The following is a 57,671-nucleotide window of genomic DNA, read 5'->3' as shown; positions in this document are numbered from 1 at the left end:
AGGGGATCCTGATTGAAAATGCGCTGCCCATTGACTGGCAATCTGTCGATTACTCTCCCAGCCTGGAAAAAACGGGATCCTGGGAAGAAGTAACGGAAGCCCTTAATGTGCGTCACACGGAAAACGTGTATCGAGATTACACCGTAACACGCGTTGAAAAAGAGAGTGACGTCATCTCTTCGTTTTATCTCAAACCTACAGAGCACCAACAGCTGCACTGTCACAAAGCAGGTCAGTTTTTACCAATTGAAATCCAGCCTCCCGGCCATGAGGCTGCACTTAAAAGAACATACACCATTTCAAATGCGCCGAATAGCCGATACTACCGCCTGTCGATTAAACGGGAATTGGCACCCAGCCCACAATTACCTCCGGGCCTTTCATCCAACTATTTTCACGACCACATTTACCCCGGATCAACAATCCGGGCGCTGTCTCCTCGCGGGCATTTCACTCTGAATGAGTCTAGCATGCGATCAACGGTGCTCTTAAGCTGCGGGGTTGGTATCACGCCGATGATCAGTATGTTGGAACAGTTGGCCACCGATGTCAAAAGCTGTGGGTGCGAACGTAAAGTCTGGTTTATTCATGGCGCTCACAGTGGCAAAGAACATGCCTTTCGCGATCATGTTCGGAATATTACCGCAGGGTGGCAAAACTGTACGACTCATTTCCGCTACAGTACGGCGTCAGCCGATGATCTCCAAGGGCGCGATTACGACAGTGCTGGCCATGTCGACATTCAATTGTTGAAATCACTGTTGCCTTTCGATGACTACGATTTTTATTTCTGTGGCCCCAATTCTTTCATGACATCCATGTATGAGGAGCTAAAAAAATTAAACGTACCAGACGACCGCATTCATTACGAATTTTTCGGCCCGGGAGTGACGCTGTTACGCGAGCACCCCGGTAAGAGCGAAGGTTTAGTTGCAGAGCTTACCTCAGCGGCACCGGTAACTGTGAAGTTTGCTAAATCAAAAATGGAAACTGTTTGGGATCCGACACGTGGCACTTTGCTGGACTTGGCTGAGTCTGAGGGGCTGCAACCAAGTTACAGTTGTCGCTCGGGAATTTGCCAAACCTGTTCATGTCGAGTGTTGTCGGGATCAGTAGATTATGTAGAACCGCCTCTGTCTGAACCCAAAGAGGGTGAAGCGTTGATCTGCAGCTGTTACCCCAGTGCAGAGTCTAAGGAGGTAATTGTTCTGGACCTTTGATGCAGGCTATTACTGGGATAATCTATACATTCCGAGTATACACGGGCTTGTTACAAATAATCAGAGAAGGCAGATATCTCCCGCACAATGGCTTCATGTTCATCATGACGAAGCCAAAAAGGTTGCGTCGCAAAGTTATGTTGAAGTACAAATACATTGATCTTCAGATACAATTAGACTGCTAGCGCGTAAAACTGCTCCCAAACAGATAAGCCTTCAGGGTTGTCGAACTGTCCATTTTTAATCATCGACCACAGCTCCACGCCAGCGAGTGTGGCTTTTGCCCCTTCATTTGATTTCCATCCCAGGCACTGATGCATCTTACCTTTCACTCTGCGGTGGCTTTGCTCTACAATATTGTTCAGATACTTAATTTGACGGACTTCAATAAGGTTAAGTATCTTCCCCATCAACCAGAGAGTGACGTTGATATTGTGCAGTGCTAACGCATTCGCACCACTCTTATCAATCACGACTTTCTCAGGCAAGCCGTTATGGCCTATAGCCTTGTTAGAGAAGGCGCGAACGGCTTTCTCGTTACGGTGGTCACACAGTAAAAAATCAATGACGCAACCGTATTTATCAACGGGCCGGTAGTAATATTTCCACTGGCCTTTGACGTTAACGTATGCCTCGTCCATCCGCCACGAGGAGCCACAGGCTTCTTTCTTCTGCGAGCTCGTTGCTCTAGCAATGGCGCATATTTAAGTACCCGCCGGTTCAAAGTTGAGTGGTCAACAATGATGCCACGCTCTGCCAATATCTCTTCAACTTCACGATAGCTAAGTTCATAAGAAACGTAATAGCGAATAACTTGAAGGATGATGTCGGAAGGAAAGTGGCGACCAGAAAAGTTAATAGTCATAATGCTAAAAGTAATGAGTGCTGACGGAGATCATAACTCAGCACTTTAGATTGCGACACAACCCTATCATCTCTGATAGCAGGGTGAGATCGCGAACATTATATGATCAATTTCATTCTGTTTGAACTGTAGATCGAGTTGTGATCTGATACTCTCTTTTTTAGAGAGTATCACAATGAGCATTGATGCCTTTTCTCTTCATTTTGGCGATCTGAAAGACCCACGTCAGTCAGCAAAAATCAGTTATCCTTTATTTGATGTTTTATTCCTGACTATTTGTGCAACGATAGCCGGTACCGAAGGATGGGAAGACATTGAAGGTTTTGGCGAAATCCACCTTGGCTGGTTCCAAGATAAGGGCTTATTCAAGGATGGTCTACCTGTTCACGATACCATTGCCAGGATCGTCTCGCGCCTTGATCCTAGCGAGTTTCAGCAGTGTTTCATCAGCTGGATGGAAGCAGTATCTGCTCGCTCCGAAGGTGAACGGATCGCTATTGATGGCAAAATCTTGCGTGGCTCCTATGATCGTGAATCTCGGCAATCTACCATTCACATGGTCAGCGCATTCGCCACTACAAATGGTGTTGTTCTCGGTCAGCTAAAACAGATGCCAAGTCGAACGAAATCACGGCTATCCCGGAGCTCATTAAGCTACTGGATATCAAAGGCTGTTTGGTATCTATTGATGCCATCGCATGCCAGAAAGATATTGCTTCAACCATCATCGATAACGGTGGTGATTATCTGCTTGCAGCTAAAGGTAACCAAGAGACACTGGCTAAATCTGTTCAACAAGCACTGTTAAAAAGCGTAAAAACCACGAGCTTACGGAATGATGTCACTATCGAGCAGGGCCATGGACGTGTTGAAGTCTGTGAATATCATGTACTTCCTGCAGGTGAACTTATCCAACAGTTTCCAGACTGGAAAGGCTTAAAAAGTATCGGGGTTGCTATTGGTTATCGCATTGATAAAAAAGGTAAACAATCACTCGATTATCGCTATTATATTTGTTCTGCAGAACTCGGGCTGGAACGTTTCGCAGCTGCTGTTTGTGGTCACTGGGGCATAGAAAACAGTCTACACTGGGTTCTGGATGCATCTATGAATGAAGATGCTTGCCAGATTTACCGTGGCAATGCGGCTGAGATCATGGCATGCATGCGCCATATAGCTATAAACATGTTGCGCGCTGAAACGACCAGAAAAGCCAGCATCCGGCGCAAACAGAAAATTGCAGCAATGAGTAGTAGCTATTTGGATAAGGTGCTGCTGGCAGGTTTTAAAGAGGTGAGCAAAAAGTGAGCATTCATGCTCTCCCCCCGTCTCTGATAGGCCTGTTGATTTTTCATCCGTTTGCCAAAACGGGTGCTAATTGTAATAATGGCTATTTATTCAACACTAAGATGCAACAGAACCAAAGAAAGCGCTTCCATTAGCTTACACAGAATTAATGTTACAAAAATGGAAGAGGCAGGTGTGGTTGCAGTCACTTATATATAAGCAAGCACAGTCGAGCCGTTGGATCAGTCATGCTTACCAAGTTAACATCCAACATTTATAGAAATATCGAGGTTATTAAGGGAAATAATGCGTAAATATCTTCGTTCATTAGGTGTCATTGTAGCTGCACGGATAGTTTTTGTAGTAATAACTCTATCTTTAATACTAGCTTTGTTTGGCTATCTGCAGTTGGGGTTTCTCTCCTTATTACTTTCCTCAGTATTAATTTGGCAAGTACTTGTTGCTATAGATAAAGATATAACCCTGCTGTTTGAAGTATCAGCTTCATATCAGTTGGTCGATAATAATGAATTTAATTCAATGAAAGCAGGCCCGCTTCACCCACTATTTCCTGTAATAGATAATCTGGCCCGACTTCATAGAAGAGAGTTGGTCCGAGAAAGAGCAGTCAATAATGAAATGAGCTACTCAGCACAGGAGCTTGCGAGCAACGCGCGAAAGGTTGCTGCAAATAGCAAGCAACAAGCTGCAGCAACAACTTCGTCTGCATCAGCAGCGACAGAAATTTCTATCAGCATAAGTGAAGTTTCTTCCCGCATTGAGCATTCATTAAAACTGATGAATGATGGTAATCAATTGTGTCAGAAGGTAAAAGGAGAACTAACACATAGTCAAAAACAGGTCGATGGTGTTGATGCGCATGTTCAGCAGTCAGTCATTAATATTAAAGAGCTGGATAAAAAGCTGGAAACGGTGATTTCAATGTCGCACTTTATCAGAGAAATAGCCGAGCAAACTAATTTACTGGCTTTGAATGCAGCAATAGAGGCCGCAAGGGCTGAAGAACAAGGGCGCGGATTTAGTGTGGTTGCAGATGAAGTCAGAATACTTGCACAACGCAGTTACGAGTCAGCTTCATCAATAACAAGTCAAATTTCAGAAATAACACAAAGTATGGGGATTGTGGAGACTCAGGTGAATAATGTCGTTGAGGCAACTCAAGAGTGCAGAAATAGTGTCCATACAGCTTACGGCTCTCTGGAGCAAGTAATGTCTGCAATGGAAGATATTACTAGTCAAATAAGTGGCATTGCTGTAGTTTCAGAGCAGCAAGCAGCAGCTACGCGTGAAATATCTGAAAATATGGAAGAGGTAGCGGTGACCGCAGATAAAAATGCGTACATGGCAAAACAGAATGCAAATGTTTCGAATCACCTTCAAAGCCTAACAGCTCAGGAAGGTAGTGTGTAATGGAATACTTTCAGTTAGCAATATTTGGACTCGCTGTAATAACAGCGCTCAGTTCACTTATGATTGTGTTACATACCCAAAGTTATCGCCGTTATCAAAAACGATTTTCTGAAGGACTAAATCAGATACAGAAGTTCAGTAAACTATTGGCCTTGATTCAGCAGCACCGGGGGCTTACAAACGGATATCTATGTGGTGAAAAAGGGTTGCGAGTTCAAATTGATGTGTTACAAAAGGATATTTCTAAAATGTGTCTGTCCCTTTGGATGGATTCTGAGTGGTATGAGGGGCTATCTGGCTGGCAACCTATAGAAAATGCTTGGAGGTCATTGTCTGTCGATTTCGAAAAACTCGACTCAGGTAATAACCTTCAAATACACAACTCTCTTATTACTCATGTGCTTTATTTAATTGATGATTGTGGTGAGTATTATTCTTTATACGAATTGAAGGATTCACAAAACCGCTCTATTCGCTACTTATGGCAGGAGTTGCTAGTAACTATAGAGTACATTGGTCAGGCAAGAGCAATAGGTACAGGTGTAGCAGCTTCTGGTGAATGTAATAGTGTAGACAGAATTCGGTTGAATTACTTGCAACAAGCTCTCGAATCTATGCGTCAAAAAGACATTAATAATTGTCCTATTTCACGGCTACTCAAAATTATCCAGAATAAGATAGTCGCTGATCAACCAAAGATAAGTGCGACAGATTATTTTAAGGAAGCTACAGCAACTTTGGAAGATACTTTAAAAGTCTTCGATGAAGCCTTGCTTAATGTCGCTAAGAAAAGGGGGGGATATAAATTGTGTTAAATATTTTGGTTCTGTCGAATCTTGGAGTTGGAATGTAGAAACACCTATTCCCGGATACAATTAGGCTGCCAGGGAGTAAAACTGATCCCAAACAGATAAGCCTTCAGAGTGGCTATGTTGACTAAATCATACTGAACTATCTTCTACTATCGCGATCTGATCTGGTACACCTTGTAGTGGACGTAATAATTGAAAAAGAGCAAAGCAACTTACCGAACGCACAACTGAAAAGAATATAACCAAGCACTTATCAACCGAGGTTCACTCACCTTTTGGATCGATGAAGAGGCTATTGAAGCCTGGAACTGTTGAGTTCACCACGGACGTCGAGGCTGAGGTTTCCAGTATTCTGATACGGCAATAACGACCGCGCTTATGGTGAAGAGTATCTTCAGCTTATCGCTTCGTTCTCTGCAAGATTTCATGGACTCGGTTTTTACCTTAATGAGTGTCCCGCTAAGGTGTCCTAATTACAGCAGTATTAGTAAAAGGGCCAAGACTGTCGATATCAGTATCAAAATGCCTGTCAGAGGCGAAATTCGTCACCTAGCCATTGATTCAACGGGCCTCAAAGTATTCGGCGACGGTGAATGGCACATGAAAAAACACGGTAAGGACAAACGACGAGTCTGGAGAAAATTGCATATTGCCGTTGATGCCGATACCCATCAAATTGTCGCGGTCGAATTGTCCCTTTCTAATGTCGCTGATGGTGAAGTACTGCCAGAGTTACTTAAGCAAACTCACCGAAAAATTAAGGCTATATCGGGTGTCGGTGTTATCAAGCAATCATGAGTAAAAAAGCCAAGGCACTGATACCACCGAGAACTGGTGCAGTATATTGGGAAGATGGACACCCAAGAAATTATGCGGTCGCGGACCAACGAATTCATGGCTGTAATCAACATTGGAAATCCACTTCTGGCTATCATTCTCACTCAATATCCGAGACAGGTATGTTTCGTTATAAGAAACTGATAAACCCCTCGATGTCGATGAGAGATTATGATGCACAAGTAGCAGAATCTTACGCAGGTGTTAGAGCCGTAAATAAGCTCACAAGGCTAGGTATGCCTAAACTGAAACACGACAAGCAGATTAACAACTCTTAAAAACGGGAGTCGTTTGTTCAGAATCTGAATTGATCAACAAAGTCCTTCAGAGTTGTCCATTTTTAATCATCGTCCACAGTTCTACATCTGCTAATGTGGCCACCGCGCCTTCGTCATATTACCAGCCTAGTGCCTGGTTCATCTTTCCTTTCACTCTGCGGTGGCTTTGCTCGACAATATTGTTCAGGTATTTTACTTGAAGGACTTCAATGAGGTGAGTATCAGGCCATTCTGCCAAAGCTCTACATTGGTATGATGCAGAGCCAACGCGTTGGAATGGCTTCCATCAATCACCACATTTTCAGGTAGTCCGTGTTGGCCGATGGCCTTGTTGAAAAAGGCTCTCGCTGCCTTTTCATCCCGCGTATCACGCAGTAGAAAATCGATCACATCGCCATATTTATCAACGGCTCGGTAGTAATACCTCCATTGGTCTTTTACGTTGATATACGTTTCGCCCATCCGCTACGAAGAAGCTACTGCGAGCTCGCTGCTCCAGCAACGCCGAACGGCGCATACTTTATCACCCAGCGGTTCAATGTTGAGTGATCAACAATTATGCCACGCTCTGCCAATATCTCTTCAATTTCACGATAGCTCAGTTTATAGGAAAGATAGTAACGAACGGACTGCAGTATGATCTCGGAAGGAAAATGACGGCCTGTGAATTTGATGCTTATGATGCTGGAAGTGATGAATTTTTGTGAAGAGCATAACCTACGACTCCAATTTGCAACAAAGCCTTTAATTTTAAGTTAGGAGAGCTATTCATATTGAGATAAACATCATTTTAACTTGACATAGACAAACTTGTCTACCATACTGATTAATGTATACAGACCGGTCTACATCTAAATGATGTTAGAACTATGAGCCTAGGTAACGTTAGGGAAGCAGCGGTACGCATATCAAGAGCCAAAATGGTGGATGATAAGGCAAACATGAAGTTATTGATTTAATCATTAACGACCTATGTTGTTATTTATCAAACAACGTTGATAAATAAATATACAACTAACTCTATCTAAGGAGATGGTTTAAATTAAGATGTTCATAAATCCTTACTAGCTTTTAATGTTGGTACTAAATTTTAAATAGTAAGTCCATTGAAGACGAATAAAATAGCAGTAATCCTGAAAATGTGTTTGTTATAACAAACTCAAAAAAGACATAGCCATATATTTGTCATTGTTACGCACCTGAGTGTTATTAACAACATACCATATATTTAACATTATAATCTACCTTTCAATCAGTTAAGGCAAGAGAATGAAAACATCTGATCTCTTTATTAAAGCTTTGGAACAGGAAGGTGTAGAATATATTTTTGGCATTCCCGGTGAAGAAAATCTTGATCTATTGGAATCAATTCGAACTTCATCGATCACATTAGTTTTAACCCGTCATGAACAGGCGGCAGGATTTATGGCAGCAACTTATGGTCGACTCACGGGGAAAGTTGGAGTTTGTATGTCCACTCTAGGCCCTGGCGCAACAAATTTAGTAACTGCAGCGGCTTATGCTCAATTGGGTGCCATGCCGATGTTAATGGTTACTGGTCAAAAACCAATAAAAGAAAGCAAACAGGGTCGCTTTCAAGTCTTGAATGTGGTTGATATGTTGCGCCCTCTCATCAAATACACCACACAAATTGTAAGTGGTGAGCGTGTTGCTTCGCAAGTACGGGAGGCGTTCCGCTTAGCCAGCTATGAACGCCCAGGGGCTGTTCATTTAGAACTTCCTGAAGATGTTGCTCGCGAGGAAACCAGCGTAAACTTAATTGAAGAGAGTCATAACCGTCACCCAATGGCAGAATATAAGACCATAGAATGTGCGGTCAATATGATTGAACGAGCCAAATCACCACTACTTTTAATTGGTGCCGCTGCTAATCGTAAACTTACTTATAAAATGTTGCGTAAGTTCGTTTCGGAATTCCAAATTCCTTTTGTAACAACACAAATGGGCAAGGGAGTTGTTGATGAAACCAGCAACTTATTTATAGGTAATACCGCACTTTCCGATGGTGACTTTGTCCATTATGCCATTGCCGCTGCTGATTTAATCATTAATGTTGGCCATGATGTGGTGGAAAAACCACCTTTTGTTATGAAACATAATGGTCAGAAGGTCATTCACATAAATTTCAGTGCTGCCCAAGTCGACCCAGTATATTTTCCTCAAGTAGAAGTAGTGGGTGATATTGCAGGTAGTGTTTCAAATATTATAAAAATTCTACATAAGCAACCCTGGGATTTTAACTATTTTAATAGAATAAAAGCTATTGAAGCGAGGGAAATGCCTAATGGAGCAGAGGACAATCGTTTCCCAATATCCCCACAACGCCTAGTAGCAGATGTGCAAAAAGCTATGCCAGCAAGTGGTATTCTTGCCCTGGATAATGGCTTATATAAAATTTGGTTTGCTCGGAACTACAAAGCTCGCTTACCAAATACTGTATTGCTTGACAATGCATTAGCAACAATGGGCGCCGGCTTACCTTCAGCTATTGCAGCCAAGCTAGTACACCAAACACAACCAGTAATTTCAATCTGCGGTGATGGTGGGTTCATGATGAATAGTCAGGAGCTGGAAACGGCAATGCGGTTAAAATTACACATTATCATATTAATTTTACGTGATAATGCCTATGGCATGATTAAGTGGAAACAGACCAATATGGGGTTACCAAATTTTGGTCTAAATTATGGTGATCCGAATTTTGTTAAATACGCAGAGAGCTACGGTGCCAAGGGATATATAGTAAAGTCAACAGACAAGCTGTTGCCTTTGATTCTATCCTGTATGAAAGATACAACTGTTCATTTGATTGATGTTCCCATTAATTACAGTGAAAGCGACAATTTATTAAATGGAGAACTTAGGCAAATATGTGCAAAAATTTAATGGTCTCTTGTTACAGATAATCTAAGTGAGGCGGATTCAGTCATATACTGGAGTTGAGATTTGTGACACATATTCAGGCTATGTCGCGATGATTATCTTGATTAACATATATATGAAGTTTAAGTGTCGAAATTGAATCATTTAAGTTAATTAACTTTAACTGTATTCATGCTATGAAGGTGGCGATTGCTGCCATTTTTTACTATTTTAAAGGAGTATTATTATGTCTAGACCCCCTTTACCACCATTCACTGAAGAAACTGCTCGCGAAAAAGTTCGCCTCGCCGAAGATGGCTGGAATTCTCGCGATGCCGCTAAAGTTGCGCTTGCATATTCAAAAAATACTAAGTGGCGAAATCGCGCACATTTTGTCACTAACCGCCAAGAAGCAGAGGAGTTTTTAACCAATAAGTGGGTAAAAGAGAATGAATATCGCTTAATTAAGGAACTTTGGGCATTTACCGGCAACCGCATTGCTGTTCGCTATGCCTATGAATGGAAAGATGATAGCGGCAATTGGTTCCGTTCATATGGCAATGAAAACTGGGAATTTGAAGAAGACGGCTTAATGATCAACCGCTTTGCTTGCATCAACGATCTGCCGATCAAAGAGGAAGATCGAAAGTTTCGTTGGCCACTCGGGCGTCGCCCGGATGATCATCCGGGTCTAAGTGATTTAGGTTTGTAATTGAAGCCATAATAAGACGAACCCACTTAAGGATTTTGCCATAAAAAAGAGTGCTGAGTAATGGTTTCCTCGGCGCTCATTACTTTTGTAGTATAACTATCAAATTTCCTGACTGCCACTTTCCTTCGAAATAGATTATTGAGTCGCTAAATTGGAAGGAGGGGAGAACTAAATTTTTGACCTAAGCTGTTTTTTGTGGCACGGTTACATATAAGACCAATAAGCATTTAGCTTTTAATTAGTAAATAAAAACAAATTGGTGAAGTATGAGATTTATATAAGATGAGTAATATTTTTCATATGTCTATTTTTCGAACCGATTTAAGTTTAATTGTTAAAAAATTTGATGGTTAATGTTGTTATGTGTATTTTTTCCTAAAATGTTTTAATTGTATTCGTATTAAAAATAGGAATGATTGATGTTTACGTAGCAACTGTTTATTTGAAATAACATAAGCCTAAATATAATTTACAGCACAGTGAATAAATATTATTAATTGATGGACGTTATTCTCAAAATGTTTATATATAGTGTAAAAAAACAGATAAGGACAAAGTCATATTAATTTTATGCCTATTAAATAACTCGCACCAATATTAATCAGACAAGATTTACAACCCATTCTATAAAAGTCTTGTTCTTTTAAAGGATTGAATAAATGGCATTAAAATACGTAATTTTAACTTTACTGAGTGACCATGACGCTAGTGGCTACGATATTTCAAAGGAGATTTCCAACAATCTTGAATATTTTTGGAACGCCAGCCACCAACAGGTTTATTTCGAGCTAACTAAACTTTATAGTATGAGTTTAGTGACTTTCATAGTTAAACCACACAAACATAAACCGGATCGAAAGGTTTACTCGATTACTAACTTAGGGCGTGATGCTTTATTTGAGTGGTTTCAAGAACCGACATCTCATATGGCTATCCGGGACAAACTATCAGCAAAACTAATGGCATGTAACATACACAGTTCAGAGCCTATGTTGCAAAACATCGAAACTGTACTTAAAGAATCCAATGAACAGTTAAATTATTACCACAGTTTAGAACTGACTCAATTTTCTCATTACAGGAACACCAAACGTCAGTCACGTATTGAGCATTTGGCGCTACGTCGTAATATGTATATATTGCGAGCAACAATTAATTGGGCGAAGGAAGTAGAGGCTGAGCTTAAAGAGCTCGGTAGTTTTAATGTAAGCGAGTATTCCTACCCACCTAGCGATAGAGAGTGCTGAAGGTAAAAGGCAACAGATCACCGACATAACAGCCTTCACCACGTTGAGGTAATTCTGTCAGGACGTGACGCAGATAGGCGTAGGGTTCAACGCCATTTGCCCGGCAACTCAGCATAATACTGAACAGGGTCGCACTGGCATTCGCCCCACTTTGGGTATCCGCGAACAACCAGGCTTTCCGGCCGGTCGCCACCAGACGGATATCTCGCTCGACACGGTTATTGTCTATCGGGTAATCACCATCCTCGACGTACTTTTCAAGGTCGGCCCATTGCTTAAGCGTATAATTGACGCCTTTCCCATCGGGCTTTCAGAAAGCAGTTGTGAAGCGGCTTTTTCAAGCCAGACTTTGAGCGCGTTGAGTATGGGGATGCTTTCTTTTTGACGTACCGTGTACCTTTCTGGCGCAGGCTTGTCTTTCAGCCTTTTTTCGATGGTATAAAGCTTTTGGATATAACTCAGCGCTTGTTTAGGGCGACCCGCTTTCTTGGGACTTAAGTTGAGAGCATCGTTGAACTTACGCCTGGCATGCGCCATGCGGCATAGTCATCGGTCATGCCTCAAGAAATTCTTTGGGGTAAGTATGCGCACGGCACGGTTGATATTAGAACAACACCACCGGTGTTTGACTCTGCTCTGGGCTGGAGTATGCCCACAGGTAGGATTTTGCTTGCGCTTTTCGGTTCGGCTCCTTGAGCACCTGCAATGTTGTTTCATCACCATGAACCACGCGCTCCTTCAGGTGTGTTTTGTGCGTAGCCTGATAAATCGGAGAGAGTAATGCGGCTGTTTTTATCATCCAGTTCGCTAATGTTGTACGTTGGATATCAACACCCACGCGTGCCAGCTCTTTTTCGATGCGGTACAGCGGCAGACCATCGGCATACTTACTGACCGCGACGGTTGCTCATGTTCCCGCTGTGGCAATACTGCCGGGAAGGGAGTGTCGAGGCATGGTCGCGGTGATAATTTTGCTGCCTTCCCCGTGATTTTCACAGCAACGGCACGCATATTTTTTACGTTCGTGGCGCAGGACTTTCACTTGCTTGGGGATGATTTCAAGCTGCTCTGAAGTCTCGACACCGATGTGATGGAGTTCACCCTAGCTGCATGGGCTGATTTTCTCACCCTCAGGCAAATCGTATTCGATAACCTCTCGCGGCAAATCTGGGGTGATGGGCTTGCGACCGCGTTTACGCGTGTAGGTGACGGTTTCCATTTCCGACTCGTCGTCAAGTTGTTCGTTATCTATCAGTGATTCTGCCTCATTGAACAAACAACCTTGAGCGGGGAACTTCTCACTTTGCGGCAAGAACCGCTTGGCTTGAGTCAGCCGAAATTGCTCCCATATCTCAGTAATGCGGGTTTCGTATTCTTGGCTGACATTTTGAACCAAACTATCAATGTAGGCTTGGATTTCTGGGGGTGATGCCCGTGGGCTTTTCAAGTTCCTTTTGCATACAAAAAGTATAGTAAAAACAGCTCCTTTAACCAGTTTCACTGGCTATTTTATGATATTTTCAGACTTGACAATGGTTGGTGCGCTACTGCATTTTGCCAGTTTAAGCCATCAAGCAACCACCGTAGCTGGCAAGCGGTAATTTCCATTGCCAGGGTATCTTGCGGGTGTCTGGGCCAACTGAATTTTCCTTTCTCGAGGCGGCGGTAATGAAGCCAAAACCCGTTGGTATCCCACTGCAAGATTTTGAGTTTGTCACGGCTGCGGTTGCAGAACACAAACCAGTGAGGGCTGACCGGATTAAGCTCCAAGACCTCTTCAAACAACAGACCAAGTGTATTGATGGACTTTCTCATATCGGTCACTCCCGTTGCCAGATAGACATTGCCAGCAGGTGCCGGGATCATGGTAAAGCCTTGATGATGTCTGGCAGCTACCCCATAACTGTAGTGTCATTGACGGAGACCCGGTAACCACTGGGCGTCTCGATGACAACAGCAACAGAAGATGACGACATCGAAATAGGAATGATGACATTATCGGCGTCTTGCAGCGGATTAGTAATTTTCTTCTGCCAGTAATAAAACTGCGATTGAGCAATCTGATTTTCCTTACACCAGGTTGTTACTGTCTGGCCGCTCTCGGTTTGCTGTTGCAAACGTTGGCTCCATAAGTTCCACTTGTCTTCGCGTGTCATGATAAAGCCCCATTTATAAAGGAGCTTTATCAATACCAATCTTTTCTTTTAAAAAGAATGCGGGGCGAAATGGGCGCTTACTTTCAATCACGACTTTTTCAAGCAAGCCGTTATGATCTATAGCCTTGTTAGAGAAGGCGCGAACGGCTTTCTTGTCACGGTGGTCACACAGTAAAAAATCAATGACGCAACCGTATTTATCAACAGCCAGGTAGTAATATTTCCACTGGCCTTTGACGTTAACGTATGTCTCGTCCATCGCCACGAGGAAGCCACAGGCTTCTTTCTTCTGCGAGCTCGTTGCTCTAGTAATGGCGCATATTTAAGTACCCAGCGATTCAAGGTTGAGTGATCAACAGTGATGCCACGCTCTGCCAATATCTCTTCGATTTCACGATAGCTAAGTTTATAAGAAACGTAATAGCGAACAACTTGAAGGATGATGTCGGAAGGAAAGTGGCGACCAGAAAAGTTGATAGTCATAATGCTAAAAGTAATGAGTGCTGACGGAGAACATAACTCAGCACTCCAGTTTACTACACAACCAGACTGAGTTATGGTTGTGTAGTATTCATTGTTTGGGGTTGTTGAAAATAATCAGATGATACCGATCTACTCAGAAATGTATTTGTACTTCAACATAACTTTGCGACGCAACCAGGTCAGATAAAGAAACAAGCCTATCATCTCTGATAGGCCTGTTGAATTGTTATCTGTTCGTCAATTGGGTGATTATTATAATAATGGCTATTTATTGAACACCTAGATGCGACCGAACCAAAATGAGCGTGCAATTTAAAATTTTAAGTTGCACTTGCACGCTTAGGTGCTGTTCGAACGTGTGTAGAATATAGTGTTAAACCAGTAAACAAAAGCCCACCAACTAAATTTCCTAATACGGTCGGAATTTCATTCCAAATTAAATAGTCCATAATTGAAAAATTACCACCCATAATTATACCAAATGGGAATAAGAACATATTTACAACTGAGTGTTCAAAGCCCATAAAGAAAAATAAGAAAATTGGCATCCACATAGCTAGGACTTTTCCACTCACAGAAGTGGAGATCATGGCTCCAACTACACCCATAGAAACCATCCAGTTACAAAGCATGCCGCGAATAAAAATAGTAACCCAACCACTAAAACCATACTGGGCATAACCAAGGGTTCTTGCTTCACCAATTCCAGCTACTTTTGTGGCAATATCCCCAGCATCTGTGTTAAAACCGTAAGTAAAAATGTAAGCCATCATTACAGCAACGGTTAAAGCACCAGTAAGGTTCCCTAAGAAAACCAGTCCCCAATTTCTAAGGACTCCGATAGTTGTTACCCCTGGACGTTTGTCAATTAATGCCAAAGGCGCTAGCACAAAAACACCAGTTAATAAGTCAAAACCCATCAGGTACAACATGCAGAAACCAATAGGAAACAAAATCGCACCGAGTAAAAACACTCCAGTTTTAACAGCAATGGTAATTGCAAATACAGCAGCTAAGGCCAGAATAGCACCCGCCATAAAAGCACGAATCAATGTATCTCTGGTTGACATGAATATTTTTGATTCTCCTGCGTCCACCATCTTAGTAGCAAACACCGAAGGAGCTAAGTATGACATTTAGTAAACCTCTATAATTAGTGACTCATAATTTAGGAATTTAACGCCTTACCAGGATTTATATGGTAAAAACTTACCATTTAATGTAAGAATTACACGATCACCTTGAGGGCTTTCCTCTTTGTCTACCTCCATGGAAAAATCTATTGCACTCATTATTCCATCACCAAATTTCTCCTGAATCACCTCTTTTAGTGTTTCACCGTATACACCAACAACTTCATATAATCGGTAGACTAGTGGGTCAGTAGGTACAGCCTGCTCCCAAATCTTTGTTGGGAAAGACTCTAGGGCATTTCGTACGTCATTATCTAAGCCCAAATACTCTGTTATTGCCTTTGCGTGTTCAGGCAGGGCACTGTTCATACCCATACAAGCAGATGCGAGCCAAACAGGTGACATGTTTAACTCTTTACCCATCTGTTCCCATGTAAGATTTTTGGCTTTCTTAGCTGAAAAAATATTCTCAGTCATAGTTTCTTTGTTCATAGTGTTCACTCCTTGGCAGATATAATTTGTAGTAATTCTAATTCGAATTATTAATTAGAATTTGTTCATAACCTTGGTAGTACAAGAATGGTGCCACTTTGAATGAAATCGGTAATGTATTGATATTCATAGATAAGTTATAAATTCAAAAAAATATCAGGCTACTAGTTTTCGTAATGATACGGCATTTCGAGTTTTTTGTACGGTATTTCGTGTTTTTATGATAGCTTGCTAACTGTATTCAAAGATAAGTGATTTGGTGAAAATTATGCTGTCATTAAAGGAAGTCTCTTTTGAACATGCCCCTTTACCCGCGTTGTTGGTTGACCCAATAACAAATCAAGTAAAGGAGGTGAATGAAATGCTATGTCAGTTGATAAATATGAAGCCAGAATCTATTATTGGCAGCACTGCTCATATGCTATTTAGTGAAACAGTTGCTGAGTTGATTGTTTTCACACAAAGCGTGATGGAAAAACAAGTGAGCTCATGTAATAACTTACTTATACGTATCAGTGGCGTGAAAGATAAATTTATTGCTGTTGAGGCTACTGCAAATATTATAGAAATAGACAATCAATTAATGATTAATTTCTATCTCCAAAGAAGTGATGAGGCCTTCAAAAATAGGGCTAAGTCTGAAACTCAAAAACACTACCAAACTGGATTATTTCACTGGCAACGACTGCAAAATGCTTTCGTTGATTTTGAACGTAAGAATCAATTGCTGTTAAATGCAGTAGGAGATGGTATATATGGTGTTGATTCTAATGGATTGACAACATTTTTCAATCCTGCTGCAGAGAAACTTCTTGGTTGGTCTGCAGAAGAGTTAATTGGCAAAAATATTCACTATATAATTCATGCGCATGATAAGGATGGAGGCCATTTTCATGTAGACGACTGTCCCATATACAAGGCATTTACTATGGGTGTTATAAATTGTGTGGAAGATGATACTTTCTGGAAGAAAAATGGTGAAGCATTATCGGTTAATTATACCAGTACTCCAATTAAAGATGGTGGTCAGGTCGTTGGTGCAGTAGTGGTTTTTAGAGATATAACTGTACAAAAACGTGCTAAAAACGAATTAATAAATGCCCTGCAAGAGGTCAAAGAACTTAAACGCAAGCTAGAATTTGAAAACGCATATTTACAAGATGAAATAAAGTCTGAATTCAATCAACATCAAATGGTTGGTGCAAGCCCTGCAATTAGGGGAGTTATTCAAAAAGTAGAGCTAGTAGCAAAAACAGACGCCACTGTGTTAATTTCAGGTGAATCAGGAACAGGTAAAGAATTAATTGCTAGAGCAATTCATGATATAAGTGAACGAAAACAGAAGAGTTTGATCCGTGTTAACTGCGCAGCTATTCCAACAGAGCTGTTTGAAAGTGAATTTTTTGGTCATAAAAAAGGGGCGTTTACTGGCGCAACTACTGACCGGATTGGACGATTTGAGCTCGCTGATGGTGGCACTCTGTTCCTTGACGAAGTTGGCGAAATCCCACCAGATTTACAAGTAAAGTTGTTGAGAATACTACAAGAGAAGCAGTTTGAGCGCGTAGGAGATAATGTTACCAGAAGTGTTGATGTTAGAGTGATTGCTGCAACAAATAAAAGACTTTTTGAGGAAGTTGCAAATGGTCGATTTAGGGAAGATCTGTACTATAGGCTTAATGTTTTCCCAATTGATTCCGTGGCACTTAGAAATCGGAAGGAGGACATTTCTTTATTAGCTCAACACTTCTTACAAAAGACGATGGAAAGGTTTGGTAGAACGGACCTGAAAATATCAACAAGGCAACTGGATTACCTCAATAATTATGATTGGCCTGGCAATATACGGGAATTAGAGAATGTAATCGAACGACAGGTTATATTAACTAATGGACAGATGTTAAACTTTAGCAACATAGGGGGCGAAGAAAATGTCAAACCAGAACCCAAATCATACCTAACAGAGTTGCCATCTAGGATACTTACACAGCAACAAATTCAGCAGCTAGAGGTTGATAATATAAAAATGGCACTTAAAGAAACCTGTGGAAAGGTTTTTGGCTGTAATGGTGCTGCTAAATTGTTGGATATAAAACCCACCACATTGGCTTCTAAGTTAAAAAAACATAATATCAATATAATTGACTTCAAAAAGTCGAGCTCTATGGGTTCGACTGCGAATTGACTAGAAGTAATATAATTGGTTGCGTCGCAAAGTTCTGTCACATATTGATTGGGAGCAGTTTTACGCACTGGCAGCCTAATTGTATTTGGAAATCAGTGCGTTTGTACTTCAACCTAACTTTGCAAACAGTCCCTTATAAACGTATAAGGATAAATCTTCGAAAATAGGGTGTATATGTCAACATATTGCATTGGTATGCAATCCTGAGATTGCATGATTCATGCTACTCATTGAACGAAGTTGTCCAGTTCCGCGCAAATTGACCATCGCCGACAACGGTGGTGTTTGACGTTTTTGGATACTAAAATAATGAGTGCTGACGGAGATCATAACTCAGCACTTCAGTTTGCAACACAACCTAAAAAGCTGAGAAGAACCGTAAAGTCAACACCTATAGTTGAATAATGGACATAAACAATTACGGTAGTCCGCCTACGGCGGAAGCTATGCTGCTGTAAGCTCATCACATCATTGAGTGTCTATAGGGCGCTATAATCGCATTCTACGCACATACCTCGTCCAGCCAAGCTGTTGTTTGAAAAATATAAGGGATGGGAGACGTTCCTTATTCGCCACGACCGTTATATTCCTCGGTGGTCCATATTGGTCGTGGAGAGAATGCTGGCCAGCGGGACGGGCGCGATGGGGACACGCCGCTTTGCTCCACTCAAAATACGTCTGCCAAAGCTGTAAAAGCAAGGGATGTAGTGCCTATGGCCTGAAGGCCACAGAGCAGTGGATAGCGGAGCAACAACATGTGCTCCCGGCCTGTGAGTGGCAGCATATTACCTTTACGATGCTGGATAAGTTATGGCCGGTCTTTCTATCCAACCGATGGTTACTCAACCGTTTATTCTCCTGTGCCAGTCAGACACTCATAGTCTGGGCAAAAAAACTAGGACTGGAGATAGGGGTTTTCAGCGCCCTTCACACCTATGGCCGCCGGCTTAATTGGCATCCCCACATTCATCTGTCGGTAACCCGTGGCGGTCTCTGCCAGCAATATAACGTGTGGCGTTCAATCTTATTCAAAAAGAAGGTGGCAGAGCGTTACTGGCGTCTGGCAGTGGTAACGTTGGGTCAGCTGGATTTATCCGACCCGGCTTATGCGCACATCAGAGACTACAGGGAGTGGTGCCAATTTCTGGAGAGCCAGTTCCAGCGCCGTTTGAAAGTCCACTTTGCGAAGAAGACAAAACATTTTCGGCAGACCGTCAATTACCTGGGCCGCTACCTGAAACGTCCGCCGATAGCCGCATCGCGGCTGCGGCATTACAGCGGCGGCACTATCACCTTCAGGTAGTTAGATCACCGTACTCAGCGACATAAGTCGCTCGTTCTCAGCCAGGAGGAAATGATCCGGCGATATATCAGCCATATTCCCCCACGGCACTTTAAGATGATCCGGTACTCTGGTTTTCTGTCAAACCACAAACGGGGCTAGTTATTGCCGGCAGTGTATGACGTTTTGGTCACTAAAGCGAAGAATAAGCCGATAAAACCGGGCTTTGTTTCGCTCATGAAGGGGTTCACCAATGTGGATCCATATGAATGTATCTTATGTGGCGGACGTCTGGTGTTTGATAGTGTAGATGCGGGTTATCGTGCAGAAGAATTAATGCAGCACAGGAGTTCAAAGTTAGAAAAGGAGCGATGGTTATTGGGCGCTCATTAGGATAGGTGTGTCCAAAATTCGAAAACGGCCTGAGAATCGCTCACCAATCAACCATTCGTAAACTATCGTTGCATTGATATTGTCTGAAACCGTGCCCAATTCACGGCCGGTTTAAAGAAATATTGCATCTGAAATTGGATTCAGCTTCCTAACCATCAAGTGTTGGTTTAAGCGGATGAAACGCCACTCAATGTACTGAAAGAAGATAAACAGTGTTATATGTGGGTTTACTGCTCGGGCGCGGACTCGCCTGAAGCCGCATTGAAAGAGGTCAAAAATATCGTCTTGTCCGACTATCAAAACGGTCGTTCGATGGCGTGCTCTGTTGCCTTCCTTGGCGAGTACGACAGCTATCTGCAAACAGATGGTTATAAAGCCTATGACGGACTGCTGAAGGTCAAGCACCTGGGCTGCCTGGCTCATGCCCGACGTAAGTTCATGGATGCCAAGAAGTTGCAAGGTAAAGGCAAGACAGGGAAAGCGGATGTCGCTCTGGCGAAAATCCAGAAACTGTATGGCTGGAAACGCGCCTGAAAGGTAAGTTTCCAGCGCAGTTTTTGTACTATACAGGACTAGTGGAATATGATTTAATCACTGCCAGACTGCATGAAAGCGCTTTCATAATTATGGGTAAATAAAAGTTCCAGTTAGTAAGATGGGTTTGCTGTTTTTTTTAATTTTGTGGCTTACGTGGCTTTTCGTCGCTGTCTTACCTTAAGGACAATGTGGCAACAAATACCCACGACCAAGTAACTGTCAAATCAGTCGTACACTTAGCGCAAAACTTTGGATTATCTGTTGTGGCAGAAAGTGTCGAAACCGAAGAGCAGAAACGTCATCTGGTTGAGGTTGGTTGTAATGCGACCCAAGGACTCTACTATTCAGAACCAGTATAAGCAGATGAGCTTATCAAAGCGGCTCTATTGGAAAGAGGTGAAGGTGCGTAACTGATGAGTAAAAACTGTGAAACCAGTTTTAAAGATTTCAATCGCTTTCAGGATTGTCTGAAGCGACTCAATACCTTGTGTACGATTGATGTCGAAAGCAATACTAAGTCAGACGCCATTTCTAATGATGCGCTATATCTGAATCGCGAAGAGGTTATTAACTCATTTGATATTCAGGGCAACCTTATCGTACCGATTAAGGTTTACTGCCTTCTGGTAAGTGGATAGCGGCTGTTGACGTATGTGCTTTAAGCATTCATACCTAAGCGCGCAGTATCGCTGTAATGTATAACACACCTTTATTTTAATATTGATACATTTATTTTGCAGGAATAAGCATGAAAAAAAATAACTATTATTTACTATGGAACCTTAGAGTATGAAATGGTTTGGATATAAACAGATGTTGCTGGTATCGGTGTTACTGCTGGTCGGCGCTTCTGTTTCCGTTTCCACGTATATCTCTTATCTTAGTGGAGAGAAACTCCTCACTCAACGCATCACTGAAGCCAGTCAGGCGTATGTAAAAGCCAAGGCAGAGACTATTGAAGCAAAACTTGGCGAAAAGGTTGAAGGTCTGGCCAAAATTGGTGAGTTGTACAAGGATAAAGAGTTTCCCGGTAATACACCGGAAGAGTATGTAGATTTCACCCATATCCTCGCGAGAGCATTTAATACCGGTAGTGCATTTATTGGGTTTGAATCAAATGGTAACGCGTATTGGAACCAGACTTCTCCTGAGTGGCCTAATCATAAGTTAGATGGCGATGTACGAGAGAAGGGTTATTACAATACCGGGCGGCAGGCATACAAACCAATCCCAACAGAGCCTTATCTGGGAGAAGATGGGGAAACTTATTGGATCAGTGTTATGCAGCGCACCAAGAGTGGAGTAGTCGCGACAGATATGAATCTGGCGTTTCTTGCCACCCTGGTACAGGATGATGATATCCCTTCAGGCGCTGTTGCTGTCATCATAAACCAAGATACCACTTTTCTTGCATCTAACTCACTGGCTATCAAGGCCAGCGAGAAAGGCAGTGACTTTACCTGGTTCAGCCCAACCATCGAAGAGGCAGTGAGCAAAGAAAGCGCAGCCATTGAGTACGAGTTAAACGGCAAAGACAAGATCTTTTTCTCACACCGTATTAAGTTTGCTGATAAGCAGTGGTACTACGCTATAGGTCTGGATAAAGAAGTGGCTTTTGCTGAACTTGCTAATGCCCGTATGACAGCAACCTTCATCGCAGTAACGGCTACGTTGGTGAGTGTTGTTATTGCATTTTTCATCATTCAGGTGCTGTATCAGCCGATCTTGTCGCTCAAGCAGATGGCGACCGGCCTATCGCGTGGTGATGGCGACCTGACGCAGCGTCTTGAGGTTAAAAGTAAAGATGACCTTGGGCAGATCGCCCTTGCTATCAATAAGTTTATCGAAAGTCTGCAGCACATGATGCTGGAGATTCAACAGGCCTCCGGTTCGTTGCAGCTCAACGTTGACCGACTGCGCGATCAGTCGGTGCGTAATAGCTCCATCTTACAGAATCACGTCTCGGAAACAGAGCAGATCGTTACCGCGATAGAAGAGATGAATGCAACCGCTGATTCGATGGCCACCGATGCAGCTAATACTGCCAATCTGACGCAGCAAGCAAATCAAACCAGTGATGAGTCCCGTCAGATAGTAACACAGTCACAGAATACGGTATCAACACTTATTGCAGAGGTGGATGAGTCTGCTGAAAATGTGCAGAAGATGGCTGATGAGACCCAGGGTATCAATACTATTCTAAGTGTGATTGGTAATATCGCGGAGCAGACTAATCTGCTGGCTTTGAATGCAGCGATTGAGGCGGCGCGTGCGGGTGAGCAGGGCAGAGGCTTTGCTGTGGTAGCGGATGAAGTGCGTAATCTGGCTAACCGTACCAAAGACAGCACCGAAGAGATTGAAACCGCATTGAATAATTTGGTAAATGGTACCCAGGTGGTAGTGGACTCGATGGAAAACACCAAATCACGCTGTCAGGAAGCTGCGGACGGTTCTGGTGAGGTGGGCGTAAGTCTAGAGAACATGACTAGCTATGTGGATGAGATCAATGACCTTAGTTCTCAGATAGCTACAGCAGCTGAAGAGCAGAGCAGTGTTACTCAGGAGCTGAGCCGCAATATGTCTTCCATCAACGAGATAGTCGGAGAGCTCGACACCAATGGTCGCCAGGCTCTGGATGATGCAAAGAACATCGCCTCTATCAACGAGCAACTGAACAGCATAGTAAATCGCTTTAAACTGTAGGTTACGTAGTTGAAACTGATAAATAGCAGCCACCAATAGTTGGGTGTTTTAATAATAGGCTTTGCGCCGGGTCATTGATAAAGCCTAGATACGGGTTAATCGGTGGTTTGGGCTTTGATGTGATGGACGCACCTCCCTTCTAGCGTCGTTGTACCAAACTAATGGCGCAACCAGTAAGAACGGCTCCGTTGCAAAGTTTAATGAAAGCCCGACTTCTCAGTAGTTTTACGACCTAAAAGGTATGACACCAAGGCGGTGTACCAGACATTAGAAGATCATTTTCCGGATTCTGAGATTGTTATTCCGCCGAAAGACAATATGTTTGCCGATGAGGCTCATCACCCAAGGGCGAAGCACCCTATCAGGTTGCTTCGCCCTTGGCATTATCGGTTGGCAAAGCGTGCGGCAATACGGAAAAAGGAATATCTCAGAAGTGGCCATGCAACATTACAAGAGGATAGTAGGCAATACGTTACACAGCAGGGAGCTTGAAAATCAGTCAAAGGAAATTTTACTTGGTTGTTTTGTTTTAAATCACTTTACTCAACTCGGGATGCCCAATAGCTACCGGGTCGCCTAACCGTATCAAAAAACCACGTAGATTTAGTACTGCAACAAAGCCATCAATGACTGATTTGATTTTCTCCATAATCATAGCCTCGCGGTACGTTATGGAGTGGGATGGTTCATTACATTACAACCTTTAAACTTGCGTCAGCAAACAAACACCTGAAGGTTCATAACGATACTTATAATATTGATTAAGATCAATGTTATTGATTGACCATTTATTAGTATTAGCTTTAATACCTAATGGAGAGGGTTATGGAGTTTCTACGTTGTGGTATTTGTGTAATAAATTTATCTAGGTAAGTGGAATTTTGCTTTGAGAGTCAGGAAATTATGCTAGAAAGCTTGATATGTTTATAGCAGTGTTTTATTTTTGAGGTCAATATGGGAAAAACGTTAATTTTTTCATTTGTTCTCATTGTTTCATATTGTGCATCAGCAGCCAAAAAAAATTATGATTATGATGACCAGATGTTTGCTTTTGGACAAGAAGTTGGAAGGTATGAAATTATAATCGATCTTTGTTCTGGTGAACAATTAACCACACTGGAAGATAATGTAAGTAGATTTTACAAATATGTTACAGAGCATTATGATAATAATCATAAAGATATTTTTTATAAAGGTCGCGATGACTATAAAAAGAAATTCATGTTTAATTATGATTATTTAAAAGTAAAAAAAAATATATCATCTGAATCTTGTAAAAAGTCCATAAAGAATTTTACTGAATATTCCAGTTTTATTTCAGATATGGCTGTACAGTTGATGGTCGATATATGATTACAGCTGTATCTGGGCTTGTTGCTAAAAATCAAAACAAAGAAGAACTGAACTATATATGTAAAATTAAAATTCATCAAACACAATATCGTATGTTCATGATAGCCAATTGAAAGCTAAAAATTTATTTGCAAAATATATGAACTATCCCTATTTGCACGTTATTTTTAAGTGATGCTGGTATAGATCTAAGTTGCAGTCATATATTCGGCATCTAAGTGAAACTTGTGCCCTGATGTAAATCCGTACTCTTCTGCCTCATCAACCCCATGGCCTCTAACGGCCGTGTTGCAAAACAGGTTTTAGAAGAGCAGGTATGACCTATCTTTCATCATCTAAAATTAACTCGTGCAAACTTGTTGAAATGCTTACAATTAGGTTGATGTTAAGCTACTCAACGTTACGTATTAGGCAGCCATCTTTTGATTGTTGAAATCAAATTCATTTCCCGTACTCAGAATGGACCAGATGATCCTGGCATTCTTGTTGGGCTTGTTGCAAGGTCGCAGTAGGAATGGCAGGTAACTGCCATTCCTACCGCGACCGGAGAAATAGAAGTCCAGTGTCTCGCCTTGTTTGTTGATAGCCCGGTACAGATAATGCCATTTTCCTTTCACCTTGACGTAGGTTTCATCGAGCTGCCACGAAGAGTCTGTTCAGATGAATTGATGACGACGTAACTTCTTACGTAATGCTGAGGCATATTCAATGAACCAACGATAAATGGTCGAGCGGTTAATCGAAATCCCTCGCTCTGCCAGCATGTCGCTGAGGTTGGCGTAGCTCATTGGAGTCGAACCATACCAGCGTAGGCACCAAAGAATGATTTCAGGGGCAAAGTGTTTCCATTTGAATGCGAGATTGGTCATTGAGTCACTGGATCAGAAGAGACAGAGTTGAATTCTGAGTCTTGGCTGATTTTTTTTTGCAACAAACCCGGAACAGGGAGTTGGGGCCGATTTGTGATAGTTCACATTGGAGAGGCAAAGCATTTCCTGATCGCTGTAAACTCGTCTATGCTGTTTTTTATATACATTTTTGGGATCATTTTAACAGTATGCGGATTCTGGTTTTTTTCATTATTCTGTTAATTATGTGCATGAATTCGGTTCTGGCTTCTCCGTTGCAAATCCGTGGAGAACAGTCTGTTTCGGCTGATGAAACCGCAATATGGCATGATATGCCTTTGTTCACCCAACCCGTCGATTTTCCCACCTTAAAACAACATATTGCATCAGCTCCAAGGATTGAAACGACATTCGGCGGTGAAGGGGCGTTTGGGCTGCGCCTAGAGTTAGTCAATTCCAACATTAAGCCGTCGCATCAAATGGTGACACTCAGCGCTAATTATTTAGATCAAGGCTGGGGATACTGGCAATCAGCAGATGGCCGGGTTAAACGACTACTCGATTTTGGTCAACTAGACGGTAAGAGTATTCGGCAGCTACATAAGCAAAGCTTCCCGTTAACACTGGACACCGGGGAAGTTGGAACGCTTTGGCTCTATATAGAAGCAAAGAAATTTCCGACCGCAATCAATGTCACCCTTCAGCCTGAACATCAATTCTATGTCCATCTTTTTCGGGACAATACGCTCACTTTGGGCTCCATTACCGTCATGCTGACATTAGGGATGATAGCCCTCTTTGGTTATATTCGTACTAAACATCCAGTCACGCAGGCTTGTGCAGGGTATGTTGGGTTACACGGTCTGGGCTGGTTTGCCGCCTCGGGTGCTTGGGGCTACCTGTTGCCAATTGGTGGCTTGAACCCAGTCTATTTTGGTATGGTGTTGTTTCCGTTTGCGATTGCGTCTGCAAGCTATTACACCCGATTACTGTTTAATTTTCCACAGCGTTATTTACGTCTTAATCAATGCTTTCACGCCTTCAGCTGGGTGTGTGTAATTATCGGTTTCATCACTTTCTTTATCCCGTTCTCGTTCACCTTTGTTTTGTCGCATCTGATTGCAACGGTTTGGGTGCCGACAATGATCGTGACGGGTATTATGATGGTGCTCCAACGAGACTTTGTTGCTAAATATTATCTAGTCGGTAGTCTTTGTTATGGCGCTGCGTTGGTGTATTACATTCTGACGCATTTTAAGCCGTTGCCTTTTATGATCTCGACGGAAGCATTAGTCGTTTTCGCACTGGCAATTGATTGTTTTTGTATTTTGCTTTCACTGACAGAATGGCTGAGAATCCAACAGCGCCAGCACCAGAAAACCTATACCCAGTCTAGGGTGGATAGTTTGACTGGGCTAGGCAACCGACTGGGGTTTAATGATGCCATTAAGCAATTAGCACATCATCCTTATTGTCTAGTGTTTATTGACTGCGATGGACTTAAAGCGATTAATGATACTCAGGGCCATGATGAGGGCGATCGATTTCTAAAATACACCGGCCGTATTATGCAAGACCAGCTTGCAGAACTTGGACAGATCTATCGCACTGGTGGGGACGAATTTATCTGGCTACTGAGAATAGATAAACCGCAGCATGTTGATGCTCGTTACACGCAAATTAAGCAAAAGGTGGCTCAGCTTGAAGCCCAAATAAGAAGTGCTAGCTGGCCTCTTGCTGGCCTTAGTTTTGGTGCCGCATCCAGTTTTGAATGCATCAATTTCTCTGATTGTTTGAGCTTAGCCGATCAGAGAATGTATAGGCAGAAGCGCGCGAAGCAAGGATCAAAAAAAGAGGAGGGCGAAATGGAATATTAGTGCGTCCCATAATAGGATATTGAGGTATTTTCTGGCTTGGCTTGGCTTGGCTTGGCTTGGCTTGGCTTGGCTTCAAGCCTCTTCAACTCGAAAACAATAATCATCCTGCTTTGCCACACTGTTCTGTGGTTTAAAGGGGGGGCAACTAATCAGAGAATGCAACACCCCCCGATTGACGAGACTTACGTTAAGGTCAAGACTTTGTTAAAGCGCTCAGATAATGCTCAATGATTCTATTAACAGTAAGTTCAGTTATCATAGTCAGCCTTTCATTCCAGTTAGCTGTTTAACGTATGCCTTACAAACTGTAAGAGAATCTGCCGAATAGTTGGACGATATCTTTACCCGTCAACGTAGTCGCGTACTGACTCGAGCTCTAACGATACAGTATGACAAAGTCACTTACCTGATTGCTGATTGAGCCCACCGACACCGCAGAACGACTGATAGGTAAACCGGTCATGGTTTACGATTATCCCGACGGCACAGTGAGCATTAAGCACTGTGGCCAACCACTGACTTACTCAGTGTTCGATAAACTCCGCCGCGTCAACCAAGCCGCTACCGTCGACAATAAACGACTCGGTGCGGCTCTGTTGCAAAGTTTGAGAATTCAGGCACGTTAGACATAAAAACCTAAATGGAATTAGTCGCATGTCGGATTTCAAAGGCCGTCATTTCACTGCTGACATCATTCTTTGGCTGTGCGCTGGTACTGCAAATACGGTATCTGCTATCGAGAGTTAGCCGAAATGTTGTTAGAGCGAGGTGTTACCGTCAACCACACTACCTTATATCGATGGGTTCAGCGTTATGCGCCAGAAATAGAAATACGGTTACGCTGGTGCTGGAAACCCGGATGGAGCACCAGTTGGCAGGTTGACGAGACCTCTGTGCGAGTAGGTGGTACCTGGATGTACTTATATCGAGCTATTACCAAAGAAGGTCATACTGTCGATTTTTATCTTTCTCGCACTCGAAATCAAAAGGCGGTGAAGTGCTTTCTGGGTAAGGCCTTACGCAGTATCAAGTCTCATGACCACCCGAAAACAGTCAACATCGATAAAGACAAATCGTATACACCGGCACTAGCGGCATTAAAGAAAATTAAGGTGTGCGCCGAAGTTACCGTTCAACGACAGGTCAAATATCTGAACAACCGGATAGAGTTCGATCATGGAAAGTTGAAGCGGCTTATCAAGCCTGTTTGAGGGTTTCAATCCCTGAAAACAGCGTTTGCCACAATCAGAGGATTCGAAGTAATGCGAATGTTTAGAAAAGGGCAATTTGATATCTGGTTATATGGTCGTGGCCCTCTGGCCGAAGTGCGTCTAATCGAAGGGGCTTTCACCTTTTAGGTCGCAAAACTACTGAGACATCGGGCTTTCATTAAACTTTGCAACGGACTTATTTACATATCACGGTGTGGGTGACGCCCGAATCCACCATGTGGTTTAACGTCATCATCATTTAATACACGTAGAACACCAAAGTTCATACGTGTTGGGTCGTAGTAATGAGCAAATGAGCAAATGAGCAAATGAGCAAATGAGCAATGAAAATGAGTATTTGCATGGTGCATGTGGCTACTTGGTAAATAATGTAATTCAGATGGGCTTTATTGATCAATTCAAATTCTGAACAGACGACTCCCGTTTTTACGTGTTGTTAATTTGCTCGCCGTGTTTCAGGCATACCTAGCCTTGTGAGCTTATTTACCGCTCTAACACCAACCTGCGTAAGATTCTGCTACTTGTGCATCATAATCTCTCATCGACAACGAGGGGTTTATCAGTTTCTTATAACGAGACATACCGGTCTCGGATATTGAGCGAAAATGACAGCCAGAAGTGGATTTCCAATGTTGATTACAGCCATGAATTCGTTGGTTCGCGACCGCATGATTTCTTGGGTGTCCATCTTCTCAATATGCTGCACCAGTTCTCGGTGGTATCAGTGTCTTGGCTTTTTTACTCATGATTGCTTGATAACACCGACACCCGATATAGCCTTAATTTTTCGGTGAGTTTGCTTAAGTAACTCTGGCAGTACTTCACCATCAGCGACATTAGAAAGGGACAATTCGGCCGCGACAATTTAATGGGTATCGGCATCAACGGCAATATGCAATTTTCTCCAGACCCGTCGTTTGTCCTTACCGAGTTTTTTCATGTGCCATTCACCTTCGCTGAATACTTTGAGGCCCGTTGAATCAATGGCTAGGTGACGAATTTTGCCTCTGACAGGCATTTTGATACTGATATCGACAGTCTTGGCCCTTTTACTAATACTGCTGTAATCAGGACACTCATTAAGGTGAAAACCGAGTCCATGAAACCTTGCAGAGAACGAAGCGATAAGCTGAAGATACTCTTCACCATAATCGCGGTCGTTATTGCCGTATCAGAATACTGGAAACCTCGGCCTCGACGTCCGTGGTGAACTGAACAGCTCCAGGCTTCAATAGCCTTTTCATCGATCCAAAAGGTGAGTGAACCTCGGTTGATAAGTGCTTGGTTATATTCTTTCCCGTTGTTCGTTCGGTAAGTTGCTTTGCTCTTCTTCATTTATTACGTCCAGTACAAAGTGTACCAGATCAGATCGCGATAGTAGAAGATAGTTCAGTATGATTTAGTCAAAATTAGACTGCTAGCGCGTAAAACTGCTCCCAAACAGATAAGCCTTCAGGGTTGTCGAACTGTCTATTTTTAATCATCGACCACAGCTCCACGCCAGCGAGTGTGGCTTTTGCCCCTTCATCTGATTTCCATCCCAGGCACTGATGCATCTTACCTTTCACTCTGCGGTGGCTTTGCTCTACAATATTGTTCAGATACTTAATTTGACGGGCTTCAATAAAGTTAAGTATCTTCCCCATCAACCAGAGAGTGACGTTGATATTGTGCAGTGCTAACGCATTCGCACCACTCTTATCAATCACGACTTTCTCTGGCAAGCCGTTATGACCTATAGCCTTGTTAGAGAAGGCGCGAACGGCTTTCTCGTCACGGTGGTCACACAGTAAAAGATCAATGACTCAACCGTATTTATCAACGGCCCGGTAGTAATATTTCCACTAGCCTTTGACGTTAACGTATGTCTCGTCCATCCGCCACGAGGAAGCCACAGGCTTCTTTCTTCTGCGAGCTCGTTGCTCTAGCAATGGCGCATATTTAAGTACCCGCCGTTTCAAAGTTGAGTGGTCAACAATGATGCCACGCTCTGCCAATATCTCTTCAACTTCACGATAGCTAAGTTCATAAGAAACGTAATAGCGAACAACTTGAAGGATGATGTCGGAAGGAAAGTGGCGACCAGAAAAGTTAATAGTTCTTTTACAGACACCCATAAAAACGTTTCAGTAATGGTAACTAAGTCTGAAGAATGTTACTTTTCAAAGAGATTTATCATTTTTTGGATATTATTTTTACGGGCCTGTAGAGTGGAAAATACACTGGCTTGGGTAGAAACACAAAATGGTATGCAATAAGTTAATGCAATTTTAAGTAAACGTGTGGTGTCAAGGTGGCCATTAACCAGAGCATCACCATGGTTAATTAACATTAAAATGGTTCCGACGAAAATGGCAACTTTTATTGAACGCTTTAGTATTACAGGTTCACATGCTGTTTTTAAAAAAACCCGGATTGAATAATTCAATATGCACCCCTATCTAATTATTTGTTATTAGTTAATTAAAATACTTAAGGTTGAAGATATGCTATCTTGATCAAATATTGTTGTAACCTTATCGTTAACTGTAAGACTAAAACCATAACTACTATGCCAAGCCCAGAAGCAGAAAAGATATTTGCTGGTGAGGTACCAACAATAAATAGTACTATTTATGTTGACCCTTGGTATACAACTTTGTCTATGATTGTCAATTGGTATGTTTATACATGACGTTTTAGGGCTGTAACGCTAACCGGATTGGTAGGTTGTGATCTACATCAACATTAATTACCTCCAACATCATAACCATTACATTCATCGGCAACACAGACTTCCAGTGTGAGTCGATTTCAATTCTATCCATATATGATGAACGATAATTTTTACACAGTTTACAATACACTATTGTGTTCGATTCTTTAATCAGTATATAATTTTAATCCAATTTTTTTAGTTTGATGACACCATCTTAGTTACATATTTACTTCTACAAATACATTTCTAGTGTTTTATAATATTGTTGTTTCAATTTAATTAATGTATTTTGCAGGGCGGGATTAACACCATCGAAATCAAACTTTAACTCATTAACAAGCATCATGTTCTTTTTTATAATATCATTACGAGTTTCAGACACCTTTGCATCAACAAGATATTTTCTTAAAACAACAAGTTCTTTTTCAATTATAAAAACAGTAGAGAAAAGAGCTTCTTCTACTACGTTTATAGGTTTTATAGCGTTATTACTAATCATGTGATAAGCAATGCCGATACATGATTCACATATATATTGGTCAGTAAAGCAGTGTACTTTAACATCAATTCTACCGCATAATATACAAGGTTCATCAAATACCTTAGTCATTAATAACCACCTCTGAATAAATATCAGCTCATTACACACTGACATGTGTCACATTGTAAATTGTAAATGATATTACACTACCCAAACAATATGGTGAAACGTTTTATATTTTTTCAGTAAAATTCCCATCTGGGATAACTTACTACTCATTTATACGAATTAGCACAACAGTAATGGCACTGATGACTAATTCATTATCAAAGTATGACATGAAATTAATTAAGTCAATATACAGTTTGAAGGAAAAAACACTAGTACAGAGGCAAAGGGGTTATCGCATAATTCAACGTAAGCGAGTATTCCTACCCACCTAGCGATTGAGAGTGCTTGAAGGTAAAAGGCAGCAGATCACCGACATCACAGCCTTCACCACGTTGAGGTAATTCTGTCAGGACGTGACGCAGATAGGCGTAGTCGAACTATTTCTCTGCCTCTCCTCACCAAACCGCACGTGCACCTTTCAGCGCATGCGGCTCTCCACTTAACCGTGGCCAACGGCCATCGCAATATCAGTGTAACTAGACATCGAAGTCCATATTGCTAATTTATGTTGCATTTCGCTGATTATCAGAGGTCTTCACCTCATTAAGGTCAGGTAATCTGCTCACATAAATCGGTTGAGCTGCGCCCCTTCGCCATGTAATGGGTTTTCCTCATCTCAGACTACTACAAGCGCTCCGCCAACCTGTTTGTCATTGGGGTCATACAGCAATTATACCGCCTGTTAATTCGTGTAGGCAGTGGCGACGATTCAGCCCATAGATACGAGAATCGGTTCATGTTCTTTATCCGTCCAATACTTAGTCTTGAAAAGCATCTTGGCTTAACAAATTCGCCTCACTTTCCGTTGTCAGCGGTTTACATAACCTTACCAGCATACGGTAAGTCACTGCCGCTCAGACTCATATGCCTACACAACCAGACATAGCCACAAACACAAATTAGATCCTGCTACCGCGCTTGTGCATTTTAGATAGACTCGTGGTTCATTTAAGCTTCCATGCTAGCCCTGAACTCCGGGCACACTATAAGTATCATCCATCCGCCACGAAGACGTGACAGGCATTTTTCTTTGACATGCCCGGTGCTCCAGTAACGGGACGTACTTGATGACCCACCGATTAAAGGTTGAGTGATCAACATGGATACCTCGTTCAACCATAATCTCTTCGATTTCACGATAACTCCGCCCATATGCAAGGTGGTGACTAGTAGTCAGGAAAATGTCAGGCTGAAACACTACTCAACCCGCGGCCTGTTTAAAGAAAGGTTGCATTGAAATTGGACTCAGTTTCCTAACCAGGAACTCTGAAGTTCGCGTAACGTATTGAAGTCAAATCATACCCATAAAGGTACCAAAGAATGATTTCGTGAAAGTATACTTGCACACTTGAAATGCACCAGTTCATTAATATTTAAAGCAAATAAATTATATTCAAAATATGTGTTGACTTATTGGCACAAATAAAACTAAGCTTGTTTGTACCGATTGGTTCATACTTTTTTGATGTACCCACTGTAAACAATAACTGAGTATTTACTAATCGGGCCCTTTTAGTTCAATGGAGAACACACATGAGCACTTTCGAAACACACTCAATTGAGTCAGCACCAGAAGCATCGAAACCATTACTAGATGTTGCAAAAAATACATACGGCTTTGTACCAAATCTACTAGCAACTATGGCAGAGTCTCCTGCGTTACTAAGTGGCTACATGCAACTTGCTACAATTTTGGACAAAGGCAGCCTTACTGAAACTGAGCGTCAGATCATCCTTATGACTAACAACCGATTGAATGGCTGTAAGTATTGCATGGCTGCTCACACAACTATTTCAAAAATGGCAAGCGTTGACGCTGAAATTATTGAATCATTGCGCAACAACACACCTATTAAAGATGCGAAGTTAGAAGCACTACGCACTTTTGCTGTAGTCATTAACGACTCACGAGGTTGGCCAACTGAGCCTCAATTAGCAGCTTTCTTCGGTGCGGGTTATACAAAAGAAGCTGTATTAGAAGTTGTTTTGGCGACCAGTCTAAAAGTTATGTCTAACTACACCAACCATATTGCTGAAACCAGCTTGGATGCTGCTTTCATACAAAACGCATGGTCTGAACCACAGGCATAATTGCGCCTACGGCCTTGTGCTGTCGCAAACTGGAGTGATAGGTTATGATCATCATCAACATTCACCGCGTCCAAGATTATGACCATCAAATTCACAGGCCGTCACTTTCCTTCGAAGATCATACTGCAGCCCGTTCGTTATTATCTTTCCTGCAAGCAGTGCTACCGTAAAATTGATGAAATATTGGCAGAGCGTGGCATCACTATTGACCACTCAACATTGAACCAATGGGTACTCGATGTACCATTGATGGAGCTTCGAGTACTTAGGAGAAAAATGTCAGAGGTTTTATCTTTTATGCAGTTTTGGCAGAAGTTCTGGAGATTATAAAGGACTAACAAATCCTGCATGGGCTATTTGTCAATTTATCGCTTAATTCAGAGGAACATATCGTTGTATTACAAACCATTAATATTAAGTATGTGTATCAGCACATACAGGGATTTTTATTTGATATAGGTTGGGCTAGCATTGACTGAGGTGCTTCGAAATAAAGAGCCAATGTATACCGAGAAGCTACAATTACTACAAGACACAACACTAAGTATTGGTCATATTCAGAAGGTGAGTTATTGGTATTTTATGCTGCTGGGTACACTCAAAGATAGCCTTTAGAGATCATCCTTAGTTTATTGCAGAAAGTTGTCAACAACTATACCAACCAAAATACTAAAACACCAGTTGGCAGTGTGTTAAAAAAATTGCCTGGTAATCAGTTAGTAAATGACTACTTAATATGTAACCTCTCAGACAACACGCAAGCCCAATGAATCTAAGAACTATAAATTTGGGGGAGTGAGGAGCGTCCACTACTTCATACCCTATAATAAGATTATTTGTCACTTAAACCTTTTTTAATAGCAATTGTTTAGTTAGTTTTATTCAAATATTATCTAATAACTCTGACTAAAACATACTATTGACCGATAAAACCATTGCGCGAGCGTATAAGCATATGTACTTACTAGTTCATATTTATTCTGTCCAGAGAATTCCATGTAACGGCAAGAGGCAAGTATGGTTCAATTAAATATCCCTAATCTTATAGAAAATAATACCATCGTGATTTTTGGTGCTTCAGGAGACCTAACGCATCGAAAACTAATTCCCGCGTTTTATCACTTATATGCAAACAAATTGTTACCCGAGGATTTTGCAATATTGGGGGTGAGTCGTACGGTATTCGGTGTTCAGGAATTCAGAGATAAACTCAAGAACTCACTGACTGAAAATGAAAAAGTAAATGATGCTACATTAGATAAATTCATTGCTCACCTTTATTATCAATCGTTAGATACGTCTAATAAGGAGGAATACTGTATCTTGAAAGAACGGTTGGACGCTCTTAAAGAAACACACAATACTGGTGGAAACACCGTTTATTACCTTTCCACGCCTCCGAGTCTGTATGGGGTGATTCCGGAATGTCTGGCGGCACATGGGTTAAATGAAGAGCATGATGGCTGGAAAAACCTGATCGTTGAAAAACCATTTGGTTACGACCTACAGTCAGCAATTGACTTGGATTCAAAAATTCACACTTGTTTCCAAGAGCATCAGATTTATCGTATAGACCATTATCTTGGAAAAGAAACAGTACAAAACCTTTTGGTACTGCGCTTCTCAAATGCGATTTTTGAACCACTTTGGAACCACAACTATATCGATCATGTAGAGATCACCAACTCGGAGTTTCTGGGCGTTGAAGATCGTGGCGGATACTACGACGGTTCAGGTGCGGTGCGCGATATGTTCCAAAACCACCTACTTCAGGTTCTGGCAATGGTTGCCATGGAGCCACCGTCAGTTATTAATGCAGACTCAATGCGCGATGAAACAGTTAAGGTAATGCAGCGCTTCCGTCCACTTTCAGAAAACGATCTAAAAAAGAACCTAGTGCTAGGCCAGTACACCTCCTCAATGGTTCGGGGTGAACAGCTACCAGGGTATCGGGAAGAAAAAGGGGTTGCCGACAACTCTCGCACGGAAACTTATGTCGGCCTGAAAATGTTTATTGATAACTGGCGCTGGAATGGTGTGCCATTTTATGTCCGTACCGGTAAACGCCTGCCAACACGTGTAACTGAAGTTGTTATTCACTTTAAGAAGACGCCACACCCGGTGTTCGGTGCCAATGCGCCGGAAAACAAGCTTATTATTCGTATTCAGCCAGATGAAGGCATCCTGGTTAGCTTTGGCCTGAAAAAGCCAGGAGCAGGTTTTGATGCACAGGAAGTATCAATGGACTTCCATTACCAAGATCTGGAAGAGACCAACCTGCTAACAGCCTATGAGCGTTTGCTGCTAGATTGTATAAAATCAGACGCAACGCTGTTTGCCCGTACAGATGCCGTAAAAACGTGCTGGGAATTTGTCCAGCCAATTCTGAGTTACAAAGATAACTGTGAGCATTTATATGGGTATGCTGCAGGTACATGGGGGCCCAAAGAAGCCGATGAGCTTCTAAGAAGTGACGCACGTAACTGGCGATTCCCATGTAAGAACTTAACAAATACGGATTATTGTGAGCTTTAGTTAATATGGAATACCAACTATTTGAAACACCAGAAAGCGTGGCAGAGTCGCTGGCACAAAATATGCTTGAAATAAGTAAACGGGCAAGGACGATACATATCTCCTTGTCTGGTGGCAGTACACCTAAGCAACTTTTTAAAAAGCTGGCTCAGCCGCTTTACAGTAAGAGAATTAAATGGCAAAACCTTCACTTCTGGTGGGGTGATGAGCGCTGCGTTGCACCAGAAGACCCGGAAAGTAACTACGGGGAAGCCAACCAAATCCTGTTTAAGAATATTGACTTGCCGCAGGCAAATATTCACAGGATCCGCGGTGAAGAAGAGCCTGAATCAGAAGCTCTTCGTTATGCTGAAGAGATGAAATCAGTTATCCCCAATAAATACGGTATGCCAGTGTTTGACTGGATAATTCTCGGGATAGGAACAGATGGTCACACCGCTTCTTTGTTCCCAAATCAAACAAATTTTGGTGATTCCGCGCTATCTGTAGTAGCAAAGCATCCAAAAAGTGGTCAGTTACGCATATCAAAAACGGCCAGGCTATTGGCAAATGCTAACAGAATTACCTATCTTGTTCTGGGTGAAAGCAAAGCGGAAGTTCTAAAAAAAATTCAACAGACGTCGGCAGAGGAATTGCCTTATCCGGCGGCACACATTAAGTCCACCAACGGTCAAACCGAGTGGTATATAGATTCACAGGCAGCCAATCTGCTTCCTTAAGGAGAAAATGATGAAAGGTGATATCGGTGTAATCGGTTTGGCAGTGATGGGTCAAAACCTGATTTTGAATATGAATGACCATGGCTTTAAAGTGGTGGCATTTAACCGCACGGTTACAAAAGTAGAAGAGTTTTTAGAAGGTCCTGCGAAGGGTACCGACATTATTGGTGCGACTTCAATAGAAGATTTAGTCGCGAAACTTGAATCACCGCGTAAAGTGATGCTGATGGTACGCGCTGGTGAAGTAGTTGATTATTTTATTAGTGCATTGGTTCCGCTTCTGGATGAAGGTGACATCATTATCGATGGTGGTAACTCAAATTATCCTGACACAAACCGTCGCGTCGCTGCACTGCAAGAGAAGAGTATTCACTATATTGGTACAGGTGTTTCTGGTGGTGAAGAAGGTGCACGTTTTGGTCCGTCAATCATGCCAGGCGGTTCGCCGGAAGCCTGGCCTCACGTTAAACCGATCTTCCAGGCGATCTCAGCCAAGACAAATGCCGGTGAAGCGTGCTGTGATTGGGTGGGAAAAGACGGTGCCGGACACTTTGTGAAAATGGTTCACAACGGTATCGAATATGGTGATATGCAGCTGATCAGCGAAGCGTATCACTTTATGAAGGAAGGCCTAGAGCTGTCTCATAATACAATGCAGGCTATCTTCGATGAATGGAAATTAACAGAGCTAGATAGCTACCTGATTGACATTACAACGGATATTCTGGGTTACAAAGATGAAGATGGTGAGCCACTGGTAGAGAAAATTTTAGATATCGCAGGCCAGAAAGGTACAGGTAAATGGACAGGCATCAACGCTCTAGATCTGGGTATTCCTCTGACACTGATCACTGAATCTGTATTTGCTCGTTGCCTGTCCTCTCTGAAAGAGCAGCGCATCGAAGCTGAAAAAGAGTTTGACCATACCATTACAAAAGTAGATGGAGACAAGAAAGAGTGGGTTGAAGCGGTACGTCAGGCACTGCTAGCTTCAAAAATTATCTCTTATGCTCAAGGCTTTATGCTGATCCGTGAAGCCTCTGAAAAGAACGGTTGGGCATTGAACTATGGTAATGTAGCGCTAATATGGCGTGGTGGTTGTATAATTCGCAGTGCGTTCTTAGGGAATATCCGTGACGCCTATGACAATAATCCGGATATCCAGTTTCTGGGATCAGATCCATACTTCAAAGATATCCTCATTAACGCAATACCAGCATGGCGTAAAGTGGCCGCAAAAGCGATAGAAATCGGGCTGCCAATGCCAACCATGCTTTCTGCGCTGACCTTCCTGGATGGGTATACCACATCTCGCCTGCCAGCAAATCTGCTTCAGGCTCAACGAGACTACTTTGGTGCTCACACCTATGAGCGAATTGATCAGCCTCAAGGTCAGTTCTTTCACACCAACTGGACTGGTACTGGTGGTGATATAGCTTCTACAACCTATGATGTGTAGAAAATGTAATTTAGCTGTATCAATTGTTTAGCGTTATGATTTCAAGTATGAAACGCTGGTATTCTCAGAAAACCACCTGCGTTTCATACTTGAACGGTAGTCCGCCTATGGCGGAAACTAAGTTGCTGATAGCTCATCACTGGATCTGATGCAAATATTCAGAAAAGGCAGGTCTACCCTTCGATGGACTTAATGATTACGGGTAAAGAACCTGGTTTTGTCTCTCTTCAAGTCACGGAAGGTTTCTTCAATCTGCATGCGTTTGGTATATAGCCGTACAATACAACGTGGCGAGAAGATTTTAGTTGGAGTGTTTGTTGCCAAGATCCAGGGCTCACTTGCTGACTTTTTATGGACAGTTTGCGCACTAAAATACTCACGTCCCTTGAGACGCTCTTGTTGCTTTTTGGATGTATTCTTTTTATAAAGGTGTAAGAGGCAAGAGAAAGGCTTCCGTTTGGCTAATTATGTATAAGTCGATGTATTAATGTTTAGAAGTTGCCTTATTAAACAATGACTTAATGTGAGCTCATTATTTTCTATCTAAGAAATTAACATTTCCTCGAACCCGTCCAATATAGTACCACCCCATAGCTTCAATCTGTCGAAACCAGGTATTGCGAAAACCGGCATCGATAACAAAAGAGGGTTGCGTCGTAAAGTTATGTTGAAGTACAAAGTAAGCGCCCATTTCACCACGCATTCTTTTTAAAAGAAAAGATTGGTATTGATAAAGCTTCTTTATAAGTGGGGCTTTATCATGATACGCGAAGACAAGTGGAACTTATGGAGTCAACGTTTGCAACAGCAAGCCGAGAGCGGCCAGACAGTAACAACCTGGTGTGAGGAAAATCAGATTGCTCAATCGCAGTTTTATTACTGGCAGAAGAGAATTACTAATCCGCTGCAAGACGCCGATAATGTCATCATTCCTATTTTGATGTCGTCATCTTCAGTTGCTGTTGTCATCGAGACGCCCAGTGGTTACCGGATCTCCGCCAATGACACTACAGTTATGGGGTTGCTGCCAGACATCATCAAGGCTTTACCATGATCCCGGCACCTGCTGGCAATGTCTATCTGGCAACGGGGGTGACCGATATGAGAAAGTCCATCAATACACTTGGTCTGTTGGTTGAAGAGGTCTTGGAGCTTAATCCGGTCAGCCCTCACTGGTTTGTGTTCTGCAACCGCAGCCGTGACAAACTCAAAATCTTGCAGTGGGATACCAACGGGTTTTGGCTTCATTACCGTAAGCGCGTAGTTAGCCAGTGAGGCCTTATTCGGCCTCACCTAGGTCAACATTCCACGGCAGTAGGTCTGACAGGTCAGCACCAGGTACTCTCATTGGCAGTTCCCGGAACAGGTGCAAGAAGTAGTAGTAAGGATTGATATCATTGGCTCTGCATGTCATCACGATGCTATATAAGTTCGCACTCGCCTCGGCGCCAGCAACTAATTTTGAGAACAACCAGTTTTGCCGACCGGTAGTGAACGGCCTGATATCTCGTTCTGTGGCATTGTTGTCGATACTAATATTGCCATCTTCAAGATAAGTGTTCAGTTTGTCCCACTGGTTAAGCGTGTAGTTGATGGCTTTGCCTATTGGACTTTTGGGAAGCACTTTTTCTTGGCTTTCTTTCAGCCAAGTATGGAACTCAGTCAGTATTGGTTTAGCCTTTTCTTGTCTACGCTGATGACACTTATCAGCACTCAGTGCTTTAACCTGGCTTTCTACACCATACATTTGCTGATATAGCCCAGCGCTTTTTCGACGCGACCTGACTTCGCTTTTGGTTGTGACTTTTGGGCATCAGTGAACTTACGCCGAGCATGGGCCATGCAGCCAGCCAAGGTGACTTGCTTCAGTCCTTCGTATGCTTTATAGCCATCACATAACAAGTAGCCGGAGTATTCACCAAGGAAGTCTTTTGGACAAGACGGTGCCCGGCTCGGTTGGTAATCATAGATAACCACTGGACTCGGGGCGAACTCGCTACTGCGATAGACCCACATATACGACTTGCTCGTCGCTACCCGTTCGGGCTCATCAAGTACTTATACGGTGGCTTCGTCGGCGCAGATAAGCGATGCAGTCATTAAGTGCTGCTTCATTGCATCGACCAGCACATTGACCTTGACTCCGAGCTGCACGCACCAGTTGGCAAGCGTACTTCGACTGATATCGATATCGACCTGACGGTAGAGTGGCAGAGCATCCACATATTTGGCGGTTGCCACTGCGACCAGGGTTTCCGGGCTGGCGATACTTCTCGGTATCATACCGGCAGGTTTAGGTGCCGTGATTATCTGGCTTTGTAGGGCTGTTTTCTCACAGGTTCGGCAGGCATATTTTGTCCGCTAATGGCGGATCACACTGACTTTCTGGGGGATTATTTTCAGCTCTTCCGACGTCTCGCTGCCACACTCATGCATAACCCCGCCGCAGCAATCACAGTGCGGAGCATTCAGGGTATGAACACGCGTTTCTCGCTCAAGTGTATCTGGTAGCGGTTTCCTGTCCTTTTTATGGTGTTGGGGATCAGGCTTGCTTTGCTGCTCCGCTTCATTGAAGGTGCCTCTTGGCTGCTCTCACTCTGAGGGGCAAAGCGTTTAGACTTGCTGAGATTCAGCTGCGAGAGAAGGTGCTGAACTTTATCTTTTAGTTCAACATTTTCCTCTCGAAGGATTTGGTAATCTTGCTGCAGTGAGTGTGCTTGAGTTTGAAGCGCTTGTTTCTCTTGCTGAAGCTGTAGCAACATCGCTTTCAGTTGTTCTACATCATCAGGAAGTTCAGTCATTTTACGTCACACTTATTTCAGTTGGTGACGATAGAATGCCAGCTTAAAAAGATCACTCAACAGCAATGAGACGATCACCTCACTTGTTTGCCGATTATCGGTTGGTGTGCTTTGGGATTTTCAATGGTCAAGCCTGATAACAACCAGTTGAGTTGCTGCCTTGTGAGTTGAATATAGCCGGCGTAATTCGGTTTAGGCCATTTGAATCGGCCCTTTTCCAAGCGTCGATAGTAGAGCCAAAACCCGTTGGTGTCCCAGAATAAAATTTTGAGTTTGTCACGCCCGCGATTACAGAAGATAAACCAAGCTTCACTAAGCGGATCCATCTCCAATACATCTGCAACTATAATTGAGAGGCCGTCGATGGACTTGCGAATATCTGTAACGCCAGAGACGAAATTAATAGCACCGCTGGGGATCATAGCAATACCTGCAACCAGGTTTTAATTTGTGCTTGAATGAGGTTCGCAGGCAGTTCCGCCTTAATACCATTAGGGAGATGCAAAGCGACGGTATCAGTATTTATATCATCATTACGATGCTATGCACATACTGCGCTTCATCGCTTTGCTCTGTCAGTTTCTTTAGCCAGTAATGAAAGGTCGGATAACTAAGGTCGTTCGCCTTGCAAAAAGCAGGAATAGAAAGTCCGTTTATTGCTTGTTTTTCAATGAGGTTTGCCCAATATTGCCGTTTTTTAGATTGATTCATAGTTCCTCCTTTGTTGTAGAGAAAACTATGAATGAGATCTAGTGATAGGGGAATGTGGGTTTAATTCGACGCTTAGTACGCTAGGCAAAGCTGGCGTTGTGAATATGGGGTGAAAGTCCCCTCTTGGTAAGGGTTAGCCACCCGCCGAGTCCTCGAGCTATGCGCTTAGTCGGGTAACTGCCTAAGTGAAGTGTTAGTAGAGGCACCTGTAGGCTAGGTATTGAGCCACGTAATTAATAAATCGGAGGTGGTGATGCTGTTAAGCGAAGCAGAAACCAATAACAGTCGAGGCGGAATGGCAAGCCAAGAACGTACCTCCCGGGGTCGGAGACCCTATGCATGCAGGGAAATTCACCGTCGGAACCTAGGAGATCATAGACCGTCCTGAGCTGAGCATTCAGGAACATACCGCCAAAGCAATGCGTCAAGGCCGTATGGCACGTATAGGAAGTTGGACAGAGGAATAGTACTATTGAAACAAGTGAACAAAGCAATTAAACAAGCTGCGGAATTTGTGGAGGGAAGGCCTCTGACCAAGGGAAACAGCCAACAGCGTCCCCACGTCCAGACTCAGAGCTGGAATTACGTGACGTCTGGCCTGCTGGCTGTGCGAAATGTTGCAAAGAAGGATAAGAAACGACAGTTTACCAACTTGCTTAAGCACATCGATGAGCAATTGCTAAATGAAAGTTTTTTCAAATTGAAACGACGATTAGCAGCAGGGTGCGATGGTGTGACATGGGACAGGTTGAGACTAAATCTGGCCGGGAACATTCGAGAATTACACGATAAAATCCATACTGGCAGGTATAAACCAAAACCGGCTAGGCAGATCTTTATCCTGAAAGAAGACGGTAGCCAGTGTCCGCTGAGTATCATTTGCCTAAGAGATAAGGTCGTACAGCAGGCAATGGTTACAGTGTTGAATCAAATATATGAAGAGGACTTTCTTGGATTCTCTTATGGGTTCAGACCCGGGAGGGAGCAACATAACGCACTTGATGCATTGAATGTAGCGATAACCAAGAGGAAAGTAAACTAGGTGCTGGATCTGTACATCAGTAAGTTCTTCGATACCGTAGAGCACGACTGGCTCATCCGTTTTCTCCAGCACCGAATCGGCGATAAACGAGTTGTTAGACTAATCAATCAGTGGCTAAAAGTAGGTATCTTGGATAAGCATGGTCATCGAGTCGATGCCAAACTCGGTACTCCGCAAGGAGCGGTGATCTCTCCGCTTCTGGCGAATATCTACCTACACTACGTTTTTGATCTTTGGCTAAACAGGGAAAGGACTCGTTCAGCTCAAGGTGAAGTGGTTATTGTCCGCTATGCAGATGATGCTGTACTGGGTTTTCAGAAACATAAGGATGCTCAAGCATGCCTGTGTGGTTTGAAAGCCAGACTAAAACCCTTTGGCTTGCAGATCCATCCTGATAAAACCAAATTGATCCGCTTTGGGCGTTTCGCGTTGTTACAATTTAAGGAACAGAAAGCAAGGGGAAAACCTGCCACTTTCGATTTTCTCGGTTTTACTCACTACTGTGGCCTTAAGTATAAGGGCGACAAAGGTGAGGTGGTAATCAAACGGAAAACGAAGCGTAAACGATTGACAAATCAGTTGAAAAAGATACGTCATGAACTTAAGCGGAGACTACATGATAAATCGTATGAAACAGGTCAATGGCTTAGGCGCGTTGTGCTGGGGTACATAAATTATTATGGCGTTCCATATAACAGCAAGTCACTCAGTCTTTTCATAGAAGAAGTGAGAAAAGCATGGTTAAAAGCGCTTAGGCGTAGAAGCCAGCGAAGCCAAATAACCTGGTCGCGTTTTGAGAGACTATCAAAATACTGGATACCGTCACCGAGGATCGTCCACCCTTATCCGGAAAAGCGCTTTTACGCTATGCACCCAAGGTAGGAGCCGGATGCGTTAGTAGCGCACGTCCGGATCTGCGCGGGGGGGGGGCAGGTAACTGCCATTCCTACCGCGACCCGTTCAACCATGATTTCTTCAATTTCACGATAACTTAGTTTATACGCAATGTAGTAGCGAACGGACAGGAGAATGATCTCTGAAGGGAAGTGTCGGGCTGAAAAATGGATAGTCATGTGATTACAATGAGTGAAAAGCTGCCGAGATCATAACTCATAGAGTGACTTTGCGACAAAGCCCTCCAGTTTGCGACACAACCTATTTAACTAGGGAAAACAAACTTACCAGGATTTTGTTTCCGAACATCAGCAACAATTTTCCCGTCAAGTTGCATATTTGCCAGCCAAAAGGGCGTATGTTTAGGTTCAAACCCTTTACTACGTTCCATCATATCATAAATGGTAAATGCTCTGGCCTGCCCTAAAGCCGCACCATGTACACCTCGATCTAGCACTGGTACATCGTCAATATCTTCCAGCAAGGCATTTCTCAAATGAAGGTTACGAGGCCCCCAGTCAATATAATCAACAATTCGACGAGTAAGTTTCTTTTCCCAATTGTGAATAATATCAGGTAAAAAACCCATTTTCGGAGTGATATCCATGCAAGAAAAATAATCATCGCGCAATTCACGTTGGCGAAAATCCTGAGTAACAATCTCCTTAGCTTCCTCAAAGCAGTTTGAAAAATGATTGCAAACAACAAATAACGCGATGCCACGTAGAACGCCCAGAAACACCCCTTCATCCGGTTCTTTGTAATCAGAGGCCTTTAGACGAAGTCGTGTTACATTGGCCATCATAATCGCATGTTGCCATACTTTGGGAGTTATTAACTTGGTACTGCTATCCGCCCATTTTAGTAAGGGTTTTATCATCAATACCGGAAATAACATACGACAATTCTCAATGCCAATAAAACCAATGGCAGTTTTAGCGTCTGAAATATTCCTTTTCCCTTTTCCCATTTGCTCACAGAACTTTTGATTATTTACTAAATCTAGAATGTCTTTCGATAATGAATGATACATAATCGTCATAGCCCCTAGTTTCTGGAAGTTCAATGTAGGGGAATAGGCAAATGAAGTAAAGTGTGCGAAGCCATCATGAATCCCAGACAGGCGTTCAATAGGTTTCTTTTCAAAGCGCTCTTCCATCACTTGCCTGGCGGTATTAGTTATCAGATCTACATTTTTCTTATACTGTTGTTGCTTGACTAAACTTTCAACGCGTTTATCCAACACACGCTTGCGCTCGCACTCAAGCAATAAGCGTTGGTTACCTGTTACCCGTTCCTTCTCATTGAGAATTATAGTATCGCAGAATTCTGTCTGGCGGCTAAAGGCATGGTCAACAGTGCTTTGATCAACAAGAAATCGCAAGCTCACCAGCCATTTAGCATAACGAGATTCAACTTGCTTACTCACCTTCGAGGCCGTTTTCAATGCTTCTGTTGTGTAACGTTTATCTGAGAAAATAGATCCCACGAAGCTAAACCTTCACTCTATATGAAACTAAAACTGATAGCTATGTGATACATTAAATACATCATGTATCAATATCGGTACGACGCATCTATCCCTAAATGTTTGGTACTATTAATCGAAGCAAATTTCGATAAATGCTCTACCATATTTGGAGTCAAATGGCATGATAATGATCGGCCCATCACATTTATGGGTGATAGTATGGTTTTTCCCTGATACTACTGCAGGTGTAGCTATGTCAAAATCATACCCTTGATCGGCTAAAACTCGCTTAGCTCCCCCTGTTACCATATTGGTAACTTCACCGACCATATCCGTCACTTCCTCATTAATTCCATTCGCTCGTTCACCCAGCATTTGCTGCATGACTTCAAGTGCAAGGGGTTTATCAAAAGTAACCGACATTGAACCTTTGGTTTTTGGACCTATCATACCGATTATGCCAGATACGTCACCGCGAGCAACTTCATCTGTTTTGATACGTGGTTTTTGAGGCCTTAACTCTATTGCTGCCATTGTTTTCAATACATTCAAAAAGGAAGACAAAAAAGGATTTACAAATTCTACACGCATAGTTTTTGGCCTTGAAGATTGAATATTTTTCTCTTAGCTTACTCACTAAGTTTAATAGATTGTGTCGCAAAGTTATGCTTAAGTACAAACGTACTGATTTTAGATGCAATTAGGCTGCAAGAACGTAAAATTCATCCCAAGCAGATAAGCCGTTAGGGTTGTCAAGCTGCCCATTTTTAATCATCGACCACAGCTCCACACCAGCGTGTGTGGCTTTGGCTCCTTCCTTTGATTTCCATCCCAGGCACTGATGTATTTTACCTTTCACTTTCCAATATTGTTCAAATACTTAATTTGAAGGACTTCAATCAGGTTTAGCATCTTCCCCATCAGCTAGAGACTGACGTTGATATTTTGCTGCGCCAACGCATTCGCACTACTCTTATCAATCATAACCTTTTTAGGTAATCCGCTATGACCTTTCGCTTTGTTAAAGAAGGTTCGAGCTGCTTTTTCGTCACGGTGATCACACAGTAAAAAATCAATGACGCAACCGTATTTATCAACGGCCCGGTAGTAATACTTCCACTGACCTTTGACGTCTCGTCCATCCGCCACGAAGACGCCACCGGTATCTTTCCTCTGCGCGCTCGTTGCTCCAGCAATAGCGCATATTTATTGCGACACAACCAAAATCAGTACGCTTGTACTTCAGCATAACTTTGCGACGCAACCGCTGTTCGCAACAAACCCTTCACGTTGATGAGGCGTTAACCAGTCCTGTTGGTGCCCTAATGGTACAATTCCATAAGGGTTGATCGCTAAATGGCTTGCATAATAATGGCGTTTAATATGTTCCAGATTGACTGTTTTTGCGATATTCGGCATTTGAAATAATTCTAACATGTATTGGTATAAATGACTGAACTCCTTCAGTAATTTCAAGTTACATTTAAAATGCGTGTGGTATACCAAATCGAAGCGAATTAACGTCGTCCACAATCGCCAGTCAGCTTCAGTAAGTTGATTGCCAGTTAGGTAGCGCTGCTTAGCAAGTTTATCATCAAGCTCCTGCAGTGTAGCAAACAGTTTGGTGACATTTTTACTATACGCTTCCTGAGTGGTCGCAAAACCTGATTTATAAACACCATTGTTGACGTTGTAATACACCAGTTCATTTACAAGGTCAATCTCTGTTCGTAAATGTTTAGGGTAGTAGTCCTTTTCATTTTTAGTAATTACATTGAAAGCTGAATTGAACATACGGATAATTTCAGATGACTCATTATTGACAATTACTTGCTGTTTTTTGTCCCACAATACTGGCACACTAATAATACCTGAGTATTCAGGCGTGTTAGCTAGATATCGTTCGGATAGAAACTCTCCGCCATATAAATCATCGCCTGTTGTTCCAAATAATTCTGTAGATTCTTCGTCATGTTTAAAGCTCCATCCTTTTTCATGCATGTCAGGATGAACGACGCTTACCGTAATGAGGTCCTCTAAACTTTTAAGCTGCCGGAAAATAAGTGTACGATGAGCCCAAGGGCAAGCTAGTGAAACATATAAATGATAACGTCCTGCTTCAGCTTGAAACCCCCCTATACCTGTTGTTTCAGCGCTGCCATCTGCGGTTACCCAGTTTCTAAACTGTGAGCTTTTACGACGATATTCACCACCATCAACACTGCTTTTCCAACTTGATTTTACTTCACTCATTATTGTTCTCCATTCATTTCGATGATAATGAAATGTGCATGGTCGCCTTTAAGAGAGAATTTTAACTTTCCAGGTTCAGATAGCTCCAGAGCGTCTCTTTCACTCAAAGCTGGGTAATTTTCTACATACATACTGCCTTCTACACAGTTGATGTATGCCTGACGACCTGGTTTTAATTCAAACTCTACTTCAGCCCTTGAGTCTGTAAGTTCTGATGCATAAAAATTCACATCTGAGTTAATATATAGAGGTGATGAATTTTTATTCTTTGGGTTCCCTACGATATGCAGTAACTTGTTTTCCCTATCAGCAAGATCAAACTTTTGGCAGTTATAAAGAACAGGGCCACCGCCTCTATTTGGCATTACCCAAATCTGTAAAAATCTACACCACTCATTATGTTTATTTAGTTCTGAGTGCCATACTCCAGATCCTGCTGAAATGGTTTGAACTTGTCCTCGACCTATTGTTTCTTCTCTTTGAGTCACACTGTCCCAATGGGTTAGTTGACCTCGTACCACATAGCTCACAATTTCCATATCACGGTGTGGGTGACGTCCGAATCCACCATGTGGTTTAACGTCATCATCATTTAATACACGTAAAACACCAAAGTTCATACGTGTTGGATCGTAATAATTTGCAAATGAGAAATGAAAATAAGTATTTGCAGGATGCATATGACTACTTGGTAGATAATGTAACTCAGATGCGCTAATTTTTTGATAATTTTTGTTCATGTCGTCCTCTGGTTAAGTCTGTAAGTTGAGACTGGTAGTTATCAGTCAAATGAATACTAGGCAAATTGTTGCTTGATAACGTTATATAATGAATCTTTACCTGCACAGTTCAATTTTAATCAAACAGAAACGACAAGAAGCATCAAACTAAAGTCATAATAGCTGTTGCTCATAAACTATTTTCATAATTCAAAATAAAGATAGCGACTAGCACTGTCACGTTTAGCACTAATTACTATCAGAAGTACCTCAAAAAGTGACGAGGCTCAACCAAAGAAATCTTTACTTCCAGTTAACAGTGTTACTTGATTACCCAGTTTGAAACCAATTGACACTGAGTAAAACATTCAACATCAATATTAACTATATTGTTTTAGAAAATAGTATCATTTACATAATCCTATTAAGGTTTAGTGGGCGTTATTTTTATTCAATGAAGCTATTTTATTTGAAAAACACATGAAAAAACAACTGAAAAATTTGACCATTAAGTTCAAATTAATTGAATATACTCAATCGATATTGAAAATGGATTGTGTCGTAAACTGAAGAGGTGGATTATGATCTCCGTCAGCCCTCATTACTTTTCGGCTTTGTTGGAACACTAAAACTATATGGGGCTCCGTTGCAAAGTTTAATGAAAGCCCAATGTCTCAGTAGGTTGGCGGCCTAAAGGTGAAAGCCCTTTCGATCAGACGTACTTCAGCCAGAGGCCCACGACCATATAACCAGATATCAAATTGTCCTTTTCTAAACATTCGCATTACTTCGAATCCTCTGATTATGGCAAACGCTGTTTTCAGGGATTAAAACCTTCGAACAGGCTTGATAAGCCGCTTCAACTTTCCATGATCGGACTCTATCCGGTTGTTCAGATATTTGACCTGTCGTTGAACGGTACCTTCGGCGCACACCTTAATTTTCTTTAATGCCGCTAGTGCCGGTGTATATGATTTGTCTTTATCGGTGTTGACTGTTTTCGGGTGGTCATGAGACTTGATACTGCGTAAAGCCTTCCCCATAAAGCACTTCGCCGCCTTTTGATTTCGAGTGCGAGAGAGATAAAAATCGACAGTATGACCTTCTTTGGTAATAGCTCGATATAAGTACATCCAGGTACCACCTACTCGCACAGAGGTCTCGTCAACCTACCAACTGGTGCTCCATCCGGGTTTCCAGCACCAGCGTAACCGTATTTCTATTTCTGGCGCATAACGCTGAACCCATCGATATAAGGTAGTGTGGTTGACGGTAACACCTCGCTCTAACAACATTTCGGCTAACTCTCGATAGCAGATACCGTATTTGCAGTACCAGCGCACGGCCAAAGAATGATGTCAGCAGTGAAATGGCGGCCTTTGAAATCCGACATGCGACTAATTCCATTTAGGTCTTTATGTCTAACGTGCCTGAATTCTCAAACTTTGCAACGGAGCCCCACACTCGCTGGCATAGAGCTGTTGTCGATGATCAAAAATGGGCAGCTCGACAACCCTGAGTGTTTATCTGTTTGGGATGAATTTTACGCGCTGGCAGCCTAATTGTATCTAAAAATCAGTGCGTTTGTACTTCAGCATAGCTTTGCGACAAAACCATCCTTACAGTTCTTGGGAACGTGGTGCAAATAAAAATGCTAACGATCTTTTGAGGCAGTACGTAAAGAAAGGTACAGACTTAAGAATGGTCACTGATGAGGATATTCTATTTGTACAAACTAGGATAAATCATCGGCCAAAGAAGTGTTTAGGGTTCAGCCAGCCGTCATTTTTAAAGAAATGGCATTAACTGCGAGTGTCGCACTTCGGAATTGAATTCGGGCCTTTTCATTAAATGACCTGCAACAAAAAAGACTACACTTTAAAGTGTCCGACTAGTTTATTAACCTGAGAACCGGACGCTGAAAGTGAAGAACTGACCTTTTCAGAAACTTTTAGATCTTCGTATAACTGGTGGACAATCTCTTGAATAGATGTAAGATTTTTATTAATGCCGTCTGCAACGCTGCTTTGCTCTTCCGCAGCAGATGCTGTCTGAATACCCATATCTTGAATTGTAGCAACGGCATCATGTATATCTGACAAGCGTACATTTATTACAGATGACTCTTGAACAGTTTGCTCGCCCCGTTTTTGGCTTACCGTCATGGTGGTCACAGCTTCTTTTACGCCTGTCTGAAGTGCAGAAAGCATATCGTTAATCTCTTGGGTGCTGCCCTGAGTTCTGCTGGCCAGCGAGCGAACTTCATCGGCAACTACCGCAAAGCCTCTTCCCTGATCACCTGCACGAGCAGCCTCAATGGCTGCATTTAGAGCGAGAAGGTTGGTTTGCTCTGCGATACCCCCAATAACATCAATAACACTTGTTATTTGGTTAGTCTGCTCACTAAGGGCCTGAATTGCGTCGGATGTTGTATTAACGTCTTTAACCAATTCATTAATACTTTGAATCACGTTATTCGCTTCCTGTTGCGCATCATTGATTTGTAGATTTGCTGACTCAATCGCAGAAGATGTAGAGTTAGTGTTATTGGCTACTTCACGAGATGTAGCTGCCATCTCAGTAACTGCAGTCACTACTTGCTCCGTTTCTTGACTGTGCTGGTGCATAGTTTTAACAGAAAGACCTGTTTGCTGATCCAGATCTTTAGCTGCTTGTCTTACCGATACCGAGCTATCCCGAATATCTTTAATGAGTGGCTGGAGTTTATCCATAAATAAATTGAAAGCACGACCAAGCTCTGCAATTTCATCTTTGCCTTTAGTTTGAAGACGATTAGTTAAATCACCTCCACCTTGTGCAATTTCGTGGAGTTTCTCAACCATCGTTTTTAGCGGGATCAACGATCTGGTTACAATAATGCTTATTACACCAGTGGTAATGATAAGCCCAATAAGCGAGAAAATAATAGCAGATATAGTGTCACTCGTTATTTGATCCTTACGCTTTTCTGTATACATAGCGACTTGGTTATCAACATCGTCAATATACATACCTGTGCCCAAAATCCAGTCCCACCTGGGAAAATATTCGGCATAGCCTAGCTTAGGTGCTTGTGCATTGATTGAAGGCTTGTGCCATGAAAAATAGAGAAATCCATCACCTTTAGTTGATGTATTAATCAAATCAGCAATGACAGGAACACCGTTATTGTCCTTCAAACTGTATAAGTTTTTACCTTCTAGTTGAGGCTTGATAGCGTGTAGAGTATTGACACCTTTAGAGTTGTAGGCGAAAAAGTAACCGTCATCGGCAAATCGCATATTTTTTAGTATGGTTTTGGCTTTTTCAATATTTTCGCCATTAACATCTGATTCATAGAGTGCCTTAATAGCGGTACGGCCCATACGAAGATTCGCCTTTAAAAAATTCTTATGGCTCGTAATCAGTTCACTACGATAGTCTTGCGCCTGAGCCTCCAGATCTTTTAATCCATTCCAGTAAAATATTCCTGTGATAAGAATTGTAATTAGGAGTAGCGGGGTTGTCGTTATTAGTAATAACTTACCTCGGCTTTTTAGTATCATAAATATTTCCAAATTAAGTGTGCCACTACAACCTAGGAAACTAGCCATATAGTTAGTTTCCTTGGGGAACAAATGAAGTAACCATATACCAGTGCTGCAACGCACATCAAGAACCAGAACATATTCTTGTCTCTTACTATTCTGATTTGACTTATTGCTTTGCGACTACGGCGTTTTTCAAGCCAGTTGTCACTATTTGCCCAATTCTTAAGCAGCTTCTTTTTCTGGATTCAGGTGAACCTCCCGGTCAGCTCGCAGTTCTTGATATTCCGTGACCAACACTCTGGTTTTTGTCTTCTATGCTCCATTAACACTTACGCTCGATGACTTAAAATCGCTGCATCTTGACCGCTGTGGCGCTCTGATGGTGTCACGTAGTTCAGGCGGCTGTGCTTATGCTCTGTGTTGTACCAAGTGACGAATGTCTCCACCCATATACGGCTTGCTTCTAGGCTATCAAAGTCGTTTGAAGGCCAGCTCGGTACTTACTTCAGCGTGCGAAACAGTGACTCCACATACGGGTTGTCATCGCTGACTCTTGAGCGGCTATAGGAAGGCGTGATACCCAGCTCTTCCATCTTGGCTTTAAGCATCAACGACGTCATTGGCCCGCCATTATCTGAGTGTAGTACCAGAGGCTGGTTGAAGCACTGCTCACGCATCAACGTACGTTGCAGTAACTGCGCGGCCAGTTCACCACACTCAGGTTCATGCACCTCATAACCCACGATTATTCTGGTTATGATGTAAGCTGGAGAGCTGAGTAATGATCTCCGTCAGCACTCATTACTTTTAGCATTATGACTATCAACTTTTCTGGTCGGCACTTTCCTTCCGACATCATCCATCAAACATTATCAATGATTACGGGTATAGTTGTATTGTCATAGTATACCTACGTCCTTGGTTGTACTAACCTCTCTCGTTTACATTGCCATGAAGTATTCATCAAAACATAGGAACTTACCCACGTCAGTACTACAGTAACTGACGCAGGTGCTGTTGGTGATAATTGCTTTCGACTAGAGATCCTCGACAGCCTTGTTCCGAATTGAAGGCCACAGTTTTTTGGCTTTCGCAAGAATGTTAGTTTTATTTTTCTTGTATTCTTCGAAAATCTCAGCGTTGACGAAAAGAAAGAGCTTGCCGTCTACGATGTCAGCATACTTTGGATCACCGTCAAATTTTTTGCCAAGTGCAACTGCGTAGGCACAAAAACCACCATACTGAGGTAGGTAACGACCAGGGTTGGTCTCGAATTTTTCTTTACTATCCGTTGACGCGAAGTAATAGGCACCACCTTCATGTACAGCAGTAAAAACAGCTACGCCGTCTGTGGCTACACCAGTGGTTGAAAGAGTGACCGCATCAGCACCGTGAAGACCAAGCGGAACTCCAGCGGTTGTTACACCGGATGATAAGTTGTATTCATCAGCAGCGAATGCCGAGCTAGAAGCCAGCATTGCGGTTGTGAGGGCAAAGGCCGAAATTTTAATTCGTTTGTTCATAAAGAATATCCTTTGTTGTTGACGTAAGTTTCCAAACTTCAGTGTACGAAACTCGCATGTCCTTCTGCTCAACCAGCCCTCGTGGACTGAAAGGCTGTGGAAACATCGCTCTTCTGAGCCAATACAACCGGACACAGGATAAATTTAATAGATGCGATCTCTGAAATAATTGCTTAAATCGACAATTTATTATTTTGATATCAGTAATAATTTGAATCAGGTATTTACGTCCCGATTGAAACCCAGAATAAAATCAAATTGATCAGTACTCAAACATGAACAACACTGACAACAGCGATACCGACGAACCAGAGAAGGCCCATTAACACAGTGTGTTCCCAATGGCAGCGAAAGAGTCAGGTTTGAGCTTTAATGATGTCGTGGCCTCGATTTTAGATTCAGCATGTTTTGATGATGTAAATTGATTTACAGATAATTTTATGGATTTGTAGCAAAGCTAAAAAAAAGCACAAGTGTACTGGCTTTAAAATACAATTAGGCTGCCAGCGCGTAAAATTCATCCAAACTGATAAGCTTTTAGGATTAACGAGTTGTCTGTTTTTAATAATTTGTGAAGACATTGACGCCACCGATAAAATGGATAGATATATAGGTTTGGTTTGAACTTCTAATCAGTACCTGTTGGTAGGCCAAAAGTTAAGGCATTACTTAAGAAAAATTTAGGTGGTATGGCATTTTAATGTGTACTAGCTCAAACGTAAGCGAATAAAAGAATGAAGATTAAAGCGCTATCAAAAATAAAGCCTAAACAAGGCATTTGGATGACCGAAGTAGATAAGCCTGAAATGGGCCATAATGATCTACTTATTCGCATTAAGAAAACGGCGATTTGCAGTACTGATGTCCATATCTACAACTGGGATGAATGGTCACAAAAAAACATACCGGTACCAATGGTTGTCGGTCATGAGTATGTTGGTGAAGTGGCTGGTATCGGCCAGGAAGTCCGTGGTTTTAAAATCGGAGACCGTGTATCTGGCGAAGGCCATATTACATGCGGCCATTGCCGTAACTGTCGTGGTGGTCGTACACACCTCTGCCGTAACACGGCTGGCGTGGGTGTAAACCGTGAAGGCGCATTTGCTGAGTATTTGGTTATTCCTGCATTTAATGCGTTTAAGATCCCTGACAGCATTTCTGATGATCTAGCATCTATTTTTGACCCGTTTGGTAATGCTGTTCATACGGCGCTATCGTTCGACCTAATGGGTGAAGATGTGCTTATCACAGGTGCCGGCCCAATTGATATCATGGCGGCGGCTGTCGCCAAATGCGTTGGTGCCCGCCACATTGTTATCACGGATGTGAACGAATACCGTTTGGAACTTGCTCGCCAGATGGGCGTTACACGTGCCGTTAATGTCGCGAAAGAGAAACTTGAAGATGTTATGTCAGTAAGCGCGCAGTTAACCAGTGAGGCCTTATTCGGCCTCGCTAAAGTCAACATTCCACGGCAGTAGATCTGATAGGTCTGCGCCAGGTACTCTCGTTGGCAGTACTCGGAACAGCTGCAAGAAGTAGTAGTAAGGATTGATGTCGTTGGCTCTGCATGTCATCACGATGCTATATAAATTCGCACTCGCCTCTGCGCCAGCAACTGATTTTGAGAACAACCAGTTTTTCCGGCCAGTGGTGAACGGCCTGATATCTCGCTCTGTCACATTGTTGTCGATGCTAATATTGCCATCTTCAAGGTAAGTGGTCAGCTTATCCCATTGGTTAAGCGTGTAGTTGATGGCTTTGCCTATCAGACTTTTTGGTAGCACTTTTTCTTGGCTCTCTTTCAGCCAAGTATGGAACTCAGCCAATATCGGTTTGGCCTTTTCTTGTCTATGTTGATGACGCTTATCTGCGCCCTGTGTTTTGCTCTGACTCTCCACGCCGTACAGTTTGCCGATGTACCCTAGGGCTTTTTCAGCACGCCCTGATTTCCCTTTCGGTTGTGCCTTTTGGGCATCTGTGAACTTGCGTCTGGCATGGGCCATACAGCCTGCCAAGGTGACTTGCTTTAGCCCTTCGTAAGCTTTATAGCCATCACATAATAAGTAGCCAGAGTAATCACCAAGAAAGCCTTTTGGACAAGTTTGAGCTCGACTCGGTTGGTAGTCATAGATAACCACTGGATTTGATGCGAACTCGCCACTGCGATAAACCCACATATACGATTTGCTTGTCGCTGCTCGATCTGGCTCATCAAGTACCTGTACGGTGGTTTCGTCGGCGCAGACAAGTGATTCATCCAGGAGATGCTGTTTCATCGCATCGACCAACACATTCACTTTGGCACCGAGCTGTACGCACCAGTTAGCGAGTGTTCCTCGGCTAATATCGATATCGGCACGTTTAAGAATATCGACCTGACGATAGAGTGGCAGTGCATCCACATATTTGGCGGTTGCCACTGCGGCCAGGGTTTCCGGGCTAGCGATACTTCTCGGTATCATACTGGCGGGTTTAGGCGCGGTGATTATCTGGCTTTGTAACGCTGTTTTCTCACATGTTCGACAGGCATATTTTGTCCGCTGATGACTGATCACACTGACTTTCTGTGGAATGATTTTCAGCTCTTCTGAAGTCTCGCTACCACTTTCATGCATAGCACCACCGCAACAGTCACAGTGCGGTGCATTCAGGGTATGAACGCGCGTTTCTCGCTCTAGTGTATCCGGCAGGGGTTTTCTGCCCTTTTTGTGGTGCTTGGGAGCTGGGTTGTTTTGTTGCTCCGCCTCATTGAAGGTGCCTTTGGGGTACTTCTCACTTTGAGATGCAAAGCGTTTGGATTTGCTAAGGTTGAGTTGTTCCGTGAGCAGTTGAACGGTGCTTTTTAGCTCAATGATTTCTTCAGCCTGCGCTTGTTTTTCTTGCTGAAGCTGTAGCAACATGGCTTTCAGTTGTTCTACATCATCAGGAAGTTCAGTCATTTTTCGTCACACTTATTTCAGTTGATGACGATAGAATGCCAGCTTTAAAAGATCACTCAACAGCAATGAGGCGATCAGTGACGATCACCTCACTTGTTTGCCGATTATCGGTTGGTGTGCCTTGGGGTTTTCAATGGTTAAGCCTGATAACAACCAGTTAAGTTGCTGTCGGGAGAGTTGAATATGGCCAGCGTAATTCGGTTTTGGCCATTTAAATCGCCCCTTTTCCAAGCGACGATAGTAGAGCCAGAACCCGTTGGTATCCCAGAATAAGATTTTGAGTTTGTCACGACCACGATTACAGAAAATGAACCAGGCTTCACTGAGCGGATCCATTTCCAGTACATCAGCGACAATGATTGAGAGGCCATCGATAGACTTGCGCATATCTGTAACGCCCGAGACGAGATAAATAGCGCCGCTGGGGATCATTGCAGTACCTGCAACCAGGTTTTGATTTGTGTCTGGGTTAGGTTCGCAGGCAGCTCCGCCTTAATACCATTAGGGAAATGCAAAGCGACAGTATCAGTGCCTATATCATCATTAATCACAATGGTGTGCGCGTGTTGCGATTCGTCGTTTTGTTCTGTTAGCTTCTTCAGCCAGTAATGAAAAGTCGGATAGCTAAGGTCGTTCACCTTGCAAAAAGCAGGAATAGAAAGTCCGCTTGCTGTTTGTTTTTCAATGACGCTCGTCCAATATTGTCGTTTTTCAGGTTGGTTCATAGTTCCTCCTTTGTTGTTGAGAAAACTATGAACGAGATCTAGTGATGTGGGAATGTGGGTTTAATTCGACGCTTACTTATGTCAGAGCTGGGCATGACGGAAGGTTTCGATGTGGGTCTGGAAATGTCTGGTGTGCTATCGGCATTCAACAGCATGTTAACGAACATGAACCACGGCGGTAAAATTGCACTGCTGGGTATTCCACCATCAGATATGGCGGTAGAATGAAATCAGGTAATATTTAAAGGGTTGACTATCAAAGGTATCTACGGTCGTGAGATGTTTGAAACCTGGTATAAGATGGTATGCTTGATTCAGTCTGGTTTGGATTTAACACCAATTATCACGCACCACTACAAGGTTGACGATTTCCAGCAAGGCTTTGACATCATGCGTTCGGGCATGTCAGGTAAAGTTATCCTTGATTGGGAGTAGGTGTATTGGTTGTAATGTACGGGTGCTCGTTGGCCTAAGTCTAAACAAAACCTGAAATGGTGGGGCGTGCCCCACCATTTAGGCTAGTATATTACTTCGTAGAAAAGCACAGTCTTAAAGAGTTTCGTACTATCCTGGTATTGGACTTCACACAGGTCATCCCTGACTAGTGCCGGCTTTTTGTAAAAAATTCAGCCAAGGCCCAGAATTTCACGCTTTCCCACC

The 57,671-nt window shown here is 42.6% G+C and carries 37 protein-coding genes and 23 pseudogenes (1 of these 60 running past the window's edge); 29 read left to right on the top strand and 31 right to left on the bottom strand.

Annotation, left to right across the window (positions count from 1 at the left end):
- On the top strand, window positions 1-1,220 hold the 3' portion of the coding sequence (locus AC51G0_RS30060) for a pyridoxamine 5'-phosphate oxidase family protein (RefSeq protein WP_496304391.1). Its footprint begins 874 nt before the window's first position; the window shows 1,220 of its 2,094 coding nt (coding positions 875-2,094); its start codon lies off the left edge, out of view; the stop codon is at window positions 1,218-1,220.
- A 173-nt stretch (window positions 1,221-1,393) separates the two neighbouring features.
- On the opposite strand, the gene AC51G0_RS30055 is transcribed toward AC51G0_RS30060, so the two are convergent.
- A protein-coding gene (locus tag AC51G0_RS30055; protein WP_496304390.1) for an IS6 family transposase occupies window positions 1,394-2,085 on the bottom strand; the annotation gives its coding sequence in 2 pieces (ribosomal slippage) (window positions 1,394-1,881 and window positions 1,881-2,085; 693 coding nt in all).
- A gap of 175 nt (window positions 2,086-2,260) precedes the next feature.
- Between AC51G0_RS30055 and AC51G0_RS30050 the strand changes: the two are divergent.
- The 4 genes and pseudogenes from AC51G0_RS30050 to AC51G0_RS30035 all read left to right on the top strand — a co-directional run bounded on the left by AC51G0_RS30050 (window position 2,261) and on the right by AC51G0_RS30035 (window position 6,730).
- Window positions 2,261-3,393, top strand: a pseudogene (locus AC51G0_RS30050) (ISAs1 family transposase).
- 285 nt (window positions 3,394-3,678) lie between these two features.
- On the top strand, window positions 3,679-4,803 hold the full coding sequence (locus AC51G0_RS30045) for a methyl-accepting chemotaxis protein (protein ID WP_496304389.1): 1,125 nt from the start codon (window positions 3,679-3,681) through the stop codon (window positions 4,801-4,803).
- Window positions 4,803-5,618: a nitrate- and nitrite sensing domain-containing protein gene (locus tag AC51G0_RS30040; RefSeq protein ID WP_496304388.1), complete on the top strand. Its 816-nt coding sequence runs from the start codon at window positions 4,803-4,805 to the stop codon at window positions 5,616-5,618. Before AC51G0_RS30045 ends, AC51G0_RS30040 begins: the two co-directional genes overlap by 1 nt.
- Window positions 5,619-5,867: 249 nt before the next feature.
- Window positions 5,868-6,730, top strand: a pseudogene (locus AC51G0_RS30035) (IS5 family transposase).
- Between the two features lie 46 nt (window positions 6,731-6,776).
- Here the strand turns inward: AC51G0_RS30035 and AC51G0_RS30030 are convergent.
- Window positions 6,777-7,410, bottom strand: a pseudogene (locus tag AC51G0_RS30030) (IS6 family transposase).
- Between the two features lie 589 nt (window positions 7,411-7,999).
- On the opposite strand from AC51G0_RS30030, the gene AC51G0_RS30025 reads away from it, so the two are divergent.
- From AC51G0_RS30025 to AC51G0_RS30015, 3 genes are all read left to right on the top strand, one after another.
- Entirely contained in the window at window positions 8,000-9,637 is a 1,638-nt protein-coding gene (locus AC51G0_RS30025; protein WP_496304387.1) for an acetolactate synthase large subunit, read from the top strand.
- A gap of 223 nt (window positions 9,638-9,860) precedes the next feature.
- Entirely contained in the window at window positions 9,861-10,325 is a 465-nt protein-coding gene (locus AC51G0_RS30020) for a nuclear transport factor 2 family protein (RefSeq protein WP_496304386.1), read from the top strand.
- A gap of 659 nt (window positions 10,326-10,984) precedes the next feature.
- Window positions 10,985-11,572 (top strand): PadR family transcriptional regulator, encoded by a 588-nt coding sequence (locus tag AC51G0_RS30015; protein ID WP_496304385.1) that lies wholly within the window; start codon window positions 10,985-10,987, stop codon window positions 11,570-11,572.
- Here AC51G0_RS30015 and tnpC (AC51G0_RS30010) read toward each other — a convergent pair.
- The 6 genes and pseudogenes from tnpC (AC51G0_RS30010) to cynS all read right to left on the bottom strand — a co-directional run bounded on the left by tnpC (AC51G0_RS30010) (window position 11,553) and on the right by cynS (window position 15,836).
- A pseudogene (tnpC, locus tag AC51G0_RS30010) lies at window positions 11,553-13,019 on the bottom strand (IS66 family transposase). The gene AC51G0_RS30015 and the pseudogene tnpC (AC51G0_RS30010) overlap by 20 nt on opposite strands.
- A gap of 62 nt (window positions 13,020-13,081) precedes the next feature.
- On the bottom strand, window positions 13,082-13,438 hold the full coding sequence (tnpB, locus tag AC51G0_RS30005; RefSeq protein ID WP_496304384.1) for an IS66 family insertion sequence element accessory protein TnpB: 357 nt from the start codon (window positions 13,436-13,438) through the stop codon (window positions 13,082-13,084).
- A gap of 26 nt (window positions 13,439-13,464) precedes the next feature.
- On the bottom strand, window positions 13,465-13,728 hold the full coding sequence (gene tnpA, locus AC51G0_RS30000; RefSeq protein ID WP_496304383.1) for an IS66 family insertion sequence element accessory protein TnpA: 264 nt from the start codon (window positions 13,726-13,728) through the stop codon (window positions 13,465-13,467).
- Between the two features lie 82 nt (window positions 13,729-13,810).
- A pseudogene (locus AC51G0_RS29995) lies at window positions 13,811-14,211 on the bottom strand (IS6 family transposase); the annotation flags it as partial.
- A 320-nt stretch (window positions 14,212-14,531) separates the two neighbouring features.
- A complete protein-coding gene (locus AC51G0_RS29990) occupies window positions 14,532-15,347 on the bottom strand; it encodes a formate/nitrite transporter family protein (RefSeq protein WP_496304382.1) in 816 nt (271 codons plus the stop codon).
- 48 nt (window positions 15,348-15,395) lie between these two features.
- A complete protein-coding gene (cynS, locus tag AC51G0_RS29985; RefSeq protein ID WP_496304381.1) occupies window positions 15,396-15,836 on the bottom strand; it encodes a cyanase in 441 nt (146 codons plus the stop codon).
- A 268-nt stretch (window positions 15,837-16,104) separates the two neighbouring features.
- Between cynS and AC51G0_RS29980 the strand changes: the two genes are divergently transcribed.
- The 7 genes and pseudogenes from AC51G0_RS29980 to AC51G0_RS29950 all read left to right on the top strand — a co-directional run bounded on the left by AC51G0_RS29980 (window position 16,105) and on the right by AC51G0_RS29950 (window position 24,289).
- Window positions 16,105-18,021, top strand: a complete 1,917-nt coding sequence (locus AC51G0_RS29980; RefSeq protein WP_496304380.1) for a sigma 54-interacting transcriptional regulator — start codon at window positions 16,105-16,107, stop codon at window positions 18,019-18,021.
- A gap of 510 nt (window positions 18,022-18,531) precedes the next feature.
- A pseudogene (locus tag AC51G0_RS29975) lies at window positions 18,532-19,696 on the top strand (IS91 family transposase).
- A gap of 171 nt (window positions 19,697-19,867) precedes the next feature.
- A pseudogene (locus AC51G0_RS29970) lies at window positions 19,868-20,232 on the top strand (IS66 family transposase); the annotation flags it as partial.
- Window positions 20,233-20,421: 189 nt separating this feature from the next.
- On the top strand, window positions 20,422-20,592 hold the full coding sequence (locus AC51G0_RS29965) for an EAL domain-containing protein (RefSeq protein ID WP_496304379.1): 171 nt from the start codon (window positions 20,422-20,424) through the stop codon (window positions 20,590-20,592).
- A gap of 54 nt (window positions 20,593-20,646) precedes the next feature.
- The gene (locus tag AC51G0_RS29960; RefSeq protein WP_496304378.1) at window positions 20,647-20,871 is read left to right on the top strand and encodes a hypothetical protein; all 225 of its coding nucleotides are present in this window, start codon (window positions 20,647-20,649) and stop codon (window positions 20,869-20,871) included.
- 151 nt (window positions 20,872-21,022) lie between these two features.
- A complete protein-coding gene (locus tag AC51G0_RS29955) occupies window positions 21,023-22,936 on the top strand; it encodes a methyl-accepting chemotaxis protein (RefSeq protein WP_496304377.1) in 1,914 nt (637 codons plus the stop codon).
- A 954-nt stretch (window positions 22,937-23,890) separates the two neighbouring features.
- Complete coding sequence (locus tag AC51G0_RS29950; protein WP_496304376.1) at window positions 23,891-24,289, top strand: hypothetical protein; 399 nt, start codon at window positions 23,891-23,893, stop codon at window positions 24,287-24,289.
- A 407-nt stretch (window positions 24,290-24,696) separates the two neighbouring features.
- On the opposite strand, the pseudogene AC51G0_RS29945 reads toward AC51G0_RS29950, so the two are convergent.
- Window positions 24,697-25,158 (bottom strand): annotated as a pseudogene (locus tag AC51G0_RS29945) (IS6 family transposase).
- Between the two features lie 41 nt (window positions 25,159-25,199).
- Here AC51G0_RS29945 and AC51G0_RS29940 point away from each other — a divergent pair.
- The 3 genes and pseudogenes from AC51G0_RS29940 to AC51G0_RS29930 all read left to right on the top strand — a co-directional run bounded on the left by AC51G0_RS29940 (window position 25,200) and on the right by AC51G0_RS29930 (window position 28,372).
- Window positions 25,200-27,014, top strand: a complete 1,815-nt coding sequence (locus tag AC51G0_RS29940) for a GGDEF domain-containing protein (protein ID WP_496304375.1) — start codon at window positions 25,200-25,202, stop codon at window positions 27,012-27,014.
- 328 nt (window positions 27,015-27,342) lie between these two features.
- Window positions 27,343-27,631: pseudogene (locus tag AC51G0_RS29935) on the top strand (ISNCY family transposase); the annotation flags it as partial.
- A gap of 37 nt (window positions 27,632-27,668) precedes the next feature.
- Window positions 27,669-28,372: pseudogene (locus tag AC51G0_RS29930) on the top strand (IS6 family transposase).
- 56 nt (window positions 28,373-28,428) lie between these two features.
- Here the strand turns inward: AC51G0_RS29930 and AC51G0_RS29925 are convergent.
- The 5 genes and pseudogenes from AC51G0_RS29925 to AC51G0_RS29905 all read right to left on the bottom strand — a co-directional run.
- Window positions 28,429-28,596: pseudogene (locus AC51G0_RS29925) on the bottom strand (pirin family protein); the annotation flags it as partial.
- Window positions 28,597-28,682: 86 nt separating this feature from the next.
- Window positions 28,683-29,581: pseudogene (locus AC51G0_RS29920) on the bottom strand (IS5 family transposase).
- A 74-nt stretch (window positions 29,582-29,655) separates the two neighbouring features.
- Window positions 29,656-30,363 (bottom strand): annotated as a pseudogene (locus AC51G0_RS29915) (IS6 family transposase).
- 38 nt (window positions 30,364-30,401) lie between these two features.
- Complete coding sequence (gene nrtS / locus AC51G0_RS29910; RefSeq protein ID WP_496304449.1) at window positions 30,402-30,662, bottom strand: nitrate/nitrite transporter NrtS; 261 nt, start codon at window positions 30,660-30,662, stop codon at window positions 30,402-30,404.
- Window positions 30,663-31,176: 514 nt separating this feature from the next.
- The gene (locus AC51G0_RS29905; RefSeq protein ID WP_496304374.1) at window positions 31,177-31,554 is read right to left on the bottom strand and encodes a hypothetical protein; all 378 of its coding nucleotides are present in this window, start codon (window positions 31,552-31,554) and stop codon (window positions 31,177-31,179) included.
- 1,575 nt (window positions 31,555-33,129) lie between these two features.
- On the opposite strand from AC51G0_RS29905, the gene AC51G0_RS29900 reads away from it, so the two are divergent.
- From AC51G0_RS29900 to gnd, 5 genes are all read left to right on the top strand, one after another.
- Window positions 33,130-33,687: a carboxymuconolactone decarboxylase family protein gene (locus AC51G0_RS29900; protein ID WP_496304373.1), complete on the top strand. Its 558-nt coding sequence runs from the start codon at window positions 33,130-33,132 to the stop codon at window positions 33,685-33,687.
- 78 nt (window positions 33,688-33,765) lie between these two features.
- Window positions 33,766-34,017, top strand: coding sequence for a hypothetical protein (locus tag AC51G0_RS29895; RefSeq protein WP_496304372.1), 252 nt, complete (start codon window positions 33,766-33,768; stop codon window positions 34,015-34,017).
- A gap of 687 nt (window positions 34,018-34,704) precedes the next feature.
- Window positions 34,705-36,222: a glucose-6-phosphate dehydrogenase gene (zwf, locus tag AC51G0_RS29890; RefSeq protein WP_496304371.1), complete on the top strand. Its 1,518-nt coding sequence runs from the start codon at window positions 34,705-34,707 to the stop codon at window positions 36,220-36,222.
- A 5-nt stretch (window positions 36,223-36,227) separates the two neighbouring features.
- Window positions 36,228-36,941 carry a 6-phosphogluconolactonase gene (pgl, locus tag AC51G0_RS29885; protein WP_496304370.1) on the top strand — a complete coding sequence of 238 codons (714 nt, stop codon included), beginning with the start codon at window positions 36,228-36,230 and terminating at the stop codon, window positions 36,939-36,941.
- 10 nt (window positions 36,942-36,951) lie between these two features.
- Window positions 36,952-38,400, top strand: a complete 1,449-nt coding sequence (gene gnd, locus AC51G0_RS29880) for a decarboxylating NADP(+)-dependent phosphogluconate dehydrogenase (protein WP_496304448.1) — start codon at window positions 36,952-36,954, stop codon at window positions 38,398-38,400.
- 198 nt (window positions 38,401-38,598) lie between these two features.
- On the opposite strand, the pseudogene AC51G0_RS29875 reads toward gnd, so the two are convergent.
- Window positions 38,599-39,049 (bottom strand): annotated as a pseudogene (locus AC51G0_RS29875) (transposase); the annotation flags it as partial.
- A gap of 111 nt (window positions 39,050-39,160) precedes the next feature.
- On the opposite strand from AC51G0_RS29875, the gene tnpA (AC51G0_RS29870) reads away from it, so the two are divergent.
- Together tnpA (AC51G0_RS29870) and tnpB (AC51G0_RS29865) are read left to right on the top strand one after the other, a co-directional pair.
- A complete protein-coding gene (gene tnpA / locus AC51G0_RS29870) occupies window positions 39,161-39,454 on the top strand; it encodes an IS66 family insertion sequence element accessory protein TnpA (protein WP_496304369.1) in 294 nt (97 codons plus the stop codon).
- On the top strand, window positions 39,451-39,675 hold the full coding sequence (gene tnpB, locus AC51G0_RS29865) for an IS66 family insertion sequence element accessory protein TnpB (RefSeq protein WP_496304368.1): 225 nt from the start codon (window positions 39,451-39,453) through the stop codon (window positions 39,673-39,675). The genes tnpA (AC51G0_RS29870) and tnpB (AC51G0_RS29865) overlap by 4 nt, the downstream gene beginning before the upstream one ends.
- A gap of 4 nt (window positions 39,676-39,679) precedes the next feature.
- On the opposite strand, the pseudogene tnpC (AC51G0_RS29860) reads toward tnpB (AC51G0_RS29865), so the two are convergent.
- The 3 genes and pseudogenes from tnpC (AC51G0_RS29860) to tnpA (AC51G0_RS29850) all read right to left on the bottom strand — a co-directional run bounded on the left by tnpC (AC51G0_RS29860) (window position 39,680) and on the right by tnpA (AC51G0_RS29850) (window position 41,912).
- Window positions 39,680-41,201: pseudogene (tnpC, locus tag AC51G0_RS29860) on the bottom strand (IS66 family transposase).
- A 74-nt stretch (window positions 41,202-41,275) separates the two neighbouring features.
- Entirely contained in the window at window positions 41,276-41,623 is a 348-nt protein-coding gene (gene tnpB / locus AC51G0_RS29855) for an IS66 family insertion sequence element accessory protein TnpB (protein WP_496304367.1), read from the bottom strand.
- Window positions 41,624-41,723: 100 nt separating this feature from the next.
- Window positions 41,724-41,912: an IS66 family insertion sequence element accessory protein TnpA gene (gene tnpA, locus AC51G0_RS29850; protein WP_496304366.1), complete on the bottom strand. Its 189-nt coding sequence runs from the start codon at window positions 41,910-41,912 to the stop codon at window positions 41,724-41,726.
- A 451-nt stretch (window positions 41,913-42,363) separates the two neighbouring features.
- Here tnpA (AC51G0_RS29850) and ltrA point away from each other — a divergent pair.
- A pseudogene (gene ltrA, locus AC51G0_RS29845) lies at window positions 42,364-43,836 on the top strand (group II intron reverse transcriptase/maturase).
- Between the two features lie 74 nt (window positions 43,837-43,910).
- Here the strand turns inward: ltrA and AC51G0_RS29840 are convergent.
- The 7 genes and pseudogenes from AC51G0_RS29840 to AC51G0_RS29810 form a co-directional block, all read right to left on the bottom strand.
- Window positions 43,911-44,027 (bottom strand): annotated as a pseudogene (locus tag AC51G0_RS29840) (IS6 family transposase); the annotation flags it as partial.
- Window positions 44,028-44,113: 86 nt separating this feature from the next.
- The gene (locus AC51G0_RS29835) at window positions 44,114-45,337 is read right to left on the bottom strand and encodes an HDOD domain-containing protein (RefSeq protein WP_496304365.1); all 1,224 of its coding nucleotides are present in this window, start codon (window positions 45,335-45,337) and stop codon (window positions 44,114-44,116) included.
- A gap of 111 nt (window positions 45,338-45,448) precedes the next feature.
- Window positions 45,449-45,910 carry a chemotaxis protein CheX gene (locus tag AC51G0_RS29830; RefSeq protein ID WP_496304364.1) on the bottom strand — a complete coding sequence of 154 codons (462 nt, stop codon included), beginning with the start codon at window positions 45,908-45,910 and terminating at the stop codon, window positions 45,449-45,451.
- Between the two features lie 109 nt (window positions 45,911-46,019).
- Window positions 46,020-46,527, bottom strand: a pseudogene (locus AC51G0_RS29825) (IS6 family transposase); the annotation flags it as partial.
- Between the two features lie 34 nt (window positions 46,528-46,561).
- Window positions 46,562-47,572 (bottom strand): glutathione S-transferase family protein, encoded by a 1,011-nt coding sequence (locus tag AC51G0_RS29820; RefSeq protein WP_496304363.1) that lies wholly within the window; start codon window positions 47,570-47,572, stop codon window positions 46,562-46,564.
- Window positions 47,572-48,312, bottom strand: coding sequence for a pirin family protein (locus tag AC51G0_RS29815; RefSeq protein ID WP_496304362.1), 741 nt, complete (start codon window positions 48,310-48,312; stop codon window positions 47,572-47,574). Before AC51G0_RS29815 ends, AC51G0_RS29820 begins: the two co-directional genes overlap by 1 nt.
- A 653-nt stretch (window positions 48,313-48,965) precedes the next feature.
- A pseudogene (locus AC51G0_RS29810) lies at window positions 48,966-49,684 on the bottom strand (IS6 family transposase).
- Between the two features lie 221 nt (window positions 49,685-49,905).
- On the opposite strand from AC51G0_RS29810, the pseudogene AC51G0_RS29805 reads away from it, so the two are divergent.
- Window positions 49,906-50,097, top strand: a pseudogene (locus tag AC51G0_RS29805) (IS30 family transposase); the annotation flags it as partial.
- Window positions 50,098-50,162: 65 nt separating this feature from the next.
- Here AC51G0_RS29805 and AC51G0_RS29800 read toward each other — a convergent pair.
- The 3 genes and pseudogenes from AC51G0_RS29800 to AC51G0_RS29790 form a co-directional block, all read right to left on the bottom strand.
- Complete coding sequence (locus AC51G0_RS29800; RefSeq protein WP_496304361.1) at window positions 50,163-51,884, bottom strand: methyl-accepting chemotaxis protein; 1,722 nt, start codon at window positions 51,882-51,884, stop codon at window positions 50,163-50,165.
- Window positions 51,885-52,066: 182 nt separating this feature from the next.
- Window positions 52,067-52,582 (bottom strand): annotated as a pseudogene (locus AC51G0_RS29795) (transposase); the annotation flags it as partial.
- Between the two features lie 276 nt (window positions 52,583-52,858).
- On the bottom strand, window positions 52,859-53,344 hold the full coding sequence (locus AC51G0_RS29790) for a YHS domain-containing (seleno)protein (protein WP_496304360.1): 486 nt from the start codon (window positions 53,342-53,344) through the stop codon (window positions 52,859-52,861).
- A 740-nt stretch (window positions 53,345-54,084) separates the two neighbouring features.
- Between AC51G0_RS29790 and tdh the strand changes: the two are divergent.
- Window positions 54,085-54,816 (top strand): annotated as a pseudogene (gene tdh, locus AC51G0_RS29785) (L-threonine 3-dehydrogenase); the annotation flags it as partial.
- Here the strand turns inward: tdh and tnpC (AC51G0_RS29780) are convergent.
- From tnpC (AC51G0_RS29780) to tnpA (AC51G0_RS29770), 3 genes are all read right to left on the bottom strand, one after another.
- Window positions 54,787-56,286, bottom strand: coding sequence for an IS66 family transposase (gene tnpC, locus AC51G0_RS29780; RefSeq protein WP_496301045.1), 1,500 nt, complete (start codon window positions 56,284-56,286; stop codon window positions 54,787-54,789). The pseudogene tdh and the gene tnpC (AC51G0_RS29780) overlap by 30 nt on opposite strands.
- An 84-nt stretch (window positions 56,287-56,370) precedes the next feature.
- Complete coding sequence (gene tnpB / locus AC51G0_RS29775) at window positions 56,371-56,718, bottom strand: IS66 family insertion sequence element accessory protein TnpB (RefSeq protein WP_128786309.1); 348 nt, start codon at window positions 56,716-56,718, stop codon at window positions 56,371-56,373.
- Window positions 56,715-57,011 carry an IS66 family insertion sequence element accessory protein TnpA gene (gene tnpA, locus AC51G0_RS29770; protein WP_496301046.1) on the bottom strand — a complete coding sequence of 99 codons (297 nt, stop codon included), beginning with the start codon at window positions 57,009-57,011 and terminating at the stop codon, window positions 56,715-56,717. Before tnpA (AC51G0_RS29770) ends, tnpB (AC51G0_RS29775) begins: the two co-directional genes overlap by 4 nt.
- A gap of 75 nt (window positions 57,012-57,086) precedes the next feature.
- On the opposite strand from tnpA (AC51G0_RS29770), the pseudogene AC51G0_RS29765 reads away from it, so the two are divergent.
- A pseudogene (locus tag AC51G0_RS29765) lies at window positions 57,087-57,446 on the top strand (zinc-binding dehydrogenase); the annotation flags it as partial.
- Window positions 57,447-57,671 lie beyond the last annotated feature (225 nt).

This window comes from Photobacterium sp. HL06, from assembly GCF_059552575.1.
This window is presented reverse-complemented; position numbering and strand designations above follow the sequence as displayed.

Excerpts from the sequence above, each read along its gene's own strand:
- tnpB (WP_496304384.1), bottom strand. The coding sequence starts at position 13,438 with ATGATCCCGGCACCTGCTGGCAATGTCTATCTGGCAACGGGAGTGACC.
- gnd (WP_496304448.1), top strand. The coding sequence starts at position 36,952 with ATGAAAGGTGATATCGGTGTAATCGGTTTGGCAGTGATGGGTCAAAAC.
- tnpC (WP_496301045.1), bottom strand. The coding sequence starts at position 56,286 with ATGACTGAACTTCCTGATGATGTAGAACAACTGAAAGCCATGTTGCTA.
- AC51G0_RS29895 (WP_496304372.1), top strand. The coding sequence starts at position 33,766 with ATGACCATCAAATTCACAGGCCGTCACTTTCCTTCGAAGATCATACTG.
- AC51G0_RS29980 (WP_496304380.1), top strand. The coding sequence starts at position 16,105 with ATGCTGTCATTAAAGGAAGTCTCTTTTGAACATGCCCCTTTACCCGCG.
- zwf (WP_496304371.1), top strand. The coding sequence starts at position 34,705 with ATGGTTCAATTAAATATCCCTAATCTTATAGAAAATAATACCATCGTG.
- AC51G0_RS29820 (WP_496304363.1), bottom strand. The coding sequence starts at position 47,572 with ATGAGTGAAGTAAAATCAAGTTGGAAAAGCAGTGTTGATGGTGGTGAA.
- AC51G0_RS30015 (WP_496304385.1), top strand. The coding sequence starts at position 10,985 with ATGGCATTAAAATACGTAATTTTAACTTTACTGAGTGACCATGACGCT.
- tnpB (WP_496304367.1), bottom strand. The coding sequence starts at position 41,623 with ATGATCCCCAGCGGTGCTATTAATTTCGTCTCTGGCGTTACAGATATT.
- AC51G0_RS29800 (WP_496304361.1), bottom strand. The coding sequence starts at position 51,884 with ATGGCTAGTTTCCTAGGTTGTAGTGGCACACTTAATTTGGAAATATTT.
- AC51G0_RS30045 (WP_496304389.1), top strand. The coding sequence starts at position 3,679 with ATGCGTAAATATCTTCGTTCATTAGGTGTCATTGTAGCTGCACGGATA.
- tnpA (WP_496304369.1), top strand. The coding sequence starts at position 39,161 with ATGATACGCGAAGACAAGTGGAACTTATGGAGTCAACGTTTGCAACAG.
- AC51G0_RS30020 (WP_496304386.1), top strand. The coding sequence starts at position 9,861 with ATGTCTAGACCCCCTTTACCACCATTCACTGAAGAAACTGCTCGCGAA.
- AC51G0_RS29900 (WP_496304373.1), top strand. The coding sequence starts at position 33,130 with ATGAGCACTTTCGAAACACACTCAATTGAGTCAGCACCAGAAGCATCG.
- AC51G0_RS29905 (WP_496304374.1), bottom strand. The coding sequence starts at position 31,554 with ATGACTAAGGTATTTGATGAACCTTGTATATTATGCGGTAGAATTGAT.
- tnpB (WP_128786309.1), bottom strand. The coding sequence starts at position 56,718 with ATGATCCCCAGCGGCGCTATTTATCTCGTCTCGGGCGTTACAGATATG.
- tnpB (WP_496304368.1), top strand. The coding sequence starts at position 39,451 with ATGATCCCGGCACCTGCTGGCAATGTCTATCTGGCAACGGGGGTGACC.
- AC51G0_RS29950 (WP_496304376.1), top strand. The coding sequence starts at position 23,891 with ATGGGAAAAACGTTAATTTTTTCATTTGTTCTCATTGTTTCATATTGT.
- pgl (WP_496304370.1), top strand. The coding sequence starts at position 36,228 with ATGGAATACCAACTATTTGAAACACCAGAAAGCGTGGCAGAGTCGCTG.
- AC51G0_RS30025 (WP_496304387.1), top strand. The coding sequence starts at position 8,000 with ATGAAAACATCTGATCTCTTTATTAAAGCTTTGGAACAGGAAGGTGTA.
- cynS (WP_496304381.1), bottom strand. The coding sequence starts at position 15,836 with ATGAACAAAGAAACTATGACTGAGAATATTTTTTCAGCTAAGAAAGCC.
- AC51G0_RS29960 (WP_496304378.1), top strand. The coding sequence starts at position 20,647 with ATGAGTAAAAACTGTGAAACCAGTTTTAAAGATTTCAATCGCTTTCAG.
- tnpA (WP_496304383.1), bottom strand. The coding sequence starts at position 13,728 with ATGACACGCGAAGACAAGTGGAACTTATGGAGCCAACGTTTGCAACAG.
- tnpA (WP_496301046.1), bottom strand. The coding sequence starts at position 57,011 with ATGAACCAACCTGAAAAACGACAATATTGGACGAGCGTCATTGAAAAA.
- tnpA (WP_496304366.1), bottom strand. The coding sequence starts at position 41,912 with ATGAATCAATCTAAAAAACGGCAATATTGGGCAAACCTCATTGAAAAA.
- AC51G0_RS29830 (WP_496304364.1), bottom strand. The coding sequence starts at position 45,910 with ATGCGTGTAGAATTTGTAAATCCTTTTTTGTCTTCCTTTTTGAATGTA.
- AC51G0_RS30040 (WP_496304388.1), top strand. The coding sequence starts at position 4,803 with ATGGAATACTTTCAGTTAGCAATATTTGGACTCGCTGTAATAACAGCG.
- AC51G0_RS29990 (WP_496304382.1), bottom strand. The coding sequence starts at position 15,347 with ATGTCATACTTAGCTCCTTCGGTGTTTGCTACTAAGATGGTGGACGCA.
- AC51G0_RS29955 (WP_496304377.1), top strand. The coding sequence starts at position 21,023 with ATGAAATGGTTTGGATATAAACAGATGTTGCTGGTATCGGTGTTACTG.
- AC51G0_RS29815 (WP_496304362.1), bottom strand. The coding sequence starts at position 48,312 with ATGAACAAAAATTATCAAAAAATTAGCGCATCTGAGTTACATTATCTA.
- AC51G0_RS29790 (WP_496304360.1), bottom strand. The coding sequence starts at position 53,344 with ATGAACAAACGAATTAAAATTTCGGCCTTTGCCCTCACAACCGCAATG.